Raw genomic sequence first — 42,649 nt, 5'->3', positions numbered from 1 at the left:
CAGCGGGCAGCCGACAGGATCACTAACCGACAGGAGGAAGAGACGGCTTGATCCCTCGGATCCACAAGCAGGGCAGCAACACCCTCGGCCTCCTCGCGGTGGGGCGCCCCTCTTCGTACGCCGTCGGCTAGCGCATCCGGCCGCCGCGCGGCATCCGCATGCCCTTGGGCATCGGGCCCTTCGGCAGCGGCATGTTGCTCATCAGGTCGCCCAGCGCACGCAGCCGGTCGTTGGCCTGCGTCACCTGCGGGCCCGAGAGCACCCGCGGCAGCTTCAGCAGGGTCACGCGCAGCTTCTTCAGCGGCACCTGGCCCTCGCCGGTGCCGACGATGACGTCGTGCACCGGGACGTCCACGACACGGGCCATCCGCTTCTTCTCGGCCGCGAGCAGCGGCCGCAGCCGGTTCGGGTTGCCCTCGCCGACCAGGACGATGCCGGCCTTGCCGACCGCCCGGTGGACCACGTCCTGGTTGCGGTTCATCGCCACCGCCGGGGTGGTCGACCAGCCGCGGCCCACGTTCTGCAGGACGGCGGCCGCCGCACCCGGCTGGCCCTCCATCTGCCCGAAGGCCGCCCGCTCGGCGCGCCGCCCGAAGACGATCGCCATCGCGAGGAAGGCCAGCAGGAAGCCGAGGATCCCGAGATAGATCGGGTGGCCGATCAGGAAGCCGATCGCGAGGAGGACGCCGAAGACGACGATCCCCACGCCCGCGACGACAAGCCCGACCTTCGGATCGGCCTTTCGGGTCATCTTGTACGTCAGGGCGATCTGCTTCAGTCGCCCGGGGTTCGCAGCGGCGTCAGCGCTGTCTGAGTTTGCCTTCCTCGCCATGCTGTGAAGTTTACGTGGCGGAGGAAGTGCGGCCCGACACCGCCTCCAGTACGTGCTCGGCCTCGACCCGGTCGCGGGCCCGGCGGCGGTCCTCCAGGACCGACGTCCAGGCGTTGCGGCGGGCCGTGCGCTGGCCCGCGCCGAGCAGCAGCGCCTCCAGCGTGCGCAGGGCACCGGCGACGGACGCGACGGACGGGATGGGCGGAACGGGCGGGAACGCGTGGGCTCGTACCTCGCGTACCTCGTGGGCCATGGTGTGGGTCCCCCCTCGAAAGCGGGTTCGTCGGGAGCGTGGGCGTGGGTGAGCACTGCAATGCCGTGCGCGGACCGCGTGCTGTGTGCGGTGCGTGCGAACAGCATCACAGACAGGTGTTACCAAGGCATGGCGGGCCGGTCAAACAGCGGTGAAACGTTCCCGCCCCCTCCGGGCGGTGCCGCGCCCCTCCCCGGAAACGCCGACGCGGCCCGGACGGGCCCCGACCTGCGGGGACGTACGGGCCGCGGCGAATCGGCCACCTACCGGCCGGTAGTCGCTTGTGCGCGGATTCACACGCCGCCGGCGTGCGGACGCGCTCAGGCGGCGGCTTCGCTCCGGCGCTCCATCGCCTGCTGGAACAGGCGGCCGGCGCGGTACGACGAGCGGACCAGCGGGCCCGACATGACGCCCGAGAAGCCGATCTCCTCGGCCTCCTCCTTCAGCTCCACGAACTCGTGCGGCTTCACCCACCGCTCCACCGGATGGTGGCGCACCGTCGGGCGCAGGTACTGGGTGATCGTGATGAGCTCGCACCCGGCGTCGTACAGGTCCTGCAGCGCCTCGCTGACCTCCTCGCGGGTCTCGCCCATGCCGAGGATCAGGTTCGACTTGGTGACCAGGCCGGCCGCGCGGGCCTCGGTGATCACCTTGAGGGAGCGCTCGTAGCGGAACGCCGGGCGGATCCGCTTGAAGATCCGCGGCACCGTCTCGACGTTGTGCGCCAGCACCTCGGGGCGGGCGGAGAAGACCTCGGCCAGCTGCTCGGGGACGGCGTTGAAGTCGGGGATCAGCAGCTCGACCTTGGTGCGGCCGGCGGCGCGGTCCGCCGTCTGCGCGTGGATCTGTCGCACGGTCTCCGCGTACAGCCAGGCGCCGCCGTCCTCCAGGTCGTCGCGGGCGACGCCGGTGATGGTGGCGTAGTTCAGGTCCATCGCGACGACCGACTCGCCCACGCGGCGCGGCTCGTCACGGTCCAGCGCCTGCGGCTTGCCCGTGTCGATCTGGCAGAAGTCGCAGCGCCGGGTGCACTGGTCACCGCCGATGAGGAAGGTCGCCTCGCGGTCCTCCCAGCACTCGAAGATGTTCGGACAGCCCGCCTCCTGGCAGACCGTGTGCAGTCCCTCGCTCTTGACGAGCTTCTGGAGCTGGTTGTACTCGGGGCCCATCTTCGCCCGGGTCTTGATCCACTCGGGCTTGCGCTCGATGGGGGTCTGGCTGTTCCGGACCTCCAGGCGCAGCATCTTGCGTCCGTCGGGTGCGACTGCGGACACGGCTGGCTCCTACGGCTTCGATTCCTCGGCGAACACCAGGGTACGCCCGTTAAAAGTGTGGCCTCTTCGGGACTGCTGTGACGTCAGGCCAACCTCTGGCCAGCGCGCGGCATTCCCGCCGGTCGGGGCCCTACGCGGCCGCTGTGGCCTCGTCGGTCCGCTCGATGGCGCGTGGCTTCAGCTCCGCGTTCTCCAGCACGTCCCGCAGGTGCTTCTCCGCCACCGGCAGGACGTCCGCGATCGTCACGTCCCGGCCCAGCTCCTGCGCCAGCGACGTGACGCCCGCGTCGCGGATGCCGCACGGCACGATCCGGTCGAACCAGGTGTTGTCCGGGTTCACGTTGAAGGAGAAGCCGTGCATCGTCACGCCCTTGGCGACCCGGATGCCGATCGCCGCCAGCTTGCGGTCCTCGCGGCGCTGCCCGGCGTTGGACGGTGCGTATTCCGGGCCGTTCAGCCGCGGGTCGAACTCGTCGTCGTGCAGCCGGGGGTCGAAGTCCAGCGACAGCCCGCCGAACGCCGGACGCTCCTGCACCGGGTCGCCCAGCACCCACACCCCGCTGCGGCCCTCGACCCGGGTGGTCTCCACGCCGAACTCGGCCGCCGTGCGGATCAGCGCCTCTTCCAGGCGGCGTACGTGCGCGACCACGTCCACCGGGCGCGGCAGCTTCATGATCGGGTAGCCGACGAGCTGACCGGGACCGTGCCAGGTGATCTTGCCGCCGCGGTCCACGTCGACGACCGGCGTCCCGTCCAGGGGGCGCTCGTTGTCGGCCGTGCGCCGCCCCGCGGTGTAGACGGGCGGGTGCTCCAGCAGCAGGCAGGTGTCCGGGATCTCGTCCGCGAAGCGAGCGGCGTGGATCTCACGCTGCTTGTCCCACGCCTTCTGGTACTCGACGGCTTCCTCGCCGAATCCCAGATGGACGAATCGCAGCTCACTCACGGCATACGCCTCCCTCTTGTGTGCGGATCGCGCCCTCGCCACTGTACGGCGGTGCCGGTCGTCGCGGTCGGGCAGGTCACTGCGCCCGCATCCCGGGCGGTGAGGCGTCAGTGCCGGGCCCAATCCTCACACGATCGGATGAATGTGGGGCGAAGGTGGCGGTACGGACGTCCCGGGCAGTTAAATTCGCGCCGTCCCGCCGTTCCAAAGGGGGTCTGCACCCCGCCCGTAAGGCAAGGCAGGAGACCGCACACCTGATGACGGATCGCCCCCCGCAGCGCACCCCCAACCGGCAGCTCGCCGCCCTCATCGCCGAGGCCGGCTTCTCCAACGCGGGCCTGGCCCGACGGGTCGACCAGCTCGGGCTCGAACACGGCCTGGACCTGCGGTACGACAAGACCTCGGTCACCCGCTGGCTGCGCGGCCAGCAGCCGCGCGGCACCACGCCCGCGCTGATCGCCGAGGTGTTCACCCGACGCCTGGGAAGACGGCTCTCCGCCCAGGACCTCGGCCTCGACGCCTGCGCGCCCGTGTACGCCGGACTGGAGTTCGCGGCCACGCCCGAAGAGGCCGTCGACATCGTCAGCGGCCTGTGGCGCAAGGACTCCGGCAGCCACGCCGAGCTCCGCAAGATCGCCTTCACCCCGGCGGGGCTCGTCGTCCCCAGCCGCGACTGGCTCATCGGCCGCGCCGACGAGCGCGTGGCCCGCGGCGAGCCCCCGCAGGCCCAGGCCCACGAACCCCGCGTGCCCGCCCAGGGGCGCGCCTCCGTACCCCGCCAGCGCACCACCGACCGGGCCCCCGGCCAGCGCGTCACCGGCGGCGACATCGCCGCCCTGCGCTCCGTCGGCGAGCTCTTCCGCAGCCTCGACCACGCGTACGGCGGCGGCCACGCCCGCCAGGCCCTCGTCCGCTACCTGGAGCACGAGGCCGAACCCATGCTGCGCGGCGTCTACGGCGAGACCGTCGGGCGCCGGCTGTTCGCCGCGGCCGCCGACCTCACCCGGCTCGCCGGCTGGACCTCGTACGACATCGCCGCCCATGGACTCGCCCAGCGGTACTTCGTGCAGGCCCTGCGGCTCTCCCAGGCCGCCGGCGACCGCGCCTACGGCAGTTACGTCCTGATCACCATGAGCCGCCAGGCCGTCTACCTCTCCCACGGGCGCGAGGCCGTGCAGCTGGCGCGCGTCGCCCAGCAGGGTGTCGGCTCCGCCGCGCCGCCCGTCGTCCAGGCCCTGCTGCACGCCGTCGAGGCGCGCGGCCACGCCGTCCTCGGCGAGGTCCGCGCCTGCACCGCCGCCCTCGTGCGTGCCGAGCGGGCGCTCGAAGGGGCCCGGCCCGGCGACGACGTGCCGTACTGGGCGCGGTTCTTCGACGAGGCGGAGCTCGCCGACGACGCCGCGCACTGCCACCGCGACCTCCAGCAGTACCGCGCCGCCGTCCAGCACGCGGAACGCGCCCTCCAGCTGCGCGCCCCCGCCTTCGCCCGCAGCCGCCTGTTCTGCCGCGTCGTCCTCGCCACCTCCCGCCTCGGCCTCGGCGAGCTCGACCAGGCGTGCGCGCTGGGGGCCGAGGCCGCCCAGCAGGCGTCGGAGATCCGCTCCGCCCGCGCCGTCGAATACGTACGCGACTTCGAACGCCGACTGGAGCCCTACAAGGACGCCGTGGCCGTACGCACCTACCGCGACCGGATCGGCGCCATGGGCCTCTGAGGCCGGACCCCGTGGGGTGTCACGCGGCGGCGCGGCTCTCCTCCTCCGCCAGCCGGTCGTCCCCCGGCCGGCCACCCGGGACACCCAGGTCCCGCAGCACCGCCTGAGCGGCGCGGCGGCCCGACGACAGCGCCCCCTGCACGGTGCCCGCGTCACGGTGATCGCCGCAGACGTACAGCCCCGCCAGCAGCCGTACGGGCCGGCGCGGATCATGCGGAGGGGGCATCGCCGGAACGGCCTCCGGATCGTGGTGCACCGCCAGCAGCTCCCAGTCCGCCGTGCCCACGCCGTACAACCCCGCCAGCTGCCTGCGCACCCGCTCCTCCAGGCCCTCCGGCGGCACACCGAGCACCGTCGAGGACACCAGCACCCGGCCCTCCGGCGCCCGCGACGGATCCACCTCGCTCATCACGGCGGTGTACGCCACCGGGCCCGTACGGTCCGCGTCCAGCAGCAGCGCCGCCGGTTCGGCCGCCGGAGGCGCGGGCGCCGTGTGGTGCACCACCGTCACCGGGTGGAAGTCCGGCACCCGCAGCCCCGGCAACAGCTCGGCGGCGGCACGGGCGCCGGTCGCCACCAGCAGCGAACGGCACGCCAGCTCGCCGTGCTCGGCGGTCACGACCCGGTTGATCGACGCGTCCTTGACGTGGACGCCCGTCTTCACCGTGTCCGGCGGCAGCGCGGCCGCCAGGCGCTCCGGCAGCGTCGCCGCACCGCCCGCCGGCACACACAGCCGCCCCCGCGCGAAACCACGCAACGCCAGATCGGCCGCCCGGCTGGAAGTGGCCGTGAGGTCCGGATCGCCCAGCAGCGCCGACAGCAGCGGCCGCAGGAACCGGTTCACGGTACGCGGCGGCAGCCCGCGCCCCGCCGCGCCCGCCCCCGGAGCCTGCGCCGCCGACAGCTCCCGCCGCGCCAGCAGCCGCGCCGTCGGCGTCGTCGCCAGCCGCCCCAGCGCCGCGCCCAGCCGGGCCTGGTCCAGCGTGCGGGGCGCGTTCGCGAGGGCCCGAGCCCGCGTGAACGCACCACCCCTGGCGCCCCCCGCGTCGAGGAGCTCGGCGGTGCGCAGCTCCACGGCACGGGCCTCGCCGGTACGGGCCGACGCCATCCGGTGCAACCTGCCGTCGCTGTGCACCACGACCCCGGGCCGGAACGCCCGCAGCCCGGCGCCGTCAAGCCCCGGCACCCGGCGCAGCTCCGGACAGGCCGTACTGAGCAGCGGCCCGATCCGGTCGAGCCGGAACCCGTCGACGTACTCGGTACCCATCCGTCCCCCGACCCGAGGGGCGGCCTCCAGAACACTGACCGTCAGTCCTGCGCTGACCAGCTGATGAGCCGCGGCCAGACCCGCGAGCCCGGCTCCTACGATCACGACGTCCGCGTGCTGCTCCTGCTTGAGCACGTGTCCCTCCCCGGGATGGCGGTTCGGTGCGTGGGGGGCTCATGCCCTCAACGGGGCGACGGAATGCCCGAGTCGGGCCCGAGCGTAGGAGCCCCGACACCTACCGGTCAGTCGCGCGCACGGGGGTTCACCGGTGCACGGGGGGTCGCACGGTTTGTTTTGTGGGGCTCGGTTCTCCCCCTGGCTTCGCCGGGGGGACCCCCACCGGGAGGCCTAAGACGGTGTCGACGGTCGATCGTGCTCGGTTCCTCGTTCCTCGGAACCTCCGCGCGTTCTCCCTTTCGACACCGCCGCTCCCCTACCTTCGGCGGGGGGACCCCCACTTCGGCTCACTCGCCTTTGGTGCTCGGGGGAAGGGCGGAGGTGCGGCAGGGCTCGCCAGTGGGTCACGGGCGAGAGCAGGCGGGATGTTCACGCCGCCGCGATCGCGCCGTCGATCGTGGGGAACGCGAAGCGGAAGCCCGACTCCAGCAGGCGGCCCGGCAGGACCCGCTGGCTGCCCAGGACGTCCGCCGCGAAGTCGCCGAGGGCGATCCGCAGGGCCGGGGCCGGGACGTGGAGGAAGGCCGGGCGGCGCAGGACGCGGGCCATCGCGGAGGTGACCTCGCGGTTGGTGACGGGGTCCGGGGCGGTCAGGTTCACCGGGCCGGAGAGGGACTCGGTGTCCAGGATGTGGCGCAGTGCCGCCACCTCGTCGTGCAGGGCGATGAAGCTCCAGTACTGGTGCCCCGAGCCCAGGCGGCCGCCCAGGCCCGCGCGGAACAGCGGGAAGAGGCGTCCCCACGCGCCGCCCTCGCGGGCGACGACCAGGCCGGTACGGGCGTAGGCGACGCGGATGCCCGCCTCCTCGGCCGCCGCCGCGGCCTCCTCCCACGCGACGCAGACGGACGGCAGGAAACCGTCGCCCGCGGGCGCCGTCTCGTCCACCGCGCGCGTGCCGGTGTCGCCGTAGTAGCCGAGCGCCGTGCCGCACAGCAGCACCCTGGGCGGGGTGTCCAGGGAGGCGACGGCCTCGGCGATCGCCGCCGTGCCGAGCACCCGGCTGTCGCGGATCTCCCGCTTGTAGCCCTCCGTCCAGCGGCGCTCCCCGACGCCCGCGCCCGCGAGGTGGACGACCGCCTCGCACCCGACGAGCCCCGCCGCGTCGACGTACTGGCGCCGCGGGTCCCACTCCACCTCGTCACCGGCGCGCGCCGGGCGCCGGACGAGGCGGACGACGTCGTGGCCGTCCGCGCGCAGGGAGCGGAGGAGGGCGGAGCCGATGAGTCCGGTGGAGCCGGTGAGGGCGATACGCATGGGCACATCCTGCCCCGGCGGAGCCACATGGCACAGTGACCACCATGACCGACTCGCACGCCCGTACGCCCCCGCGCATCCGTACCGCCCGGGTGGCCGACGCCGGGCCGCTCGGCGAGCTGGACCGGGCCGTCTGGTCGCCGCTGCACGCCGTACAGCCCAGGCCGCAGCCGCCGTACGACCCCTTCTTCGACTCCAACCACCGCCCCGACGACTACCTGGTCGCCGAGGCGGAGGACGGCCGCCTGGCCGGATACATACGGATCGTGCCCCCCACCCGCCTCGCCTGCAACGCGCACGTGCGGCAGATCCAGGGCCTCGCCGTCGCCGAGTGGGCGCGCGGTGCCGGGGTCGGGCGGGCGCTGCTGCGCGCGGCGTTCGACGAGGCCCGCCGCCAGGGCGCCACCCGCATGACGCTGCGGGTCCTCGGCCACAACACGCCCGCGCGCAGGCTGTACGAGGCGGAGGGCTTCGCCGTCGAAGGGGTCCTGCCCGGTGAGTTCCACCTGGACGGGCGGTACGTCGACGACGTCCTCATGGGGCGCGGCCTGCTCGGCGGGCGCTGATCAGCGGGGGCTGAACAGCCGCATCCCGCCCGTCAGTTCGCGCAGGCACCGCGCCGCGAGCGGGGCCGCCTCGTGCGGCGGCGCCTCCGTCTCCGCCCACGCCTCCAGCGCCACCCGGATCGCGTCCGTCGCCGCGGCCGCCGCGAGCCGCACCTCCAGCGGGTCCGCGCCCGCGCCCGCCAGCGCCGCCAGCACGGGCCGCAGCCGCTCCTCGGACTCCTGGTTGGCGCGGTACCAGACCGCCCGCAGCGCCGGGTCCCCGGCGGCCGCGCGCAGCAGCCCGCGCGTCCAGCGCAGCCCCTCGGCCGCCGCCTCGTCCGGTACGGACAGGGCCTCGGTGATCGACCGCTCCAGCGCCTCCCGCAGGGGTACGGCGCCGGGTTCGGCCGCCGCGAGGCGCGCGCGCCAGCGCTCGGCGCCGCCGGCGAGGAGCGGCGCCACGGCGTCCTGCTTGTTGCGGAAGTAGCGGTAGAAGGTGCGCAGTGCGACCCCCGCCCGGTGGGCGATCTCCTCGGCCGTGGTGCCGTCCGGGCCGCGCTCGGCGAAGAGCTCCGCCGCGGCGCGGGCGATGTCGAGCTGGGTCGCGGCCTTGCGGCGCTCGGTCAGCGAGGCGGGCCTGGGGGGTGTGGTGCTCATCGGGAGCCAGCGTACGTCGGACCGCCGCCGACACCATGATGGCAAAACGTGCCACTGCGGCGTACGGTGACAGCATGAAGCGCTATGAGAACCGCAGCGTCCTCGTCACGGGCGCCGGCTCCGGCATCGGCCGGGCCACCGTCCAGCGGATACTCGCCGAGGGCGGCCGCGTCTTCGCCGTGGACGTCGACGAGACCGGGCTCAAGGAGACGTACGCGAAGGCCGCCGGAGCCGGCCACGCGGACCGGCTCACCACCGCCCTCCTGGACGTCTCCGACGAGGCCGCCGTGCGCGCCGGGGTCGCCGCCGCGACCGGGACCCTCGGCGGCCTGGACGTGCTCGTCAACGCTGCCGGGATCCTGCGCTCGGAGCACACCCACAAGACGACGCTCGACTTCTTCAACCGGGTCATCGCGGTCAACCTCACCGGCACCTTCCTGATGATCCGCGAGGCCCTGCCGGCGCTGCTCGACGGCGACCGCCCGGTCGTCGTCAACTTCTCGTCGACGTCGGCGAGCTTCGCCCACCCCTACATGGCGGCGTACGCGGCCTCCAAGGGCGGCATCCAGTCGATGACCCACGCCATCGCGAGCGAGTACAGCAAGCAGGGCCTGCGCGCGGTGTGCGTCGCGCCCGGCTCCATCGCCTCCGGCATGACCACCGGCACCGGCCCTGGCCTGCCCGAGGACGCCGACATGAGCCTCTTCGCCAAACTGGCCCCCGCCATCGGGCAGGGCTTCGCCGGCCCGGAGACCGTCGCCGGGGTCGTCGCGATGCTCGGCTCCGAGGACGGGGCCTTCATCACCGGCACCGAGATCCGCATCGACGGCGGCACCCACTTCTGAGCCGTGGGCCGGCGGCGCGGCTCACAGGCCGCCGAAGCGCTCCCAGAGCCGGGGGAAGCGCTCCTCCAGCGCCGCGTCGTCGTCGAAGTCGAACGGCGTGCCCTCCGGCTCCGGCGGCTGGGGTGGAGTGCCCAGGTCCGGAGCGACCGTCCCGGTCAGCTGCTCGTACGCCTCGTCCGCCGCGTACCCCAGCTCCTCGCCGTCCCCGTCGATCTCCTCGTCGAACTCGTCGAGGAGCTCGGCGAGCGCGTCCGGGTCGTGCACCGCGCCCTCGAACACCTCCCGGCCCTGGCCGATCAGCCAGCAGCGGAAGTAGTCGAAGGCGTCGTCGCTCGCACCGCCCAGCAGGACGGCGGCCGCGCCCCACAGGTCCCAGGTGTAGGCGCGGTTGTAGCGCGCCTCGAAGTGCCGGGCGAAGTCCAGCACGGAGTCGGGGTCGAGCTGCAGCAGTCTCTCCACCAGCAGTTCCGCGTGGTCCTCGGGGTCGCCCTCGGCGGCCTCGCGGGTGGTGTCGATGATCTCCCAGAACTCCGTTTCGTCCATCACGGGACCAGCATCCCGGGCGGCGGTCGGCGGCGCACGCCGAACGGCCGAAAGGAACGGCCGAAAAGAATCCGGACAGCAGGTGTCGCCTTTCGCTGTCACCGTCGACGTATGACGACAACGCACAAGGACAACGACAAGCCGCTCGCCGGGAAGATCGCCCTCGTCGCGGGCGCCACGCGCGGCGCGGGCCGCGCCGTCGCCGTCGAACTCGGCGCCCAGGGCGCCACCGTGTACGTCACCGGCCGCACCACCCGTACGAAGGTCAGCGAGGTCGGCCGGGCCGGGGAGACCATCGAGCAGACCGCCGAGCTGGTCACCGAAGCCGGGGGCGAGGGCATCGCCGTACCCACCGACCACCTCGTCCCCGAACAGGTCCGGGCGCTGGTCGCGCGCATCGACGAGGAGCACGGCCGGCTCGACATCCTGGTCAACAGCCTCTGGGGCGGCGACCACCTGCTGGAGTTCGGCATCAAGATGTGGGACACGGATCTGGAGGCCGGGCTGCGCATGCTGGACCTCGGCATCCGCAGCCACGCCATCACGAGCAGCTGCGCACTGCCGCTGCTCGTGCGCCACCCGGGCGGGCTGGTCGTCGAGATGACGGACGGAACGGCCGAGTACAACACCCCGCGCTTCCGCGAGAACTTCTTCTACGACCTCGCCAAGACCACCCCTCTCCGCATGGCCTTCGCCCTCTCCGCGGACCTGGAGGACGTGGGAGGGACGGCGGTGGCGCTCACTCCGGGGTTCCTGCGCTCGGAGGAGATGCTCGACGCCTTCGGGGTACGGGAGGACAACTGGCGCGACGGCACGAAGAAGGACCCGCACTTCGCCATCGCCGAGTCGCCCGCGTACGTCGGCCGGGCCGCCGCCGCCCTCGCCGCCGACCCCGACCGCCACCGGTGGAGCGGACAGTCGCTCTCCAGCGGGCAGCTCGCCAAGGTGTACGGCTTCACTGACACGGACGGCTCGCAGCCGGACGCCTGGGGGTACTTCATCGACGTCGTCCACGGCGGCAAGGAGGCGACCGTCGACGACTACCGGTAGAGGCGGCGCATCCGGTCCGCCGCCTCGGAGAACCGGTCCCGAAGCGAGGCCGGCTCCAGCACCTCCGCCTCCGGACCCAGCTGGAGGAGCTGGCTGTACGCGACCTCCTCCGACTCCACCCGGAGGGTGACCGTGACCCGGCCCTCCGCGTCCGGCGGACCGGCCGCCGCCAGCGCCTCCTCGGCGGCGGCCCGGTCCGTCACCCGGGGCAGCCACCGCGCGCCCGCCTCCCCGAGCCGTACGACCACCTCCGTACGGAGCAGGGAGCGGGCGAACTCGGCCGCCCGCTCCTCCCAGAAGGCCGGCAGGTCGAACTCCTCGTCCCGTACGAAGCGGTCGTCGCCGAGCGCCACGGCGGTGAACCGGTCCACCCGGTACACGCGGAAGGCGTCCTCGGCGCGGGCGCACAGGTACCAGACGCCCGCCTTGAGCACGAGCCCGTACGGCGCCAGCTCCCGGTCCACCTCGACCTCACCGCGCCGGTAGCGCGCCGAGACCAGCCGGTCGTCCCACACCGCCTCCGCGAGCGTCGGCAGCAGCGCCGGCGTCTCGGGCTCCTGGTACCACCCCGGCGCGTCGAGGTGGAAGCGCTGCGCCGCCGAGACGGGCGCGTCCCGCAGCGACGGCAGCAGCGCCGCCGACACCTTCAGCCGGGCCGCCGACGCCGCGTCGTCCAGCCCCATGTCCCGCAGCGCCCCCGGCACGCCCGACAGGAACAGCGCCTCCGCCTCACTGCGCGCGAGGCCCGTCAGGCGCGTCCGGTAGCCGCCGATCAGCCGGTAGCCGCCCGCGCGGCCCCGGTCCGCGTACACGGGCACCCCCGCCTCCGACAGCGCCAGCGCGTCCCGCGTGATCGTCCGCTCCGACACCTCCAGCTCGCGCGCGAGCTCGGCGGCCGTCATGGAGGGGCGGGACTGGAGCAGGAGCACCATTTTGATCAGCCGGGCAGCGCGCATGGCCCCCATCATGCAAGAAGCCCCCCGCCGGAGCGGGGGGCTTCCTCAGCACACGGCGTCCTACAGGCCGTAGCGCTCGCGGGCGTCCTTCACGACCGAGGCCGGAACCTCGCCGCGCTTGGCCAGCTGGGCCAGGGCCGCGACCACGATGGACTGGGCATCCACGCCGAAGTGGCGGCGGGCCGCCTCACGCGTGTCCGACAGGCCGAAGCCGTCGGCGCCGAGCGAGCTGTAGTCCTGCTCGACCCACTGCGCGATCTGGTCCGGGACCTGGCGCATGTAGTCGGTGACCGCCAGCACCGGGCCGGGGGCGTCGGCCAGCGCCTGGCGGACGTACGGCACCCGCTCCTCGCCGCGCAGGAGCGCCGCGTCGGCCTCCAGCGCGTCGCGCCGCAGCTCGGACCACGAGGTCGCGGACCACACGTCGGCGGTCACGCCCCACTCGGCGGCCAGCAGCTCCTGCGCCTGAAGGGCCCAGTGGATCGCCGTACCCGACGACAGCAGCTGGATGCGCGGCGCGTCGGCGGCGGGGGCGGTGCCCTCCTTGAACCGGTACAGGCCCTTGATGATGCCCTCGTCCACGCCCTCCGGCTTGGCGGGCTGCGGCATCGGCTCGTTGTAGACCGTCAGGTAGTAGAAGACGTTCTGGTCCTCGCCCGGCGCGGTCTCGCCGTACATCCGGCGCAGACCCTCCTTGACGATGACCGCGACCTCGTACGCGAACGCCGGGTCGTACGTCAGCGCCGCCGGGTTCGTCGCCGCGATGACGGGGGAGTGGCCGTCGGCGTGCTGCAGGCCCTCACCGGTCAGGGTCGTACGGCCCGCCGTGGCGCCGACGAGGAAGCCGCGGCCGAGCTGGTCGCCGAGCTGCCACATCTGGTCGGCGGTCCGCTGCCAGCCGAACATCGAGTAGAAGATGTAGAACGGGATCATCGGCTCGCCGTGCGTGGAGTACGCGGTCGACGCGGCGATGAAGTCGGCCATCGAGCCGGCCTCGGTGATGCCCTCGTTGAGGATCTGGCCGTTCTTGGCCTCGCGGTAGTACATCAGCTGGTCGCGGTCGACCGGCTCGTACGTCTGCCCCTTCGGCGAGTAGATGCCGAGCGACGGGAACAGCGACTCCATACCGAAGGTGCGGGCCTCGTCCGGGACGATCGGGACCCAGCGCTTGCCGGTCTCCTTGTCACGGATCAGGTCCTTCATCAGGCGGACGAACGCCATGGTCGTCGCGACCGACTGGGAGCCGGAGCCCTTGTCGAAGGCGGCGAAGGCCTTGTCGGCCGGGGCCGGAAGCGGCGCCACGGGGTGGACGCGGCGGGCCGGGGCCGGGCCGCCGAGGGCCGCGCGGCGCTCCTGGAGGTAGCGGACCTCGGGGGAGTCGGCGCCGGGGTGGCCGTAGGGCACCTGGCCGTCGACGAACGCGGAGTCCGGGATCGGCAGGCCCAGCAGGTCCCGCATGTCCTTGAACTCCTCCACCGACAGCTTCTTCATCTGGTGGTTGGCGTTCTTGGACTCGAAGCCCTTGCCGAGGGTGAAGCCCTTCACCGTCTGGGCGAGGATCACCGTCGGCGCGCCCTTGTGCTGGAGGGCGGCCTTGTACGCGGCGAAGACCTTGCGGGACTCGTGGCCGCCGCGCGAGTGGTGGAAGCACTCGATGATCTTGTCGTCGGAGAGCAGCTTCGCCATCTCGACGAGCGCCGGCTCCTTGCCGAAGAAGTCCTCGCGGATGTAGGCCGCGTCACGCGTCTGGTACGTCTGGATCTGCGCGTCCGGTACCTCGCGCAGGCGGCGTACGAGCGCGCCCGTGGTGTCGAGCTGGAACAGCTCGTCCCAGGCGGTGCCCCACAGCGACTTCACGACGTTCCAGCCGGCACCGCGGAACTGCGCCTCCAGCTCCTGCACGATCTTGAAGTTGGCGCGGACCGGGCCGTCGAGGCGCTGCAGGTTGCAGTTGATGACGAAGGTGAGGTTGTCGAGCTCCTCGCGGGCGGCGAGCGCGAGGGCCGCCGTCGACTCGGGCTCGTCCATCTCGCCGTCACCGAGGAACGCCCACACGTGGGAGTTGGAGACGTCCTTGATGTTGCGGTTGGTCAGGTAGCGGTTGAAGCGCGCCTGGTAGATCGCCGAGAGCGGGCCGAGGCCCATCGACACCGTCGGGAACTCCCACAGCCAGGGCAGCCGCCGCGGGTGCGGGTAGGACGGCAGGCCGTTGCCGCCGGCCTCCTGGCGGAAGTTGTCCAGGTGCTGCTCGGTGAGGCGGCCGTCGAGGAAGGCGCGGGCGTAGATGCCGGGGGAGGCGTGGCCCTGGATGTAGAGCTGGTCGCCCGAGCCGTCGCCCTCCTTGCCGCGGAAGAAGTGGTTGAAGCCGGTCTCGTAGAGCCAGGCGGCGGAGGCGAAGGTGGCGATGTGGCCGCCGACGCCGTACTTCGCGCCGCGGGAGACCATGGCCGCGGCGTTCCAGCGGTTCCAGGCGGTGATCTTGGCTTCCATCGCCTCGTCGCCGTCGAAGCCGTACGCGGCCTCGGCGGCGGTCGGGATGGTGTTGACGTAATCGGTTTCGAGCAGCTTCGGCAGCGCGAGACCGGCGCCCTCGGCGCGCTCCAGGGTGCGGCGCATCAGGTACGCGGCGCGGTGCGGCCCGGCGGCCTTGGCGACGGCGTCGAGGGACGCCTGCCACTCGGCGGTCTCCTCGGGGTCGCGGTCCGGCAGCTGGTCGAGCTCGCTCGGCTGGATGCGGTTCGGGTCGGTCGTCATAATCGCCGCCTTCCGGAGTCGAAGGGGTGTGGAGCCCTTGGTCTTGGCAGGACAGGGCGAGGCGGACCTCTGTTGAAGTCCGCGGATGACTGTACGACCGTGATCGATGATCGATCAAAGTGTTCGGCGAAAAATCTTGCCCAGAACGCCAAAGTCGGCATCGGGTGCCACAAAAATGGGCACCCGGTGCCTTGTTTTCGCAGGTGGGCAGGGTGAATGAGCGCGCACGCCCGCAAATGAGCGGGGGCGTGCACGCCGGCGTGAAAGGGGGCGTGCGGGGGCGGAACCGGGGGCCGGAGGGGGTGCGTCAGGCCCGGGGAGCGCAGCCGAGTACGTGCTGCTTCACCAGGACCCCGATCTGCGGGTCCCGGCGGCGGAAGGCCTGCACGAGCTCGTCGTGCTCCTCCGCGTACGACTTCTGTACGGTCCCGAGCCAGCGGATCGACAGCGCGGTGAAGACTTCGATGCCGAGCCCCTCCCAGGTGTGCAGCAGCACGCTGTTGCGGGCGGCGCGCACCAACTCCCGGTGGAACGCCACCGTGTGCCGCACCTGTGCCGTCCCGTCCGCCCGCGCGTCCGCCTCGTAGAGGGCCGCCACGTGGGGCTCCAGGGCCGAGCAGTCCTCGCCCAGGCGGTCGGCCGCCAGCTCGGCGGCGATCTGCTCCAGTCCGGCCCGTACGGGGTAGCTCTCCTCCAGGTCCGCCGCCGTGAGGTTGCGCACCCGTACGCCCTTGTTGGGCGCCGACTCGATCAGCCGCAGGCTCTCCAGCTCCCGCAGCGCCTCGCGGACGGGGGTCTGACTGACCTCCAGCTCCGTGGCGATGCGCCGCTCGACGATGCGCTCACCCGGCTTCCAGCGGCCGCTGACGATGCCCTCCACGATGTGCTCGCGGATCTGGTCGCGCAGCGAGTGGACGACGGGCGGGGTCATGGGGGCTCCTTCGCGGCTGCGGCGGTCGATCGCCATTATTCCGCCCGGTCAGGGCCTGTGGCTGCCCCGGGGCGGGAGACACCTGTCACGCGGCCGTCACGCGACGACGGCGCCCCCGGCCGGAGAGCTCCGGCCGGGGGCGCCGTCGTCGTATGCCTGTCCTGTGCCTTACAGGCCGAGGTCGACCTCGAACTCGCCTGCTTCCAGGATGGCCTTGACGGCCGTCAGGTAGCGGGCGGCGTCGGCGCCGTCCACCAGGCGGTGGTCGTAGGAGAGCGCCAGGTAGGTCATGTCGCGCACCGCGATGGTCTCGCCGAGGTCCGGGTGGTTGATGACCACCGGGCGCTTGACGGTGGCGCCGATGCCCAGGATGGCGACCTGGTTCGGCGGCACGATGACCGTGTCGAACAGCGCACCGCGCGAGCCGGTGTTGCTGATCGTGAAGGTGGCGCCGGACAGCTCGTCCGGGGTGATCTTGTTGCCGCGGACCTTGCCCGCGAGCTCGGCCGTGGCCTTGGAGATGCCCGCGATGTTCAGGTCACCGGCGTTCTTGATGACCGGCGTCATCAGACCCTTCTCGGAGTCCACGGCGATGCCGATGTTCTCCGAGTCGAAGTACGTGATGGTGCCCTCGTCCTCGTTGATCCGCGCGTTGATGACCGGGTGGGCCTTCAGCGCCTGCGCGGCGGCCTTGACGAAGAACGGCATCGGGGACAGCTTGACGCCCTCGCGGGCGGCGAACGCGTCCTTGGCGCGGGCGCGCAGCTTCATCAGCTTGGTGATGTCGACCTCGACGACCGTGGTCAGCTGGGCCTGCGAGTGCAGCGCCTTCATCATGTTGTCGCCGATGACCTTGCGCATCCGGGTCATCTTCACCGTCTGGCCGCGCAGCGGCGACGCCTCGAGCGCCGGCGCCTTGGCGGCCGCGGGGGCGGCGGCAGCGGCGGGGGCCGGGGCAGCGGCGGCGGCCTTGGCGGCCTCCGCGGCGGCCAGGACGTCCTGCTTGCGGATGCGGCCACCGACACCGGTGCCCTTGACGGCCGACAGGTCGACGCCGTTCTCGGCGGCGAGCTTGCGGACCAGCGGGGTCACGTACGCGCCCTCGTCCGCCGGCTGTGCGGGGGCGGCGGGGGCGGCGGGCGCGGCGGCGGCCGGAGCCGGGGTGACCGGAGCCGGAGCCGGAGCCGGAGCCGGAGCCGGCGCGGGCGCGGCGGGAGCCGGAGCAGCGGCCGGAGCCGGGGCCGGGGCGGCCGGGGCCTCGGCGGCGGGCGCGGCCGGAGCCGGGGCAGCGGCGGGAGCCTCGGCGGCGGGAGCCGGAGCGGCGGGAGCCGGAGCGGCGGCCGGGGCGGCACCCGCGGCGCCGATGACGGCCAGCTTGGCGCCGACCTCGGCGGTCTCGTCCTCGCCGACCACGATCTCCAGCAGCACACCGGAAGCCGGGGCCGGGATCTCGGTGTCGACCTTGTCCGTGGAGACCTCGAGCAGCGGCTCGTCCTCGGCCACCTCCTCGCCGACCTGCTTCAGCCAGCGGGTGACGGTGCCCTCGGTGACCGACTCGCCCAGCGCGGGCAGCACGACGTCGGTGCCCTCGGCCCCACCGGCCGGAGCGGCGGCGGGAGCCTCGGCGGCCGGAGCCGGAGCCGGGGCCTCGGCGGCGGGGGCCTCGGCGGCCGGAGCCTCCGCGGCGGGAGCCGGGGCGGGAGCGGCGGCCTCGGCGGCGGCCGGGGCCGGAGCCTCGGCCGGGGCACCGGTGCCGTCGTCGATGATGGCCAGCTCGGCGCCGACCTCGACGGTCTCGTCCTCGGCGACCTTGATGGAGGCCAGAACGCCGGACGCGGGGGCGGGGATCTCGGTGTCGACCTTGTCGGTCGACACCTCGAGCAGCGGCTCGTCGGCCTCGACGCGCTCGCCCTCGGCCTTCAGCCAGCGGGTGACAGTGCCCTCGGTGACGCTCTCGCCGAGCGCCGGCAGGGTTACGGAAACCGACATGGTTTCAGTTGCTCCTAACGAATTGCGGTAAGTGGTCGTCGCGCCCGGACTGAGCGGATCAGTCGTGGGAGTGGAGGGGCTTGCCGGCCAGCGCCAGGTGAGCCTCGCCGAGCGCCTCGTTCTGCGTCGGGTGGGCGTGGATGAGCTGCGCGACCTCCGCCGGCAGCGCCTCCCAGTTGTAGATCAGCTGCGCTTCGCCGACCTGCTCGCCCATGCGGTCACCGACCATGTGGACGCCGACCACGGCCCCGTCCTTGACCTGCACGAGCTTGATCTCGCCCGCCGTCTTGAGGATCTTGCTCTTGCCGTTGCCCGCGAGGTTGTACTTCAGAGCGACGACCTTGTCCGCGCCGTAGATCTCCTTGGCCTTGGCCTCGGTGATGCCCACGGAGGCGACCTCGGGGTGGCAGTACGTCACCCGCGGCACGCCGTCGTAGTCGATCGGAACCGGCTTCAGGCCGGCCAGCCGCTCCGCCACCAGGATGCCCTCGGCGAAGCCGACGTGCGCGAGCTGGAGGGTCGGGACGAGGTCGCCGACGGCCGAGATCGTCTCCACGTTGGTCTGCATGTACTCGTCGACCAGGACGTAGCCGCGGTCCATCGCGACGCCCTGCTCCTCGTACCCGAGACCGGCGGAGACCGGGCCGCGGCCGATGGCGACGAGCAGCACCTCGGCCTCGAAGGTCTTGCCGTCCGCCAGGGTGACCTTGACGCCGTTGTCGGTGTACTCGGCGCTCTGGAAGAAGGTGCCGAGGTTGAACTTGATGCCGCGCTTGCGGAACGCGCGCTCAAGAAGCTTCGAGCTGTTCTCGTCCTCGACCGGGACGAGGTGCTTCAGGCCCTCGATGATGGTGACGTCGGTGCCGAAGGACTTCCACGCGGAGGCGAACTCGACGCCGATGACGCCGCCGCCCAGGATGATCGCGGACTCCGGGACCCGGTCCAGGGTCAGCGCGTGGTCCGAGGAGATGATGCGGTTGCCGTCGATCTCCAGGCCCGGGAGGGACTTCGGTACGGAACCGGTGGCGAGGAGGATGTGGCGGCCCTCGACCCGCTGGCCGTTCACGTCGACGGAGGTGGGGGAGGAGAGCCGGCCCTCACCCTCGATGTAGGTCACCTTGCGGGAGGCGACCAGACCCTGCAGACCCTTGTACAGGCCGGCGATCACGTCGTCCTTGTACTTGTGGACGGCCTTGATGTCGATGCCCTCGAAGGTCGTGAGCACGCCGAACTGGTCGGCCTCGCGGGCCTGGTCCGCGATCTCACCGGCGTGGAGCAGGGCCTTCGTGGGAATGCATCCGTTGTGCAGGCAGGTGCCGCCGAGCTTGTTCTTCTCGATCAGTGCGACGTCCAGGCCCAGCTGCGCACCCCGCAGGGCCGCGGCGTAACCGCCACTGCCACCGCCGAGGATCACTAGGTCGAAAACGGTGCTGGCGTCGTTCGCCACGTCACGTCCTCCATGCATGTGCGCCGGTCGCCGGGCCCCCTTCCTCGGGGGATGACCGGCCGGTCGGCTGGTGTTCGGCCGCTGATTCTTCGGCCCTGTGGTGGGGGCCCTGTCCTGCCGAGAACCCATCTTCGCACTTGTTGCCGGAACAAGAGACGCCGGGCCAGGCTCTGAGACGGCTGATCGTCCACGCGCCCGGGCCGCCGAGGCGTACGAACCTACGGATTCCGTCGCCCCGGAGCCGCACCCGCCCCGACGGCGTACGACCCCGGGAGCAAGCCTCCGGAGCCGTACGCCCTCGCCTCACCCCCCGAACCTATGGCGAGTGAGGCGAAGGGGCGCCGCCGGTGTCGAAAGGGAGAACGCGCGGAGGTCGCGAGGGACGAGCGACCGAGCACGATCGACCGTCGACACCGGCTTTAGCGCCCCGGAGCCGAACCGAGCCCAAAAAAGGGGGGGATCAACCGAGGTCGCCGGCCGCCACCCGCTCCGCGAGCTTGACCAGGGTGCGGACCGCCGAGCCGGTGCCGCCCTTGGGGGTGTAGCCGTAGGGGGCGCCCTCGTTGAAGGCGGGGCCCGCGATGTCGAGGTGGGCCCACGGGATGCCCTCGCCGACGAACTCCTTCAGGAACAGGCCGGCGACCAGGCCGCCGCCCATCCGCTCGCCCATGTTGGCGATGTCGGCCGTGGGGGAGTCCATGCCCTTGCGCAGCTCGGCGGGGAGCGGCATCGGCCAGGACTGCTCGCCGGCCTCTTCCGCGATCTCGTGGACCGCGGTGCGGAAGGCGTCGTCGTTGGCCATGACGCCGAAGGTGCGGTTGCCGAGCGCCAGCACCATCGCGCCGGTGAGCGTCGCGACGTCGACGATGGCGTCGGGGTGCTCCTCCGAGGCGCGGGTGAGGGCGTCGCCCAGCACGAGCCGGCCCTCGGCGTCGGTGTTGAGCACCTCCACCGTCTTGCCGCTGTACATGCGCAGGACGTCGCCGGGGCGCAGGGCGGAGCCGGACGGCATGTTCTCGGCGAGCGCCAGCCAGCCGGTGATGTTCACTTCCAGGCCGAGGCGGGCGGCGGTGACGACGGCGGCGAACACGGCGGCGGCGCCGCTCATGTCGCACTTCATCGTCTCGTTGTGGCCCGCGGGCTTCAGGGAGATGCCGCCCGAGTCGTAGGTGATGCCCTTGCCGACCAGCGCCAGCGTCTTCTCGGCCTTGGGGTGGGTGTAGGCGAGCTTCACCAGCCGGGGCGGGTTCGCCGAGCCGGCGCCGACGCCGAGGATGCCGCCGTAGCCGCCCTTGGCGAGGGCGCGCTCGTCGAGCACCTGCACCTTGAGGCCGTGCTCCTTGCCGGCCGTGGTGGCGAGGGCGGCGAAGGCCTCGGGGGTGAGGTCGTTGGGCGGGGTGTTGATGAGGTCGCGGGCGCGGTTGAGCTCCTCGGCGAGCGCGACCGCGCGCTCCGCCGCCGCCTTGTACGCCTTGTCGCGGGGCTTCGCGCCCAGCAGCGCCACCTCGGCGAGGGGGCCCTTGGCGTCCTTGCCCTTCTCGCGGTACGCGGTGAAGGCGTACGCGCCCAGCAGCGCGCCCTCGGCGATGGCCTCGGCGTCCTCGACGGCCTCGACGGGCAGCGCGAAGCCGGCCTTCTTCGTACCGGCGAGCGCGCGGGCGGCGGCGCCGGCGGCGCGGCGCAGGGTCTCGGCGGTGTAGGTCTCGTCGTCCTTCTCGGGCGCCTGGCCGAGGCCGACGGCGAGGACGACCGGGGCCTTCAGGCCGGACGGCGACGGCACCTTGGTCACCTCGCCCTCGGCCCCGGAGGCACCGAGGGTCTCCAGGACGCCGGCGAGCTTGCCGTCGAACGCCTGGTCGACGGCCTCGGCGCCGGGTGCGACGACGAGCCCCTTGCCGCCCTGCGGGCTCTTGGCGACGCCGACGACGAGAGTGTCGGCGCGCAGTGTCGCCGCGCCGGCGGTGCTGAGAGTGAGAGCAGTCACGGTGGTGAAATCTCGCTTCCGTTTGAGTGGTCGGGCGGCGTGTGCGGCTGGCGTACGGCCGTGGCACGGCCGAGGTACGGTCGAGGGGTGGGCCGACCTTGCCCGTCGCATCGTAATTCGGCCCGGGGAACGCCGAGGACGAGCCTACGCGCGCACTCCCGTCTCGCTCACGGTGACGGTGATTCACTCATCCGTGGTGTCTCTTTCATGTTTGCCACCCCATATGGGTGAGAGCTCAGTCACACTCTGCTCAATCCTGCAAGGGAGCGATCCGGCCCTTTGCATCATCTCCACAGATCCTCCGGGCGCCCCCACGCGCACCGGCGGGTCTCGCGAGGGGGGAAAGACATGCACGTCCACGCATTCCGGGCCGGGCGTACGGCGGCCGCGCTGCTGGCCGCGGTGCTCCTGACCGGCGCGCTCCCGGCGGCCCGCGCGGCGGCGGCCGAGCCCGCGCCCCGTATCGACCTCACGGTGCTCGTCGTGGACGACGGCGGCGGCGCGGTGGAGGCCCTCACATCCGAACTGAAGGGTTCCGGCACGCCGTACCGCGCGGTCCGGCTCGGCGACCCGGGCCGGCCCGTCATCGACGCCGCGTTCCTCGCCGACACGGTCGACGGGCGGCCGCGCGCCAAGTACCAAGGCGTGGTGCTGCCCGACGAGGCACCCCAGGGGCTGTCCGCGGCGGAGCGGGCCGCGCTCACCGCGTACGAGCGGACGTACGCGATCCCGCAGGTCGACGCGTACACCTGGGCCCACCCCGGCGTCGGCCTGGAGTACGCCGGCGACGGCGGCCGCTCCGGCGTGTTCGACGGCGTGGAGACCGCCCTCACCGCCGCCGGGAAGGCCGGGCCCTTCCGGTACCTCGACGGGCCGGTCGTCTTCGAAAACAACGACCCGGACGTCTCCGAGAGTTACGGGTACGCCGGACGCCCCCGCGCCGGCTACACCAGCTACCTGGACGTGGCCACCGGCGACGGCGGCGGCCGGGCCAGCCTCCTCGGCGAGTACGCCCACGACGGGCGGCGCGAGCTGGTCGTCACCTTCGCCTACAACCGCCACCAGCGGCAGTTCCGGGCCCTGGCCAGGGGCATCGTGGAATGGCTGACTCAGGGCGTACACCTCGGGCAGAGCCGGAACTACCTTTCCGTCCATGTCGACGACGTCTTCGCCCCCGACGCCCGCTGGGACACCGTCCGCAACTGCACGCCCGGCGGCGTCGACTGCGCGGGCGGTGACGGCGAGGGGACGCCGCCGATCCGTATGACGTCGGCCGACGCGCAGTACGCCGCCCAGTGGCAGAGGGCGAGCGGCTTCACCCTCGACATGGTCTACAACGCGGGCTCCGGCGAGGAGTGGAAGGCCGAGCACGGGGGCACCGACCCGCTCACCACCCAGCTGCTCGCGGACCGGGCGCGGTACCGCTGGGTCAACCACACCTACACGCACCCCTTCCTCGGCTGCGTCCAGGACACCTCCACCGTGCCGTGGCGGTGCGCCAAGGACGCGTACGGCAACACCCGCTGGATGAGCCGCGCCGAGATCGCCGCCCAGATCCGCGACAACCACACCTGGGCTGTGAACAAGGGCCTCGCCGTGGACCGCACCGAGCTCGTCACCGGCGAGCACTCGGGCCTGAAGACCCTGCCGCAGCAGCCCGCCGACAACCCGAACCTCCCCGGGGCGCTCTCCGACACCGGGGTCCGCTGGATCGCGAGCGACAACTCCCGCGAGCCGCGGCAGCGGGCCGTGGGCGCCGCGAAGACCGTGCCGCGCCACCCGATGAACGTGTACTACAACGTCGGGACGGCCGAGGAGATGACGGACGAGTACAACTGGATCTACACCTCGAAGGAGGACGGCGGCAGCGGCGTCTGCGAAACCAACCCCGCCTCCTCCTGCCTCGACGAGCCGCTCGACGTGCGCACCGGGTACGCCGGGCACATCGTCCCGCAGGAGGCCCGCATCGCGCTGAGCCACGTCATGGCCAACGACCCGCGCCCCCACTACGTCCACCAGTCCAACCTCGCCGAGGAGCGGCTCCTCTACCCCGTCCTCGACAAGGTCCTCGCCGACCACCGCGCCCTGTTCGCGGAGAGCACCCCTCTCGTCAACCCCCGCCACCGCGACATCGGTATGGAACTGGCGCGCCGCGCCGCCTGGGAGCAGGCCCTCGCGGACGGCAAGGTCACCGCGTACCGCATCGGCACCACCGTCACCGTCAAGGCGCCGGCCGGCGTGACCGCCCCGGTCACCGCGCCCGAAGGGACCCGCAAACAGCAGCTGCTCGGTTCGACGGCGTTCGGCACGCCCTACGCCGGGGCCCGCTCCGCCTGGACCGCTCCCGACACCTTCCAGACGGCGATCACCCTCACGCTGCCGACCGCCTGACCAGCGCCTGACGAGCTCACTCCCGGGGGGGAACCGCATGCCGACCACAGGCCGCCATGTCACCATGCTCACCGAAGGCACCTATCCGCACGTCCACGGCGGCGTCAGCACCTGGTGCGACCAGCTCGTCCGCGGCATGCCCGAGGTGGACTTCCAGATCCTCGCCCTCACCGGCAGCGGCCGCGAGCCCGTCACCTGGGAGCTGCCGCCCAACATCCGCCGCCACACCGCCTTCCCCCTGTGGGGCCCGGCGCCGGGGCGCGGGCGGCCGCTGATCGGACGCGAGCGGCGCCGCTTCACCGACACCTACGAGCGGTTCCTGCTCTCCATACTCGACCCGTCCGCCGGCTGCGACTTCGGCGAGGGCCTGTACGCCCTGGCCGCGCTCGCCCGCCGCGGACGGCTCTCCTCCGCCCTGCGCTCCGAGTCGGTGCTGCGGTCGCTGATGTGGATATGGACCATGCCGCACCTGCGGACCGCCGCCGCCCGCCCCACCGTCCACGACGCCCTGACCGCCACCGACCTCCTCGAACACGCGCTGCGGCCGCTCGCGGCCCGCATCCCCGACGACAGCGTCGCCCACGCCGTCTCCAGCGGCCTCGCCACCCTCCCCGCGCTCGCCGCCCAGCACTTCGACGGCGTCCCGTTCCTCCTCACCGAGCACGGCATCTACCTCCGCGAGCGCTACCTCGGCTACCGCACCGAAGCCCAGCGGTGGCCCGTCAAGGCCCTGATGCTCGGCTTCTACCGGGAGCTCAACTCCCTCGGCTACCGCAAGGCCGACCTCATCACCCCGTGCAACCAGTACAACCGGCGCTGGGAGGAGCGCGGCGGCGCCCCCGCCGACCGCATCCGCACCGTCTACAACGGCGTCGACCCGCACGCCTTCCCGCTCGCCGGCCCGGAGCCCGCCGTCCCCACCCTCAGCTGGTGCGGCCGCGTCGACCCCATCAAGGACCTGGAGACCCTGATCCGGGCGTACGCCATCGCCCGAGCGGAACTGCCCGAGCTGCGGCTGCGGCTGTTCGGGCCCGTCCCGGCCGGGAACGAGGACTACCGCACCCGGCTGGAGAAGCTCGCCGCCGAGCTCGGCGTCACGGACGGCATCGCGTACGAGGGCCGGATCTCCGACGTGGCGTCCGCCTACGCGGCGGGCAGCGTGGTGATGCTCTCCTCCATCAGCGAAGGGTTCCCCTTCTCGCTCATCGAGGCCATGTCCTGCGGCCGCGCCACCGTCTCCACCGATGTGGGCGGGGTACGGGAGGCCGTCGGCGACACCGGTCTCGTCGTCCCGCCGCGCGAACCCGCCGTCATGGCCGAGGCCGTCATGGCGCTGCTGCGCGACGGGGAGCGGCGGGCCGAGCTCGGCCGCCGGGCCCGGCAGCGGGTGATCGACCGGTTCACGCTGCACCGCTCCGTCGACGGCTTCCGCCGCATCTACCGGGAGCTGGCCGGAGTGCCCGAGGCCCCCGTGGCCGAGCCGGACGACTGGACCCTCCAGCTCCGCATCCCCGATCCTTGGTACCGCGAACTCGATCGGACGGCGTGAATGAGCGGCTCCCTCTGGCTCACCCCGCCCGCCCCCGGCGTCACCGGGACCCTTCCGGCGATCCCGCGCCCCCGCCCCAGCTGGGCCGCGCCCGATCCGATCGACGAACTCGCCCACCGCCTGGAGGACCTGATAGCGGCCGCCGTCCACCCCGACGAGATAGCCGCCATCCTCGAATCCGACGGCATGACCGACGACCACATACGGCTCACCTACGGCCGCCCGGACTCCTTCGCCCTCGCCGAGGACCTCTACACCCGCGTGGAGCGGCGCTTCCCCGAACCGGACGGCCCGCCCACCGACCCTTGGCACACCGGCCTCGGCGGCTGCCTGCTGCGCGGCCTGGTCTTCGCCCTGCCCGGCCTCGCGTACGTCCTCGGCGCGCCCTTCCTCGCGGGCCCGCCCGGCGCGCTCGGACTGCCCGCCGGAACGGTTCCGCTGCTCGCCGGGGCCGTCACCGGCTGGGTGTGGAACCAGGCCCTCTCCCACCGCGCCTACTCCTGGCTCGGCCTCGGCGACCGCCAGGCCGCCGCCCGCACCCTGCTCACCGGCGCCCCGGCCGGAGCCCTCGCCGGCGCGGTCGTCGCCGTCGCCGCCACCGGGCCGGGGGAGTGGGGCGCCGCCGCCTTCGCCGCCGGGCAGGCCCTGTACCTGGCCGCCGCGACCGTCCTGCTGGTCCTCGACCGCGAGAAGGCCCTGCTGGGCGCGCTGCTGCCGCTCGCGGCGGGCGCCCCCGTCGCGTTCTGGTACGACCCGCCGCTCGCCGTGCGCACCGCCCTGCTGCTCACGTCGCTCGTCGCGGCCGTGGCGCTCGCGCTGCGGGTGCTGGTGCCGCTCGCGGCACCCGGCGTGCCCGGGAGGGCCGCGCCCCGGCTCGCCGCGTCGCTGCCGTACGGCCTCTTCGGGCTCGGCACCGGCGGGCTCGTGCTGTACGCCGCGCTCGGCGACGTCCTCGCCGACGGACCCGGCGCCGTGGTCGCGGCGCCCTCCGCCGTCGCGCTCACCCTCTCGATGGGCCCCGCCGAGTGGCTGCTGCACCGCTTCCGCAGCGAGAGCCTCGCCGGGCTGCGGGCCAGCACCACCGCCCGCGCCTTCCGCCGCACCACCGCCACCACGCTGGCGCTGTGCCTCACCGCGTACCTCACCGTGCTGTCGGCTCTGGCCCTCGCCGGGACGCTGCTGTGGCCGGGCGCGCCCGAGCTGGGCGGGCTGCGGCTGGTGTCGCTGCTGCTCATCGGGACCGTCCTGTGGGCCGCCCTGCTGCTGCAGTCCTTCGGGGCGGCGCTCAGCGCGGCGCTGGTGTGCGTGGCGGCGACCGGGGCCCAGACGGTCTCCCTGGCGACGGGCACGGGCGACCCGAGGGCGGCCGGCGCGGTCATCGCCGGGACGGCGGCCGCGGTACTGGCCGCCCTCGGGTGGGTACTGCTCGGACGGGCGACCACCCACCGCGCCTGAACGACGTAAGGAAACGCCCGTGGACCTGCTGGTGCCCTACTACGAGCACCCCGCCGACCGCCCCGCCGAATGGGACGCCATCATCGCCGCCGCGCCGCTGCTCTACGGCGTCGTGCTCAACCCCGCGAGCGGCGCGGGCGCGGCCCCCGACCCCGCCTTCGTGACGGTCGCCGACCGGCTGCGCGCGGCCGGGGTGTGCGTCCTCGGCTACACCGACACCGACTACGGCCGCCGCCCGCACGCCGACGTCCTCACCGACCTGGTCCGCCACCGCGACTGGTACGGCGCCGACGGCGCCTTCCTCGACCAGGTCCCGACCGACCCGCACCTCGCCCCGCACTACCGGCGCCTGGGCGTGGCCGCCCGCGCCGCCGGCGCCGCCACGCTCGTCCTCAACCACGGGGCTCACCCGCACCCCGCGTACGCCGGGCTGGCCGACCTGCTCGTCACCTTCGAGGGCCCCTGGGACGCCTACCGCGCCCAGGACCTCCCGCTCGCCGACCACTACTGCCACCTCGTCTACGCGGCCCCGCCCGACGCCCGCGTCACCACCCGCGTCCGGTGCGCCGTCCCGGGCGCGGGCGCCCACCCGTGGGGGACGCTGCCGCACGCCCTGGCCGGCGGGAGGCGGCGCCCATGACACGCCGCGTCCTGCTCTTCGCGGTCGCGCTGCTGCTGCTCGCGACGGCGTGTACGAGCCCCTCGGACCCGGAGCCGCCCACGCCGCACGAGGGCCGCCGCTGGCAGCCGAAGCCGGGCCAGCCCTGGCAGTGGCAGCTCAGCGGCCGCCTCGACCCGACCGTCGACGTACCGGTGTACGACATCGACGGCTTCGACCACACCGGGGCCACGGTCGCCGACCTCCACCGGCGCGGCCGCAAGGTGATCTGCTACCTCTCCACCGGCGCCTGGGAGGACTGGCGGCCCGACGCCGCGCGGTTCCCCAAGGAGGTCGTCGGGCGCGGCAACGGCTGGAAGGGCGAGCGCTGGCTCGACATCCGCCGCACCGACGTCCTCGAACCGCTGATGGCCGCCCGCCTCGACATGTGCCGGGAGAAGGGCTTCGACGCCGTGGAGCCCGACAACATGGACGGGTACGCCAACGACACCGGCTTCCCCCTCACCGCCGCCGACCAGCTCCGCTACAACCGCCTCATCGCCCGCCTCGCCCACGAGCGCGGACTCGCCGTCGGCCTGAAGAACGACCTGGACCAGATCGGCGACCTGGTCCAGGACTTCGACTTCGCGGTCAACGAACAGTGCGCCCAGTTCCGGGAGTGCGAGCGCCTGCGCCCCTTCCTGACAGCGGGCAAGGCCGTCTTCCACGTCGAGTACGAGCTGCCGACGCGGGCGTTCTGCCCTCAGGCCGAGCGGCTGGGGATGAGCTCGATACTGAAGCGGTACGAGCTCGGCGCCTGGCGCGACCCCTGCTGAGTGCTCGGCAGCGGTTTCTCAGGCCGGTGTGACGTTCTCCGCCTGCGGCCCCTTCGGGCCCTGCGTGACGTCGAATTGGACCTTCTGGCCCTCGTTGAGCTCGCGGTACCCCGTGCTGGCGATCGCCGAGTAGTGGACGAACACGTCGGGGCCGCCGCCGTCCTGCTCGATGAAGCCGAAGCCCTTTTCCGCGTTGAACCACTTCACAGTGCCGGTTGCCATGATCCTTCTCCTTCTTCCTCGATCCCCGACTACCAGGTTCCCGCGCGGCTCAAACACGCCTTAGCCCAACGTCAGCACCACCAGCACCGCCGTCGCCGCCGTCTCCGCCACCGCGCCGAAGACATCCCCCGTCACGCCGCCGAACCGGCGCACACAGCGCCGCAGCAGCGCCTCCGCCACCACCAGGGCCACCAGCCCCGCCAGCACGTGACGCAGGGCGTCGTACGGACCGAACAGCGCCCCCGCCCCGGCCGCCGCGCACCCCACCAGCGCCGCCACGCCCAGCGCGGCCCGCCCCGGCACCGTCCCCGCCACCACCGCGCCCAGACCTTCGGGCCGGGCCGCCGGGACGGAGGCGCGCGAGGCGAGGGTGAGTGCGAGCCGGGCGACCGTTCCGCTCAGGGCGGCCGCGACCGCGCCGTACGCCCAGCCCTCCCCGTACAGCTCGTACAGCGCGGCCACCTGGGCGAGGAGCACGAAGAGCAGCGTGATGACGCCGAAGGGCCCGATGTCGGACTGCTTCATGATCCGCAGCGCGTCCTCGGCGGGCTTGCCGCTGCCCAGCCCGTCCGCCGTGTCCGCGAGCCCGTCCAGATGCAGGCCCCGGGTGAGCACGGCCGGAACGGCGGCCGAGGCGACGGCCGCGAGCAGCGGCCCCGCCCCGAGCAGCAGGGCCAGGGCGCCGGCCGCCGCCGCGCACAGGCCCACCACCAGCCCGGCGAGGGGCGCGGCCTGCATTCCGGCGCGGGCCGCCTCGCGGTCCCAGCGGGAGACGTGGACGGGCAGCACGGTGAGGGTGCCGAAGGCGAAACGTATGCCGTCGAGGTTCGTGCGGGTGCGGGGCATGGTCACCGGGCGCAGGGTAGTCGCTAGAAGGCGCGATCATGGAGGGAGCGGGATGGGTCACTGGTTCTACCGCAACATCGTCGAGCCGGGGAAGCTGCCCCTGCTCGTCGCCCTGTCCTCCTTCGTGCTGACCTTCCTGCTCACCCGTACGGTCACCCGGCTGATCCGCGCCGGGAAGGGGCCGTTCCGCAATGTCACCCCGGGCGGGCTGCACATCCACCATGTGATCCCGGGGGTCGTCCTCACCCTGATCGGTGGTTTCGGCGCGGTCGCCGTCGGCCGGCACGGTGCCGCGTCGATCGTCTGCGCGGTGGTCCTCGGCATCGGCGCGGGCCTGGTCCTCGACGAGTTCGCGCTGATCGTCCACCTGGACGACGTCTACTGGACCGAGGAGGGCCGCAAGAGCGTGGAGGTCGTGGTCCTCACCACCGCGCTGCTCCTGCTCGCCCTGCTCGGCTTCTCACCGCTCGGCGTGGACGAGGTCAGCCCCGAGGAGCGGCAGAGCCGCAGCAGCCTCATCGTGAACTTCGCGCTGAACTTCCTCTTCGTGCTGGTCACCCTCTTCAAGGGGAAGTTCCGGATGGCGATCATCGGCCTGTTCGTGCTGCCGGTCGCCGTCTTCGGCGCCCTTCGGCTGGCCCGCCCCGACTCCCTGTGGGCCCGCCGCCTCTACCGCCGCAGGCCCCGCGCCCGCGCCCGGGCGGGCCTGCGCGCCTACCACCACGACCGCCGCTGGAACGCCGTCAGGAACCGCTTCCAGGACCTGATCGCCGGGGCGCCCGACCGCGTCCAGCAACTGCGGCGTTCGTCCCACGACGACCGGAGGCACTGAGCGCCTCGCACACGGCGCATCCCACCAGCACCGCCCCGATCGCCGCCAGGTGCTCCTTGCCCGCGAGGTTGCTCTTGAAGATCACCTCGACGATCATCGCCACCACGACCAGGCTGCCTGTCAGCCAGGCCCGGTGGCGCCAGCACACGACGACCGCCAGACCGACGACCGCCGCCGACGGGCCGGTGTCGACGACCCGCGCGTCGGACGCCGGCAGCCCGAGCCCCAGCGGCGCGTCCGGCCCGAGCGCGATGCCGATCCGCGCGTACATCGTCCCGGCCAGCGTCGCGGCGTACGCGACGAGCAGCGTGCGCGCCCGCCCCAGGCAGATCTCGGCGATCCCGAACACCAGCAGCACCTGCGCCAGCGCGCCCCACACCGGCAGGTGCAGCGCCGGTACGAAGAGGGAGAGGGGCGTGCGCAGCAGCGCGAGCCACAGCGGGTCCTCGGCCCGGACCGAGCCGATGCCCTGGATGAGGCCGTAGCCCCAGGACTGGTTCTGTACGAGCTGGAAGAGCCCGGTCAGCGTGACGGCGCACAGCGTCAGGGGGATCGCCCGCCACCCGCGGGCGACGAGCCCCGCGCGTACCGCCGCGTACAGCGGTCCCCACTCACGGCGCAGCGCGCGGCGGACGAACGGCATCGGGGCTCCCGGGGGATCGGCACGGCGTCGAGCACGTGCGAAGACCGAAGCGGCGGCCGGGAAGTTGTCCGGCCGCCGCGTGATCCCCATCTCTCCGCCCGGGGCCGGGAGCTCAGTCCCGCTCGGGCAGCTCCGCCGCCAGCGCCGCGGCCGCCTGCACCAGCGGCAGCGCGAGCAGCGCCCCGGTCCCCTCGCCGACGGTCACGCCGTGGTCCAGCAGCGGGTTGAGCGCCATCCGGTCCAGCGCCTTGCCCTGCGCCGGCTCGCCGCTCACCTGGCCCGCCAGCCACCAGTCCGGCGCCCGGAACGCCGCCCGCTGCGCGACCAGCGCGCACGCCGCCGACACCACGCCGTCCAGGATCACCGGCATCCGCCGGACCGCGCTCTGGAGCAGGAAGCCCGTCATCGCCGCCAGGTCCGCGCCGCCGACCGCCGCCAGCAGCTCCAGCTGGTCGCCCAAGACCGGGCGCGCCCGGCGCAGCGCGTCGCGGATCGCCGCGCACTTGCGCATCCACGCCAGGTCGTCGATCCCGGCGCCGCCCCGGCCCGTCACCACGGAGGCGTCCGTGCCGCACAGGGCGGCGATGAGCGTGCTCGCGGGGGTGGTGCCGCCGACGCTGAGGTCGCCCAGCACCACCAGGTCGGTGCCCGAGTCGGCCTCCTCGTCGGCGATCGCCATGCCGAGGCGCACCGCCTGCTCGGCCTCCTCCGGCGTCAGCGCGTCCTCGATGTCGATCCGGCCGCTGCCGCGCCGCACCCGGTGGCGTACGACGTCCTCGGGCAGCAGCTCCGGGTCGCAGTCCAGTCCCGCGTCGACGACCCGCACCGGGACGTCCATCCGCCGCGCGAGGACCGCCACGGGGCTCGCGCCGTCCAGCACGGCGCGCACCAGCGCCTGCGCGCCGCCCTCGGGCCGGCCCGACACGCCCAGCCCGGCCACTCCGTGATCACCGGCGAACAGCACCACGCGCGGCCGCTCGATCGCCCGCACCGGGACGGCCCCCTGGGCGGCCGACAGCCACTCGCCCAGCTCGTCGAGACGGCCGAGCGCACCGGGCGGGACGGCGAGGCGCTCCCGGCGTTCCTCGGCGTCACGCCGCGTGGCGCTGTCGGGGCGCTCGATCAGTTCGGAGAAGTCGTCGAGATTCAGCCTGCTCATTCGCCGAACAGTACCGGTCAGCCGCGGAGCACGAGGGCCTGACCGGCGACGACGTACAGGACGTGCTCGCACTCGTCGGCGAAGGCCGCGTTGAGCCGTCCGAGCTCGTCGCGGAAGCGCCGCCCGGCCGCGCTCGCGGGCACCACCCCCGCGCCCACCTCGTTGGTCACCGCGACGACCGTACGGCGCGTGGCGCGCACCGCCGCGACCAGCTCGGCGACCCGCTCGCGCAGCGCGCGCTCCCCGCCCCCCGCCCAGGTGGCGTCCTCCCACGCCCCGACCCGGTCCATCGCGTCCGTCAGCCACAGCGACAGGCAGTCGATCAGCAGCGGCGGCCCGTCGCCGCGCAGCAGCGGGGCCAGGTCGCAGGTCTCCTCGGTGTGCCAGGACCCGGGGCGCCGGTTGCGGTGCACGCTCACCCGGGCCGCCCACTCGGCGTCACCGTCGCGGGTCCCGCCGGTCGCGACGTACACCACCTCCGGGAAGGCTTCCAGGCGCCGCTCGGCCTCCAGCGACTTGCCCGAGCGGGCCCCGCCGGTGACGAGCGTGCGGCGCGGTATGTCCGGGACATCCTGGTAGTCGCCCACGATCAGCGTCGTCCCGTCCGGCACGGCCCGCGCCCCGGCGGCGGCCAGCCGCCGGTCCAGCTCGGGCCCGGGCGGCACGTCGTGGTCCAGGTGGACGGCGACGACGTCGGTGGCGGCCCCGATCGCTCCCGCGCCGCGCAGCCGGGCCACCCCGTCCGGCCGCCCCACCACGTCGCCCAGGACCATGTCGTACGCGTTCCCGGCCTCGCTCACGCCCGCCGGGGCGGCGCCGGGCGGCAGGTACAGCAGCCGCAGCCCGTCCGGTGAGGTGACCTCGTACCCGGTCCCCGGCGCGTCCATCGGCACGGCCCGCACCCGGTGGCCGCTGATCAGCGTCAGCTCCCGCCCGTCGGGCACCCGCCCGGCCGCCGGCAGCCCGGCCGGCAGCTCCACGGCCGGCCCGTCGTGCGGGTGCGTGAGCAGCACCTGCCGTACGCCGCCGAGCGACCGCCCGGCCCGCGCGGCGGCCAGCGCGGCCCCGGGCGTCAGATCGAGCAGCAGCGCCCCGTCCACGAGCAGCGCGGTCGCGGCGCGCGCGTCCGCGCCACGGGCGACGGCGCACCGGGCGCAGGGGCAGTCGGGGCGGGGCAGCCCGTCGGGGGCGCCGGTGCCGAGGAGAGTCAGTTCCACAGGGATGATCCTCCCGCGTCCCCGCACGGGGTGCGCGCCCGGCTACGCTGCGGGCAGGAAACCGATCACCTGGTGAACCCGGGAGGCGCACATGGCATGGACGTGGCGATTCGAGAGGTCCGACGGCACGGAGGTCCAGCCGGCAACCCAGCCGGAGGAGTTCACCACCCAGGGCGACGCGGAGTCCTGGCTCGGTGAGACCTGGAAGAACCTCCTCGACGAGGGTGTGGAGCAGGTCCACCTCTACGAGGACGAGACGAAGATCTACGGCCCGATGAGCCTGCGCGAGGCCGAGGCCGCGGGCTGAGCCCGTCAGGGCGCGCGGGGGGCTTCGTACGGGGGCGAGGTGCTACATCTCGCCGAGCGTCACCGTCACCGTCCCCCGCCGCCCGTCCCTGACGTACGCCACCGGCACCCGGTCGCCGGGCTTCGCGGACGCCAGCGCCTCCAGCAGCGAGGTGATCGTGGTGATGTCCGTGTCACCGACGCGGGTGATGATGTCGCCGGCCCGCAGCCCCGCGCCCGCCGCCGCGCCGCCCCGCGCCACCTCGACGATCGCCACGCCCGCCGGCCGGTACTCGTCGTCCAGGACGGTGCGGCCGGCGATGCCGAGGGCCGCGCGGCCCGAGTGCGTGACCCGGCCGGTGCGGACGATCTGGTCCGCGATCGTCCGGACCATGGAGGACGGGATCGCGAAGCCGATGCCCGGCGCCGTACTGCCGCTCCGGCCCGGCTCGGTGGCCGCCAGCGTCGGGATGCCGATGACCTCGCCCGCCAGGTTGACCAGCGCGCCCCCGCTGTTGCCCGGGTTGATCGCCGCCGACGTCTGCACCATGTTCCCGATGGTCGCGCCCGTCCCGCCGCCCGCGCCGCCCTCGCTCACCGTGCGGCCGGTCGCCGACACGATGCCCTGCGTGACGCTGCCGGACAGGCCCAGCGGCGACCCCATCGCCAGGACGATCTGGCCCACCTCGACCTTCGACGAGTCGCCGAACCTCGCCGGCTTCAGCCCCGGCGGCGGCGCGTCCAGCCGGATGACCGCGAGGTCCTGCTCGGGATAGCTGGAGACCAGCCGGGCGGCCAGCGCCTCCTCGCCCGTCGCGACGGTGACCCGGAACGACCGCTCCTCGCCCACCACGTGAGCGTTCGTCACGATATGACCCTGGTTGTCCCACACCACCCCGGAACCGATCCCCTGCCCCGCCTCGATCTGCACGACCGACGGCAGGACGTCCCGGATGACGTTGCGGTAGTCCTCCTCCAGCTCCCCGGCCGCCCGCGCGGCCGGGGCGGGCGCCGCGGGCGGCGGCGCCGGGTCCACGCAGCCGCCCAGCAGCACGGCGGCGGCGGTCACGGGCAGCAGCGGCACCAGCAGGCGTACGGCAGCGGTCACGCTCATGCCGCGAGTCTCCGTCGGAACCACCCACCACGGCCCGCCCAGCGCATCCGATCAGGGGGCGGCCGCCCAAGGTCGGCCCCTCAGGGGGCCGGCGTCAGCCCCGCACGCCGCACAGGTGCAGCAGCGCCGCCACCCGGCGGTACGGGTCCGTGCGGCCTGCGCGGTCCTCCGCCGCGAGCAGGAGCTCCAGCTCCTCGGCGGCCGGCAGACCCTCTGCGTTCGGCACGTTGTCGGTGAAGACCCGCACGCCGTACCAGGCGTGCAGCGGCGCCGCGATCCCCGCGAGCGTCGCGGTCAGCGCCCCCAGCCGGTCGGCCCGCGCCGGCAGCCCGAGCCGGTTGACGTAGGCGTCCGACTCGAACGCCGCCAGCGCCGTGGACCAGTCCCCGGCCAGCCCCGGCCGCATCGCCAGCGCGTCCGCGTTCCGTACGAGCAGCGACAGCAGGCCGCCCGGCGCCAGCATGCGGGCGAGACCCGCGAGCATGGCGTCGCGCTCCTCCACGTACATCAGCACGCCGTGGCACAGCACCACGTCGAAGCTGCCCGGCAGGAAGTGCACGCCGGTCTCCCGGCCGTCCCCCTCGATGAGGCGGACCCGGTCCCTGATGCCCGCCGGCTCGGTCGCCAGCGCCTCGCGCGCGTACCGCAGCATCTCGGGGTCGGACTCCAGCCCGGTGACGGTGTGCCCCGCCCGGGCCAGGCGCAGGGCCTGCGTGCCCTGGCCCATGCCGACGTCGAGTATCCGCAGCCGCTGCCCCACGGGGTAGCGGGCGGTTATCTGCTCGTCCAGCTGGCGGGCGACGAGCTCCTGGCGCACCGTGTTGCGCAGTCCGCCGAGCCCGTCGAGCCAGCTCCCCGAAGCGCCTCCGAAGCCGGAGACCTGCGTGCTCAGGGCCGCTCTCCGCGCTTGACCTGCGGCTTGGGCAGCCGCAGTCGGCGCATCTGGAGCGTACGCATCAGGCCGTACGCGATGGCACCGCGCTTGGGCTCGTTGGGGAAGCGCTCGCCCAGCTGCTTCTTCAGCCGGATCCAGATGCCCACCGAGTCCACGACGATCATGGCGATGACGCCCAGCCACAGCAGCAGGGCGATGTTCTGCATCTGCGCGGACCGGACCATGGACAGGACCAGGATCACCACGGCCAGCGGCAGGAAGAACTCGGCGACGCAGAACCGCGAGTCGACGAAGTCGCGCACGAAGCGGCGGACCGGGCCCTTGTCGCGGACGGGCAGGTAGCGCTCGTCACCACTGGCCAGCGCCTCGCGCTGCTTGGCCAGGTCCGCGCGGCGGGCCTCGCGCTGGCGGCGCATGGCCTCCTTGCGGTCGGACGGTACGGTCTGCGCACGGCGGCGCTGCGTCTGGGCCTCACTCCGCTTCGGGGTCGGGCGGCCCTTGGGGGCCTGGGGGTCGCGGGGCTGCTTGGAGAGGTCCGCCGTCACCTTGTCGGTGGGGGCCTTCTCATCCTTCGAACGGCTACGGAACACAAAGCCCAAGGGTACGGGGTACCCGGCATGCGCCCCACCCCCGCGGGGAACGATCCGGCAACAGCCTGCGTCCACCCGTACAAGGGATCCAGCCGGAACCCCTACTCCTTGCGCCGGATCACGAGCCGTCCGCAGTCGTCCTTGGGGATGAGCGCATCCCCGCCCGAACAGTGCGGTAATGGATGCAGGGCCCGTACTGTGGGTTCTGTTGGAGTGCTGGAGCCGAAGTCCGTCACGAAGGGGGCGCGCGAAGCCCATGAGCGGTGTCATGAAGCGTATGGGGATGATCTTCCGCGCGAAGGCCAACAAGGCCCTTGACCGGGCCGAGGATCCGCGCGAGACCCTCGACTACTCGTACCAGAAGCAGCTCGAGCTGCTCCAGAAGGTGCGCCGCGGCGTCGCCGACGTGGCGACCTCCCGCAAGCGACTGGAGCTCCAGCTGAACCAGCTCCAGTCCCAGTCCGCCAAGCTCGAGGACCAGGGCCGCAAGGCGCTGGCCCTGGGCCGCGAGGACCTGGCGCGCGAGGCGCTGTCCCGCAAGGCGGCGCTCCAGCAGCAGGTGTCGGACCTGGAGACGCAGCACCAGACCCTCCAGGGCGAGGAGGAGAAGCTGACGCTCGCGGCGCAGCGGCTCCAGGCCAAGGTGGACGCCTTCCGTACGAAGAAGGAGACCATCAAGGCCACGTACACCGCCGCCCAGGCGCAGACCCGGATCGCCGAGTCCTTCTCCGGCATCTCGGAGGAGATGAGCGACGTCGGCGTCGCCATCCAGCGTGCCGAGGACAAGACCGCGCAGCTCCAGGCGCGGGCCGGCGCGATCGACGAGCTGCTCGCCTCCGGCGCGCTCGACGACCACTCCGGGCTCCAGAAGGACGACATCCAGGCCGAGCTGGACCGCCTGTCGGGCGGTACGGACGTGGAGCTGGAGCTCCAGCGCATGAAGGCGGAGCTCGCCGGGGGATCCTCCTCGCAGCAGGCCATCGAGGGCGGCGGCGCCACGCCGCAGGACCAGTCCCAGGAGCAGTCCCCGACCCGGTTCGACAAGCAGTAAGGACGGTCGCGTCATGATCGTGAGGATCATGGGGGAGGGTCAGCTGCGGGTGGCGGACAGCCACTTCGCCGAACTGAACAAGCTCGACGACGAACTGCTCGCCGAGATGGAGAACGGCGACGGGGAGGGCTTCCGCCGTACGTTCCACGCTCTGCTGGACACCGTACGGACGCTCGGCGAGCCGCTGCCGGACGACTCCCTCGAACCCTCCGAGCTGATCCTGCCCGCCCCTGACGCGACGCTCGAAGAAGTCCGCGAGATGCTCTCCGACGACGGCCTCATCCCCGGCTGACGGCCACCCCCGGCACTTCGCCCGTGCCCCGCCCCGGACGACCGGGTCGGGGCACGGGTGCTTCCCGGCGCCGTGCCAGGCCGTACGGTTCTCTCCCGTGACCACCCTCGGAACCCCGCTCGCTCGCGGGCGGTGCTGGCTGCGCGAGCATCCCCTGGCGTTCGACGGCGCCCTGGCCCTCGCCGTGCTGGTGTGCATGGTCGCCGGTTCGTTCGTCGACCGGCACGGCGGCCCGCACGGGGGGCCCGACTTCGGCGGGCGCACCCCCGGGGCGATCAGCGTGCTCCTCATGCTGGTCGGCGCGGCGGCCCTGGTCCTGCGCCGCCGCAACCCCCTGGGCGTCCTGCTGTGCACCGGCGCGGTCACGCTCGTGGAGCACATCGCCGAGGACCCGCCGGCCCCGGTCGCGATGAGCGCCGTCGTCGCCCTCTACACCGTCGCCTCGCGCACCGACCGCCCCACCACCTGGCGGGTCGGCCTGCTGACGATGACGGTGCTGACGGGCACGGCGATGCTGTCCGGCTCCGCGCCCTGGTACAGCCAGGAGAACCTCGGCGTCTTCGCCTGGACCGGCATGGCGGCCGCCGCGGGCGACGCCGTGCGCAGCCGCCGCGCCTTCGTCGACGCCATCCGCGAGCGCGCCGAACGCGCCGAGCGCACCCGCGAGGAGGAGGCCCGCCGCCGGGTCGCCGAGGAGCGGCTGCGCATCGCCCGCGACCTGCACGACGTGGTCGCGCACCACATCGCGCTCGTCAACGTCCAGGCCGGGGTCGCGGCCCACGTCATGGACAAGCGCCCGGACCAGGCCAAGGAAGCCCTCGCGCACGTCCGCGAGGCCAGCCGCTCCGCCCTCGACGAGCTCCGCGCCACCGTCGGCCTGCTCCGCCAGTCCGGCGACCCGGAGGCGCCCACCGAACCGGCGCCCGGCCTCGCCGTCCTGGACGAGCTGCTCGCCACCTTCCGGAACGCCGGCCTCCCGGTGCAGCTGGCCCGCACGGACCAGGACACCGCGCTCCCGGCGGCCGTCGACCTCGCCGCGTACCGGATCATCCAGGAGGCGCTGACCAACGTCCGCAAGCACGCCGGTCCGGACGCCACGGCCGAGGTGAGCGTCGTCCGGGTGGGCCGGACGCTGGAGGTGACGGTCCTCGACAACGGCGTACCGGCACCCTCCGCCGAGGAGAGCGGCGGCCACGGCCTCCTCGGCATGCGCGAACGCGCCACCGCCCTCGGCGGCAGCCTCACCGCCGCCCCCCGCTACGGAGGCGGTTTCCGCGTCCACGCGATACTTCCCCTCACCGCAACCACAGGGGAGGCCACGTGACCATCAGGGTGCTGCTCGCCGACGACCAGGCACTGCTGCGCAGCGCGTTCAAGGTCCTGGTGGACTCGGAGCCCGACATGGAGGTGGTCGGCGAGGCGGCGGACGGCGCCGAGGCGGTCGCCCTCGCCCGCACGCAGCGGGCCGACGTCGTCCTGATGGACATCCGGATGCCCGGCACGGACGGCCTCGCCGCCACCCGCATGATCAGCGCGGACCCGGACCTGGCCGGCGTGCGCGTCGTCATGCTGACGACCTTCGAGGTGGACGAGTACGTGGTCCAGTCGCTGCGCGCCGGGGCCTCCGGCTTCCTCGGCAAGGGCGCCGAGCCCGACGAACTGCTGAGCGCCATCCGGATCGCCGCCGCCGGGGAGGCGCTGCTCTCACCGGCCGCGACCAAGGCTCTGATCGCCAGGTTCCTCACCCAGAAGGACACCACGGAGCCGTCCACGTACTCGGACCGCCTCGCCGCCCTGACCGTACGGGAACGGGAGGTCCTGGTCCTCGTCGCCGGCGGTCGCTCCAACGACGAGATCGCCGACCGCCTCGAAGTGAGCCCCCTCACCGTCAAGACCCACGTCAACCGCGCCATGGCCAAGCTCGGCGCGCGCGACCGCGCCCAGCTGGTCGTCACGGCGTACGAAACCGGCCTGGTACGCCCCAGGGCGGAGTGAGCGAGTACTCCATCCGGTGTATGCCGGGCGTAAGCAAACGGGACCTGGGGGCGACGGAACCCTCCCCTCCATGGCTGATCGTGTGAAAGACCTGCCGATCCGCCACAGAAGAGAGACCCCATGTCCTGGCTGTCCAGATTCAGCCTCGCGCAACGGGCCCTGGTCGGGCTGATATCGATCGTGGCGATCGTCTTCGGGGCGATCGCCATCCCGCAGCTCAAGCAACAGCTGCTGCCCTCCATCGAGCTGCCGATGGTGTCGGTCCTCGCCCCCTACCAGGGCGCGTCCCCCGACGTGGTGGAGAAGCAGGTCGTCGAACCGCTCGAGTCCACGATCAAGGCCGTCGACGGCGTCAAGGGCGTCACCTCCACGGCCAGCGAGGGCAACGCCCTCATCATGGCCACCTTCGACTACGGCGACGCGGACACCAAGCAGCTCGTCGCCGACGTGCAGCAGGCCGTGAACCGCGCCCGCGCGCAGCTGCCCCAGGAGGTGGACCCGCAGGTCGTGGCCGGCTCGACCGACGACATCCCGACCGTCGTCCTCGCCGTCACCTCCACCAAGGACCAGCAGGCGCTCGCCGACCAGCTGGAGCGGACCGTCGTCCCGGCCCTGGAGGACATCGACGGCGTCGGCCAGGTCTCCATCGACGGCGTCCAGGACCTCCAGGTCTCCATCACGCCCGACGACCGCAAGCTCGCCGCGGCCGGGTTGAACGCCATGACCCTGGCCGAGGCGCTGAAGGCGGGCGGCGCGACCGTCCCGGCCGGCTCCTTCTCCGAGGCGGGCCAGAGCCGCACGGTCCAGGTCGGCGGCGGCTTCACCTCGCTGGAGCAGATCCAGGACCTGCGGATCAAGCCCGCCAAGGGCGACGCGGTCCGCCTCGGCGACCTCGCCACCGTGAAGCAGGAGGAGTCCCGCCGAGTCTCCCTCACCCGTACGAACGGCAAGCCGAGCCTCGCCGTCATGGCCACCATGGACAACGACGGCAGCGCCGTCGCCATCTCCGAGGCGGTCAAGGCCAAGCTGCCCGAGCTGCGCGAGGACCTGGGCTCGGGCGCCGAGCTGACGGTCGTCTCCGACCAGGGCCCGGCGGTCTCCAAGTCGATCTCCGGCCTGACCACCGAGGGCGCCCTCGGCCTCCTCTTCGCCGTCATCGTCATCCTGGTCTTCCTGGCGTCCCTCCGCTCCACCCTGGTCACCGCGGTCTCCATCCCGCTCTCCGTCGTCCTCGCCCTGATCGTGCTGTGGACGCGGGACCTCTCGCTCAACATGCTGACGCTCGGCGCGCTGACCATCGCCATCGGCCGGGTCGTCGACGACTCGATCGTGGTCCTGGAGAACATCAAGCGGCACCTCGGCTACGGCGAGGAGCGCCAGGCGGCGATCCTCACGGCGGTCCGCGAGGTGGCGGGCGCCGTCACCTCCTCCACCCTCACCACCGTCGCCGTCTTCCTGCCGATCGGCCTGGTCGGCGGCATGGTGGGCGAGCTGTTCGGCTCGTTCTCCCTCACCGTCACCGCCGCCCTGCTCGCCTCCCTGCTCGTCTCGCTGACGGTCGTGCCCGTCCTGTCGTACTGGTTCCTGCGCGCCCCCAAGGGCACGTCCGCGGACCCGGAGGAGGCGCGCCGCCAGGCGGAGGAGAAGGAGAACCGCAGCGTCCTGCAGCGCATGTACGTGCCGGTGCTGCGGTTCGCGACCCGGCGCCGCCTCACCAGCGTGGCCCTCGCGATCGTCGTCCTCGTGGGCACCTTCGGCATGGCCCCGCTGCTGAAGACGAACTTCTTCGACCAGGGCGAGCAGGAGGTCCTCTCCATCAAGCAGGAGCTGCCCGCCGGCACCAGCCTGGAGGCGGCCGACGCCGCGGCGAAGAAGGTCGAGAAGGTCCTGGCCGACGCCGCCGGGGTGAAGGACTACCAGGTCACCGTCGGCTCCTCCGGCTTCATGGCCGCCTTCGGCGGCGGCACGGGCGCCAACCAGGCCTCGTACCAGGTGACGCTCGCGGACTCGGCCTCGTACGGACAGGTCCGCGACCACCTCGACGCCGAGCTCGGCAAACTCGACGGCATCGGCGACACGACCATCGCGGCCGGCGACGGCTTCGGCAACCAGGACCTGAGCGTCGTGGTCAAGGCCGCCGACGCCGCCACCCTGAAGAAGGCCGCCGACCAGGTGCGCGCCGAGGTCGCCGAGCTGGACGACGTCACCGACGTCCAGAGCGACCTGTCGCAGTCGGTCCCGCGCGTCTCGGTCAAGGCCACCGCCAAGGCGGCCGAGGCCGGCTTCAACGACGCGGCGCTCGGCATGGCGGTCGCCCAGGCGGTACGCGGCACCCCGGCGGGCAAGGCGATCCTGGACGACACCGAGCGCGATGTCGTCATCACCTCCGCCGCGCCGGCGAGGACGATGGCCCAGCTCCAGCAGCTGCCCCTCGGCCCGGTGAAGCTCGGCGACATCGCGGAGGTGAAGCTGGTCCCCGGCCCGGTCTCGATGACCCGCATCGACGGCTCGCGGGCCGCGACCATCACGGCGAAGCCGACCGGTGACAACACCGGCGCGGTCAGCGCCGCGCTCCAGTCGAAGATCAACGCGCTGGACCTGCCCGACGGCGCCACCGCCACCATCGGCGGTGTGTCGGAGGATCAGGAGGAGGCGTTCGCCAACCTGGGCCTGGCGATGCTGGCGGCCATCGCGATCGTCTTCATGCTGCTGGTGGCGACCTTCAAGTCGCTGGTGCAGCCGCTGATCCTGCTGGTCTCCATCCCGTTCGCGGCCACCGGCGCCATCGGCCTGCTGGTCGCCACGGGCACGGCGATGGGCGTCCCGGCGATGATCGGCATGCTGATGCTGATCGGCATCGTCGTCACCAACGCCATCGTGCTGATCGACCTGATCAACCAGTACCGGGCACAGGGCCTCGGCGTCATCGAGTCGGTCGTCGAGGGCGGCCGCCACCGCCTGCGCCCGATCCTGATGACCGCCCTGGCGACGATCTTCGCCCTGCTCCCGATGGCCCTGGGCATCACGGGCGAGGGCGGCTTCATCGCCCAGCCGCTCGCGGTGGTGGTGATCGGCGGCCTGGTGACGTCGACGCTGCTCACGCTGCTGCTGGTGCCGACGCTGTACGCGATGGTGGAGCTCCGCAAGGAACGCCGCCGCAGCAAGCGCGCCGCCCGTGCCGCGGCCCGTGAGCCGGAGCGGACACCGGCCGCGGTGTGAACAGCGTGAGGGGCGGCCCCCCACGGCGGGGCGCCCCGCCCCCCCGG

At 73.2% G+C, this 42,649-nt stretch carries 38 protein-coding genes; 16 read left to right on the top strand and 22 right to left on the bottom strand.

Annotated features, from left to right (window positions below):
• Window positions 1–127 precede the first annotated feature (127 nt).
• The 4 genes from ABZX67_RS29755 to lipB form a co-directional block, all read right to left on the bottom strand.
• On the bottom strand, window positions 128–832 hold the full coding sequence (locus ABZX67_RS29755) for a DUF4191 domain-containing protein (RefSeq protein ID WP_355366611.1): 705 nt from the start codon (window positions 830–832) through the stop codon (window positions 128–130).
• A 10-nt stretch (window positions 833–842) separates the two neighbouring features.
• Entirely contained in the window at window positions 843–1,085 is a 243-nt protein-coding gene (locus ABZX67_RS29750; RefSeq protein ID WP_355366608.1) for a hypothetical protein, read from the bottom strand.
• A 320-nt stretch (window positions 1,086–1,405) separates the two neighbouring features.
• Window positions 1,406–2,359 (bottom strand): lipoyl synthase, encoded by a 954-nt coding sequence (gene lipA / locus ABZX67_RS29745; RefSeq protein WP_355366605.1) that lies wholly within the window; start codon window positions 2,357–2,359, stop codon window positions 1,406–1,408.
• Window positions 2,360–2,489: 130 nt separating this feature from the next.
• Window positions 2,490–3,302 carry a lipoyl(octanoyl) transferase LipB gene (gene lipB / locus ABZX67_RS29740; RefSeq protein WP_355366602.1) on the bottom strand — a complete coding sequence of 271 codons (813 nt, stop codon included), beginning with the start codon at window positions 3,300–3,302 and terminating at the stop codon, window positions 2,490–2,492.
• A 257-nt stretch (window positions 3,303–3,559) separates the two neighbouring features.
• Here lipB and ABZX67_RS29735 point away from each other — a divergent pair, with 257 nt between their 5' ends.
• Entirely contained in the window at window positions 3,560–5,014 is a 1,455-nt protein-coding gene (locus ABZX67_RS29735) for a regulator (RefSeq protein ID WP_355366599.1), read from the top strand.
• A gap of 19 nt (window positions 5,015–5,033) precedes the next feature.
• Here the strand turns inward: ABZX67_RS29735 and ABZX67_RS29730 are convergent, their stop codons facing one another.
• Both ABZX67_RS29730 and ABZX67_RS29725 read right to left on the bottom strand, forming a co-directional pair.
• Window positions 5,034–6,416, bottom strand: coding sequence for an NAD(P)/FAD-dependent oxidoreductase (locus tag ABZX67_RS29730; protein ID WP_355366596.1), 1,383 nt, complete (start codon window positions 6,414–6,416; stop codon window positions 5,034–5,036).
• A 411-nt stretch (window positions 6,417–6,827) separates the two neighbouring features.
• A complete protein-coding gene (locus ABZX67_RS29725; protein WP_355366593.1) occupies window positions 6,828–7,712 on the bottom strand; it encodes a TIGR01777 family oxidoreductase in 885 nt (294 codons plus the stop codon).
• Window positions 7,713–7,756: 44 nt separating this feature from the next.
• On the opposite strand from ABZX67_RS29725, the gene ABZX67_RS29720 reads away from it, so the two are divergent.
• Window positions 7,757–8,278: a GNAT family N-acetyltransferase gene (locus ABZX67_RS29720; protein WP_355366590.1), complete on the top strand. Its 522-nt coding sequence runs from the start codon at window positions 7,757–7,759 to the stop codon at window positions 8,276–8,278.
• Here ABZX67_RS29720 and ABZX67_RS29715 read toward each other — a convergent pair whose 3' ends face one another.
• Window positions 8,279–8,914: a TetR family transcriptional regulator gene (locus tag ABZX67_RS29715; RefSeq protein ID WP_355366587.1), complete on the bottom strand. Its 636-nt coding sequence runs from the start codon at window positions 8,912–8,914 to the stop codon at window positions 8,279–8,281.
• Window positions 8,915–8,988: 74 nt separating this feature from the next.
• Between ABZX67_RS29715 and ABZX67_RS29710 the strand changes: the two genes are divergently transcribed.
• Window positions 8,989–9,759, top strand: coding sequence for an SDR family oxidoreductase (locus ABZX67_RS29710; protein WP_355366584.1), 771 nt, complete (start codon window positions 8,989–8,991; stop codon window positions 9,757–9,759).
• 21 nt (window positions 9,760–9,780) lie between these two features.
• Here ABZX67_RS29710 and ABZX67_RS29705 read toward each other — a convergent pair whose 3' ends face one another.
• Window positions 9,781–10,302, bottom strand: a complete 522-nt coding sequence (locus tag ABZX67_RS29705; protein ID WP_355366617.1) for a DUF4240 domain-containing protein — start codon at window positions 10,300–10,302, stop codon at window positions 9,781–9,783.
• Between the two features lie 111 nt (window positions 10,303–10,413).
• Between ABZX67_RS29705 and ABZX67_RS29700 the strand changes: the two genes are divergently transcribed.
• Window positions 10,414–11,352, top strand: coding sequence for an SDR family oxidoreductase (locus ABZX67_RS29700; protein ID WP_355366581.1), 939 nt, complete (start codon window positions 10,414–10,416; stop codon window positions 11,350–11,352).
• Here ABZX67_RS29700 and ABZX67_RS29695 read toward each other — a convergent pair.
• The 6 genes from ABZX67_RS29695 to ABZX67_RS29670 form a co-directional block, all read right to left on the bottom strand.
• Window positions 11,343–12,308 carry a YafY family protein gene (locus ABZX67_RS29695; RefSeq protein ID WP_355366578.1) on the bottom strand — a complete coding sequence of 322 codons (966 nt, stop codon included), beginning with the start codon at window positions 12,306–12,308 and terminating at the stop codon, window positions 11,343–11,345. The genes ABZX67_RS29700 and ABZX67_RS29695 overlap by 10 nt on opposite strands.
• A 60-nt stretch (window positions 12,309–12,368) precedes the next feature.
• A complete protein-coding gene (gene aceE / locus ABZX67_RS29690) occupies window positions 12,369–15,062 on the bottom strand; it encodes a pyruvate dehydrogenase (acetyl-transferring), homodimeric type (RefSeq protein ID WP_355366575.1) in 2,694 nt (897 codons plus the stop codon).
• 307 nt (window positions 15,063–15,369) lie between these two features.
• The gene (locus ABZX67_RS29685; RefSeq protein ID WP_355366572.1) at window positions 15,370–15,993 is read right to left on the bottom strand and encodes a GntR family transcriptional regulator; all 624 of its coding nucleotides are present in this window, start codon (window positions 15,991–15,993) and stop codon (window positions 15,370–15,372) included.
• A 168-nt stretch (window positions 15,994–16,161) separates the two neighbouring features.
• Entirely contained in the window at window positions 16,162–17,982 is a 1,821-nt protein-coding gene (gene sucB, locus ABZX67_RS29680; RefSeq protein WP_355366569.1) for a 2-oxoglutarate dehydrogenase, E2 component, dihydrolipoamide succinyltransferase, read from the bottom strand.
• 58 nt (window positions 17,983–18,040) lie between these two features.
• Window positions 18,041–19,429 carry a dihydrolipoyl dehydrogenase gene (gene lpdA / locus ABZX67_RS29675; RefSeq protein ID WP_355366566.1) on the bottom strand — a complete coding sequence of 463 codons (1,389 nt, stop codon included), beginning with the start codon at window positions 19,427–19,429 and terminating at the stop codon, window positions 18,041–18,043.
• Window positions 19,430–19,889: 460 nt separating this feature from the next.
• The gene (locus tag ABZX67_RS29670) at window positions 19,890–21,413 is read right to left on the bottom strand and encodes a leucyl aminopeptidase (RefSeq protein ID WP_355366563.1); all 1,524 of its coding nucleotides are present in this window, start codon (window positions 21,411–21,413) and stop codon (window positions 19,890–19,892) included.
• A 348-nt stretch (window positions 21,414–21,761) separates the two neighbouring features.
• On the opposite strand from ABZX67_RS29670, the gene ABZX67_RS29665 reads away from it, so the two are divergent.
• From ABZX67_RS29665 to ABZX67_RS29645, 5 genes are read left to right on the top strand one after another with little or no spacing between them, the layout of a single operon-like run.
• Entirely contained in the window at window positions 21,762–23,804 is a 2,043-nt protein-coding gene (locus tag ABZX67_RS29665) for a hypothetical protein (protein ID WP_355366560.1), read from the top strand.
• A 37-nt stretch (window positions 23,805–23,841) separates the two neighbouring features.
• Window positions 23,842–25,353: a GT4 family glycosyltransferase PelF gene (pelF, locus tag ABZX67_RS29660; protein WP_355366557.1), complete on the top strand. Its 1,512-nt coding sequence runs from the start codon at window positions 23,842–23,844 to the stop codon at window positions 25,351–25,353.
• Entirely contained in the window at window positions 25,354–26,808 is a 1,455-nt protein-coding gene (locus tag ABZX67_RS29655) for a hypothetical protein (protein ID WP_355366554.1), read from the top strand.
• Between the two features lie 19 nt (window positions 26,809–26,827).
• The gene (locus ABZX67_RS29650) at window positions 26,828–27,448 is read left to right on the top strand and encodes a spherulation-specific family 4 protein (protein WP_355366551.1); all 621 of its coding nucleotides are present in this window, start codon (window positions 26,828–26,830) and stop codon (window positions 27,446–27,448) included.
• Complete coding sequence (locus tag ABZX67_RS29645; RefSeq protein ID WP_355366548.1) at window positions 27,445–28,242, top strand: endo alpha-1,4 polygalactosaminidase; 798 nt, start codon at window positions 27,445–27,447, stop codon at window positions 28,240–28,242. Before ABZX67_RS29650 ends, ABZX67_RS29645 begins: the two co-directional genes overlap by 4 nt.
• 18 nt (window positions 28,243–28,260) lie before the next feature.
• Here ABZX67_RS29645 and ABZX67_RS29640 read toward each other — a convergent pair whose 3' ends face one another.
• Window positions 28,261–28,464 carry a cold-shock protein gene (locus ABZX67_RS29640; protein ID WP_165260076.1) on the bottom strand — a complete coding sequence of 68 codons (204 nt, stop codon included), beginning with the start codon at window positions 28,462–28,464 and terminating at the stop codon, window positions 28,261–28,263.
• Between the two features lie 60 nt (window positions 28,465–28,524).
• Window positions 28,525–29,310: an adenosylcobinamide-GDP ribazoletransferase gene (cobS, locus tag ABZX67_RS29635; RefSeq protein WP_355366614.1), complete on the bottom strand. Its 786-nt coding sequence runs from the start codon at window positions 29,308–29,310 to the stop codon at window positions 28,525–28,527.
• 52 nt (window positions 29,311–29,362) lie between these two features.
• Here cobS and ABZX67_RS29630 point away from each other — a divergent pair, with 52 nt between their 5' ends.
• Window positions 29,363–30,142 (top strand): hypothetical protein, encoded by a 780-nt coding sequence (locus ABZX67_RS29630; RefSeq protein ID WP_355366544.1) that lies wholly within the window; start codon window positions 29,363–29,365, stop codon window positions 30,140–30,142.
• Here ABZX67_RS29630 and ABZX67_RS29625 read toward each other — a convergent pair.
• From ABZX67_RS29625 to ABZX67_RS29615, 3 genes are all read right to left on the bottom strand, one after another.
• A complete protein-coding gene (locus ABZX67_RS29625) occupies window positions 30,054–30,785 on the bottom strand; it encodes a hypothetical protein (RefSeq protein ID WP_355366541.1) in 732 nt (243 codons plus the stop codon). The genes ABZX67_RS29630 and ABZX67_RS29625 overlap by 89 nt on opposite strands.
• Window positions 30,786–30,897: 112 nt before the next feature.
• Window positions 30,898–31,944, bottom strand: coding sequence for a nicotinate-nucleotide--dimethylbenzimidazole phosphoribosyltransferase (gene cobT, locus ABZX67_RS29620; RefSeq protein WP_355366538.1), 1,047 nt, complete (start codon window positions 31,942–31,944; stop codon window positions 30,898–30,900).
• Between the two features lie 17 nt (window positions 31,945–31,961).
• Complete coding sequence (locus tag ABZX67_RS29615) at window positions 31,962–33,161, bottom strand: bifunctional adenosylcobinamide kinase/adenosylcobinamide-phosphate guanylyltransferase (RefSeq protein ID WP_355366535.1); 1,200 nt, start codon at window positions 33,159–33,161, stop codon at window positions 31,962–31,964.
• A gap of 91 nt (window positions 33,162–33,252) precedes the next feature.
• Between ABZX67_RS29615 and ABZX67_RS29610 the strand changes: the two genes are divergently transcribed.
• Entirely contained in the window at window positions 33,253–33,468 is a 216-nt protein-coding gene (locus ABZX67_RS29610; RefSeq protein WP_355366532.1) for a hypothetical protein, read from the top strand.
• 42 nt (window positions 33,469–33,510) lie between these two features.
• Here the strand turns inward: ABZX67_RS29610 and ABZX67_RS29605 are convergent, their stop codons facing one another.
• From ABZX67_RS29605 to ABZX67_RS29595, 3 genes are all read right to left on the bottom strand, one after another.
• Window positions 33,511–34,560, bottom strand: coding sequence for a trypsin-like peptidase domain-containing protein (locus ABZX67_RS29605; RefSeq protein WP_355366529.1), 1,050 nt, complete (start codon window positions 34,558–34,560; stop codon window positions 33,511–33,513).
• A 94-nt stretch (window positions 34,561–34,654) separates the two neighbouring features.
• Window positions 34,655–35,377 carry a class I SAM-dependent methyltransferase gene (locus ABZX67_RS29600; protein ID WP_355366526.1) on the bottom strand — a complete coding sequence of 241 codons (723 nt, stop codon included), beginning with the start codon at window positions 35,375–35,377 and terminating at the stop codon, window positions 34,655–34,657.
• Between the two features lie 71 nt (window positions 35,378–35,448).
• On the bottom strand, window positions 35,449–36,045 hold the full coding sequence (locus tag ABZX67_RS29595; protein WP_355366523.1) for a DUF3043 domain-containing protein: 597 nt from the start codon (window positions 36,043–36,045) through the stop codon (window positions 35,449–35,451).
• 256 nt (window positions 36,046–36,301) lie between these two features.
• Here ABZX67_RS29595 and ABZX67_RS29590 point away from each other — a divergent pair, with 256 nt between their 5' ends.
• From ABZX67_RS29590 to ABZX67_RS29570, 5 genes are all read left to right on the top strand, one after another.
• Window positions 36,302–37,096 carry a PspA/IM30 family protein gene (locus ABZX67_RS29590; RefSeq protein ID WP_355366520.1) on the top strand — a complete coding sequence of 265 codons (795 nt, stop codon included), beginning with the start codon at window positions 36,302–36,304 and terminating at the stop codon, window positions 37,094–37,096.
• A gap of 13 nt (window positions 37,097–37,109) precedes the next feature.
• Entirely contained in the window at window positions 37,110–37,388 is a 279-nt protein-coding gene (locus ABZX67_RS29585; protein WP_355366517.1) for a hypothetical protein, read from the top strand.
• A 97-nt stretch (window positions 37,389–37,485) separates the two neighbouring features.
• Window positions 37,486–38,712: a sensor histidine kinase gene (locus ABZX67_RS29580; protein WP_355366514.1), complete on the top strand. Its 1,227-nt coding sequence runs from the start codon at window positions 37,486–37,488 to the stop codon at window positions 38,710–38,712.
• Complete coding sequence (locus ABZX67_RS29575) at window positions 38,709–39,383, top strand: response regulator transcription factor (protein WP_355366511.1); 675 nt, start codon at window positions 38,709–38,711, stop codon at window positions 39,381–39,383. Before ABZX67_RS29580 ends, ABZX67_RS29575 begins: the two co-directional genes overlap by 4 nt.
• Before the next feature lie 120 nt (window positions 39,384–39,503).
• Entirely contained in the window at window positions 39,504–42,602 is a 3,099-nt protein-coding gene (locus tag ABZX67_RS29570; protein WP_355366508.1) for an efflux RND transporter permease subunit, read from the top strand.
• Window positions 42,603–42,649 lie beyond the last annotated feature (47 nt).

The sequence above is a fragment of the Streptomyces sp. NPDC003036 genome, from assembly GCF_040611175.1.
Classification (GTDB): domain Bacteria; phylum Actinomycetota; class Actinomycetes; order Streptomycetales; family Streptomycetaceae; genus Streptomyces.
This window is presented reverse-complemented; position numbering and strand designations above follow the sequence as displayed.

Excerpts from the sequence above, each read along its gene's own strand:
- ABZX67_RS29720 (WP_355366590.1), top strand. The coding sequence starts at position 7,757 with ATGACCGACTCGCACGCCCGTACGCCCCCGCGCATCCGTACCGCCCGG.
- ABZX67_RS29705 (WP_355366617.1), bottom strand. The coding sequence starts at position 10,302 with ATGGACGAAACGGAGTTCTGGGAGATCATCGACACCACCCGCGAGGCC.
- cobS (WP_355366614.1), bottom strand. The coding sequence starts at position 29,310 with ATGCCCCGCACCCGCACGAACCTCGACGGCATACGTTTCGCCTTCGGC.
- ABZX67_RS29700 (WP_355366581.1), top strand. The coding sequence starts at position 10,414 with ATGACGACAACGCACAAGGACAACGACAAGCCGCTCGCCGGGAAGATC.
- ABZX67_RS29630 (WP_355366544.1), top strand. The coding sequence starts at position 29,363 with ATGGGTCACTGGTTCTACCGCAACATCGTCGAGCCGGGGAAGCTGCCC.
- sucB (WP_355366569.1), bottom strand. The coding sequence starts at position 17,982 with ATGTCGGTTTCCGTAACCCTGCCGGCGCTCGGCGAGAGCGTCACCGAG.
- ABZX67_RS29605 (WP_355366529.1), bottom strand. The coding sequence starts at position 34,560 with ATGAGCGTGACCGCTGCCGTACGCCTGCTGGTGCCGCTGCTGCCCGTG.
- ABZX67_RS29735 (WP_355366599.1), top strand. The coding sequence starts at position 3,560 with ATGACGGATCGCCCCCCGCAGCGCACCCCCAACCGGCAGCTCGCCGCC.
- ABZX67_RS29755 (WP_355366611.1), bottom strand. The coding sequence starts at position 832 with ATGGCGAGGAAGGCAAACTCAGACAGCGCTGACGCCGCTGCGAACCCC.
- ABZX67_RS29710 (WP_355366584.1), top strand. The coding sequence starts at position 8,989 with ATGAAGCGCTATGAGAACCGCAGCGTCCTCGTCACGGGCGCCGGCTCC.
- ABZX67_RS29570 (WP_355366508.1), top strand. The coding sequence starts at position 39,504 with ATGTCCTGGCTGTCCAGATTCAGCCTCGCGCAACGGGCCCTGGTCGGG.
- ABZX67_RS29585 (WP_355366517.1), top strand. The coding sequence starts at position 37,110 with ATGATCGTGAGGATCATGGGGGAGGGTCAGCTGCGGGTGGCGGACAGC.
- ABZX67_RS29695 (WP_355366578.1), bottom strand. The coding sequence starts at position 12,308 with ATGCGCGCTGCCCGGCTGATCAAAATGGTGCTCCTGCTCCAGTCCCGC.
- ABZX67_RS29665 (WP_355366560.1), top strand. The coding sequence starts at position 21,762 with ATGCACGTCCACGCATTCCGGGCCGGGCGTACGGCGGCCGCGCTGCTG.
- ABZX67_RS29750 (WP_355366608.1), bottom strand. The coding sequence starts at position 1,085 with ATGGCCCACGAGGTACGCGAGGTACGAGCCCACGCGTTCCCGCCCGTT.
- ABZX67_RS29625 (WP_355366541.1), bottom strand. The coding sequence starts at position 30,785 with ATGCCGTTCGTCCGCCGCGCGCTGCGCCGTGAGTGGGGACCGCTGTAC.
- ABZX67_RS29590 (WP_355366520.1), top strand. The coding sequence starts at position 36,302 with ATGAGCGGTGTCATGAAGCGTATGGGGATGATCTTCCGCGCGAAGGCC.
- ABZX67_RS29645 (WP_355366548.1), top strand. The coding sequence starts at position 27,445 with ATGACACGCCGCGTCCTGCTCTTCGCGGTCGCGCTGCTGCTGCTCGCG.
- ABZX67_RS29725 (WP_355366593.1), bottom strand. The coding sequence starts at position 7,712 with ATGCGTATCGCCCTCACCGGCTCCACCGGACTCATCGGCTCCGCCCTC.
- ABZX67_RS29640 (WP_165260076.1), bottom strand. The coding sequence starts at position 28,464 with ATGGCAACCGGCACTGTGAAGTGGTTCAACGCGGAAAAGGGCTTCGGC.
- pelF (WP_355366557.1), top strand. The coding sequence starts at position 23,842 with ATGCCGACCACAGGCCGCCATGTCACCATGCTCACCGAAGGCACCTAT.
- cobT (WP_355366538.1), bottom strand. The coding sequence starts at position 31,944 with ATGAGCAGGCTGAATCTCGACGACTTCTCCGAACTGATCGAGCGCCCC.
- ABZX67_RS29655 (WP_355366554.1), top strand. The coding sequence starts at position 25,354 with ATGAGCGGCTCCCTCTGGCTCACCCCGCCCGCCCCCGGCGTCACCGGG.
- ABZX67_RS29685 (WP_355366572.1), bottom strand. The coding sequence starts at position 15,993 with ATGACCCCGCCCGTCGTCCACTCGCTGCGCGACCAGATCCGCGAGCAC.
- aceE (WP_355366575.1), bottom strand. The coding sequence starts at position 15,062 with ATGACGACCGACCCGAACCGCATCCAGCCGAGCGAGCTCGACCAGCTG.
- ABZX67_RS29715 (WP_355366587.1), bottom strand. The coding sequence starts at position 8,914 with ATGAGCACCACACCCCCCAGGCCCGCCTCGCTGACCGAGCGCCGCAAG.
- ABZX67_RS29610 (WP_355366532.1), top strand. The coding sequence starts at position 33,253 with ATGGCATGGACGTGGCGATTCGAGAGGTCCGACGGCACGGAGGTCCAG.